The 42,253-nt window shown below is 58.1% G+C and carries 32 protein-coding genes and 3 pseudogenes (1 of these 35 running past the window's edge); 16 read left to right on the top strand and 19 right to left on the bottom strand.

Annotation, left to right across the window (positions count from 1 at the left end; genetic code table 11):
• Positions 1 to 578: 578 nt before the first annotated feature.
• A pseudogene (locus CMG77_RS01870) lies at positions 579 to 1,820 on the bottom strand (methyl-accepting chemotaxis protein); the annotation flags it as partial.
• Between the two features lie 190 nt (positions 1,821 to 2,010).
• Here CMG77_RS01870 and CMG77_RS01865 point away from each other — a divergent pair.
• The 5 genes from CMG77_RS01865 to CMG77_RS01845 all read left to right on the top strand — a co-directional run bounded on the left by CMG77_RS01865 (position 2,011) and on the right by CMG77_RS01845 (position 5,817).
• The gene (locus CMG77_RS01865) at positions 2,011 to 2,343 is read left to right on the top strand and encodes a type II toxin-antitoxin system RelE/ParE family toxin (RefSeq protein WP_286806215.1); all 333 of its coding nucleotides are present in this window, start codon (positions 2,011 to 2,013) and stop codon (positions 2,341 to 2,343) included.
• 1 nt (position 2,344) lies between these two features.
• Positions 2,345 to 2,632: a NadS family protein gene (nadS, locus tag CMG77_RS01860; RefSeq protein ID WP_286806216.1), complete on the top strand. Its 288-nt coding sequence runs from the start codon at positions 2,345 to 2,347 to the stop codon at positions 2,630 to 2,632.
• Between the two features lie 30 nt (positions 2,633 to 2,662).
• Positions 2,663 to 3,391, top strand: a complete 729-nt coding sequence (locus CMG77_RS01855; protein WP_286806217.1) for an NYN domain-containing protein — start codon at positions 2,663 to 2,665, stop codon at positions 3,389 to 3,391.
• A gap of 209 nt (positions 3,392 to 3,600) precedes the next feature.
• Positions 3,601 to 5,214, top strand: a complete 1,614-nt coding sequence (locus CMG77_RS01850; RefSeq protein ID WP_286806218.1) for an ABC-F family ATP-binding cassette domain-containing protein — start codon at positions 3,601 to 3,603, stop codon at positions 5,212 to 5,214.
• A gap of 144 nt (positions 5,215 to 5,358) precedes the next feature.
• Positions 5,359 to 5,817, top strand: a complete 459-nt coding sequence (locus CMG77_RS01845) for an SRPBCC family protein (RefSeq protein ID WP_286806221.1) — start codon at positions 5,359 to 5,361, stop codon at positions 5,815 to 5,817.
• Between the two features lie 145 nt (positions 5,818 to 5,962).
• On the opposite strand, the gene CMG77_RS01840 is transcribed toward CMG77_RS01845, so the two are convergent.
• Entirely contained in the window at positions 5,963 to 6,970 is a 1,008-nt protein-coding gene (locus tag CMG77_RS01840) for a hypothetical protein (protein ID WP_286876432.1), read from the bottom strand.
• A 144-nt stretch (positions 6,971 to 7,114) separates the two neighbouring features.
• Here CMG77_RS01840 and CMG77_RS01835 point away from each other — a divergent pair, with 144 nt between their 5' ends.
• On the top strand, positions 7,115 to 7,357 hold the full coding sequence (locus CMG77_RS01835; protein WP_286806226.1) for a hypothetical protein: 243 nt from the start codon (positions 7,115 to 7,117) through the stop codon (positions 7,355 to 7,357).
• Between the two features lie 149 nt (positions 7,358 to 7,506).
• Complete coding sequence (locus CMG77_RS01830) at positions 7,507 to 8,481, top strand: glycoside hydrolase family 5 protein (protein ID WP_123638116.1); 975 nt, start codon at positions 7,507 to 7,509, stop codon at positions 8,479 to 8,481.
• A gap of 60 nt (positions 8,482 to 8,541) precedes the next feature.
• Here CMG77_RS01830 and CMG77_RS01825 read toward each other — a convergent pair whose 3' ends face one another.
• From CMG77_RS01825 to CMG77_RS15695, 3 genes and pseudogenes are all read right to left on the bottom strand, one after another.
• Positions 8,542 to 9,093 carry a hypothetical protein gene (locus CMG77_RS01825; protein ID WP_286806228.1) on the bottom strand — a complete coding sequence of 184 codons (552 nt, stop codon included), beginning with the start codon at positions 9,091 to 9,093 and terminating at the stop codon, positions 8,542 to 8,544.
• Between the two features lie 278 nt (positions 9,094 to 9,371).
• Positions 9,372 to 10,697 (bottom strand): annotated as a pseudogene (locus CMG77_RS01820) (endo-1,4-beta-xylanase); the annotation flags it as partial.
• 21 nt (positions 10,698 to 10,718) lie between these two features.
• Positions 10,719 to 11,042: pseudogene (locus CMG77_RS15695) on the bottom strand (cellulose binding domain-containing protein); the annotation flags it as partial.
• A gap of 502 nt (positions 11,043 to 11,544) precedes the next feature.
• Here CMG77_RS15695 and CMG77_RS01815 point away from each other — a divergent pair.
• The 3 genes from CMG77_RS01815 (at position 11,545) to CMG77_RS01805 (ending at position 17,153) form a co-directional block, all read left to right on the top strand.
• Positions 11,545 to 14,445 (top strand): TonB-dependent receptor, encoded by a 2,901-nt coding sequence (locus tag CMG77_RS01815; protein WP_286806231.1) that lies wholly within the window; start codon positions 11,545 to 11,547, stop codon positions 14,443 to 14,445.
• A gap of 164 nt (positions 14,446 to 14,609) precedes the next feature.
• Positions 14,610 to 15,443, top strand: a complete 834-nt coding sequence (locus CMG77_RS01810) for a 3-keto-disaccharide hydrolase (RefSeq protein ID WP_286806232.1) — start codon at positions 14,610 to 14,612, stop codon at positions 15,441 to 15,443.
• A gap of 150 nt (positions 15,444 to 15,593) precedes the next feature.
• Positions 15,594 to 17,153 carry a cation:proton antiporter domain-containing protein gene (locus tag CMG77_RS01805; RefSeq protein ID WP_123638121.1) on the top strand — a complete coding sequence of 520 codons (1,560 nt, stop codon included), beginning with the start codon at positions 15,594 to 15,596 and terminating at the stop codon, positions 17,151 to 17,153.
• Here CMG77_RS01805 and CMG77_RS01800 read toward each other — a convergent pair whose 3' ends face one another.
• Positions 17,154 to 17,861, bottom strand: coding sequence for a glutamine amidotransferase-related protein (locus CMG77_RS01800; RefSeq protein ID WP_170162880.1), 708 nt, complete (start codon positions 17,859 to 17,861; stop codon positions 17,154 to 17,156).
• A gap of 22 nt (positions 17,862 to 17,883) precedes the next feature.
• Positions 17,884 to 18,843 carry an HPP family protein gene (locus CMG77_RS01795; RefSeq protein ID WP_286804851.1) on the bottom strand — a complete coding sequence of 320 codons (960 nt, stop codon included), beginning with the start codon at positions 18,841 to 18,843 and terminating at the stop codon, positions 17,884 to 17,886.
• A 106-nt stretch (positions 18,844 to 18,949) separates the two neighbouring features.
• On the opposite strand from CMG77_RS01795, the gene trhA reads away from it, so the two are divergent.
• Positions 18,950 to 19,609 (top strand): PAQR family membrane homeostasis protein TrhA, encoded by a 660-nt coding sequence (gene trhA, locus CMG77_RS01790; protein WP_286804850.1) that lies wholly within the window; start codon positions 18,950 to 18,952, stop codon positions 19,607 to 19,609.
• 28 nt (positions 19,610 to 19,637) lie between these two features.
• On the opposite strand, the gene CMG77_RS01785 is transcribed toward trhA, so the two are convergent.
• From CMG77_RS01785 to CMG77_RS01755, 7 genes are all read right to left on the bottom strand, one after another.
• Positions 19,638 to 19,952, bottom strand: coding sequence for a hypothetical protein (locus CMG77_RS01785; protein ID WP_286804849.1), 315 nt, complete (start codon positions 19,950 to 19,952; stop codon positions 19,638 to 19,640).
• A complete protein-coding gene (locus CMG77_RS01780; protein ID WP_286804847.1) occupies positions 19,952 to 20,341 on the bottom strand; it encodes a PH domain-containing protein in 390 nt (129 codons plus the stop codon). The genes CMG77_RS01785 and CMG77_RS01780 overlap by 1 nt, the downstream gene beginning before the upstream one ends.
• Before the next feature lie 2,513 nt (positions 20,342 to 22,854).
• A complete protein-coding gene (locus CMG77_RS01775; RefSeq protein ID WP_502691727.1) occupies positions 22,855 to 23,541 on the bottom strand; it encodes an energy transducer TonB in 687 nt (228 codons plus the stop codon).
• A gap of 68 nt (positions 23,542 to 23,609) precedes the next feature.
• Positions 23,610 to 24,026, bottom strand: coding sequence for an ExbD/TolR family protein (locus tag CMG77_RS01770; protein WP_024461072.1), 417 nt, complete (start codon positions 24,024 to 24,026; stop codon positions 23,610 to 23,612).
• A 30-nt stretch (positions 24,027 to 24,056) separates the two neighbouring features.
• A complete protein-coding gene (locus CMG77_RS01765; RefSeq protein ID WP_123638128.1) occupies positions 24,057 to 24,452 on the bottom strand; it encodes an ExbD/TolR family protein in 396 nt (131 codons plus the stop codon).
• Entirely contained in the window at positions 24,442 to 24,942 is a 501-nt protein-coding gene (locus tag CMG77_RS01760) for a MotA/TolQ/ExbB proton channel family protein (protein ID WP_502691726.1), read from the bottom strand. The genes CMG77_RS01765 and CMG77_RS01760 overlap by 11 nt, the downstream gene beginning before the upstream one ends.
• Before the next feature lie 335 nt (positions 24,943 to 25,277).
• Positions 25,278 to 26,609 (bottom strand): alkaline phosphatase PhoX, encoded by a 1,332-nt coding sequence (locus tag CMG77_RS01755; RefSeq protein ID WP_286903510.1) that lies wholly within the window; start codon positions 26,607 to 26,609, stop codon positions 25,278 to 25,280.
• A 343-nt stretch (positions 26,610 to 26,952) separates the two neighbouring features.
• On the opposite strand from CMG77_RS01755, the gene CMG77_RS01750 reads away from it, so the two are divergent.
• The 3 genes from CMG77_RS01750 (at position 26,953) to CMG77_RS01740 (ending at position 32,636) form a co-directional block, all read left to right on the top strand.
• A complete protein-coding gene (locus tag CMG77_RS01750) occupies positions 26,953 to 29,790 on the top strand; it encodes a TonB-dependent receptor (RefSeq protein WP_286903509.1) in 2,838 nt (945 codons plus the stop codon).
• 101 nt (positions 29,791 to 29,891) lie between these two features.
• Complete coding sequence (locus CMG77_RS01745; protein ID WP_502691719.1) at positions 29,892 to 31,040, top strand: SO_0444 family Cu/Zn efflux transporter; 1,149 nt, start codon at positions 29,892 to 29,894, stop codon at positions 31,038 to 31,040.
• 519 nt (positions 31,041 to 31,559) lie between these two features.
• A complete protein-coding gene (locus CMG77_RS01740) occupies positions 31,560 to 32,636 on the top strand; it encodes a glycoside hydrolase family 11 protein (protein WP_502691718.1) in 1,077 nt (358 codons plus the stop codon).
• Between the two features lie 362 nt (positions 32,637 to 32,998).
• Here the strand turns inward: CMG77_RS01740 and CMG77_RS01735 are convergent, their stop codons facing one another.
• From CMG77_RS01735 to CMG77_RS01715, 4 genes are all read right to left on the bottom strand, one after another.
• Positions 32,999 to 33,649 carry a GntR family transcriptional regulator gene (locus CMG77_RS01735; protein WP_502691725.1) on the bottom strand — a complete coding sequence of 217 codons (651 nt, stop codon included), beginning with the start codon at positions 33,647 to 33,649 and terminating at the stop codon, positions 32,999 to 33,001.
• A 164-nt stretch (positions 33,650 to 33,813) separates the two neighbouring features.
• Positions 33,814 to 35,931: an alpha-glucuronidase family glycosyl hydrolase gene (locus tag CMG77_RS01725; protein ID WP_502691724.1), complete on the bottom strand. Its 2,118-nt coding sequence runs from the start codon at positions 35,929 to 35,931 to the stop codon at positions 33,814 to 33,816.
• Positions 35,932 to 36,151: 220 nt separating this feature from the next.
• Complete coding sequence (locus CMG77_RS01720; protein WP_286804834.1) at positions 36,152 to 36,502, bottom strand: PilZ domain-containing protein; 351 nt, start codon at positions 36,500 to 36,502, stop codon at positions 36,152 to 36,154.
• A complete protein-coding gene (locus tag CMG77_RS01715) occupies positions 36,495 to 38,837 on the bottom strand; it encodes a DUF1631 family protein (protein WP_123638136.1) in 2,343 nt (780 codons plus the stop codon). Before CMG77_RS01715 ends, CMG77_RS01720 begins: the two co-directional genes overlap by 8 nt.
• Before the next feature lie 635 nt (positions 38,838 to 39,472).
• Here CMG77_RS01715 and CMG77_RS01710 point away from each other — a divergent pair.
• The gene (locus CMG77_RS01710; RefSeq protein WP_024461084.1) at positions 39,473 to 40,054 is read left to right on the top strand and encodes a sigma-70 family RNA polymerase sigma factor; all 582 of its coding nucleotides are present in this window, start codon (positions 39,473 to 39,475) and stop codon (positions 40,052 to 40,054) included.
• Positions 40,051 to 40,761 (top strand): ChrR family anti-sigma-E factor, encoded by a 711-nt coding sequence (locus CMG77_RS01705; RefSeq protein WP_286804833.1) that lies wholly within the window; start codon positions 40,051 to 40,053, stop codon positions 40,759 to 40,761. Before CMG77_RS01710 ends, CMG77_RS01705 begins: the two co-directional genes overlap by 4 nt.
• Before the next feature lie 128 nt (positions 40,762 to 40,889).
• Here CMG77_RS01705 and pnp read toward each other — a convergent pair whose 3' ends face one another.
• Positions 40,890 to 42,253 carry the 3' portion of a polyribonucleotide nucleotidyltransferase gene (pnp, locus tag CMG77_RS01700; RefSeq protein WP_286903506.1) on the bottom strand. Its footprint extends 769 nt past the window's final position, so only the last 1,364 of its 2,133 coding nucleotides appear in the window; its start codon lies off the right edge, out of view — the gene reads right to left on this strand; the stop codon is at positions 40,890 to 40,892.

Genomic DNA, 42,253 nt, shown 5'->3' with positions numbered 1-42,253 from the left:
AAACAACAGATCGGGCCTTATACCGCCCGAAAATAGCCGGAAATTCCGATTTTTCGAGTACACATCAAATTGCGCTGCGATTAATCAGAGTTTCCTTAGGTTTAGAATTGTAATGAGGGGCGGATCATACATATCAACGTATGGCTTGGGGATGTATGGCGCATTAATTTCGCCCCAGCTCAATGCCTTCGAATGCCGATGTTCACTTGTGCATTCATAACATTCAATAACCACACTCTCCGCTGTCGTATTAAGGGAAAACGCCAAAGAGAGAAATATGAACACGCTTCTTATTAATTTCATCAATCCACTCATGTTCGCTAGTAACCATTCCCTATCACTCTGATCCCAGTGATATAATGAGCCTTCGATGGCCTGTGGTGTTCAGGCTTTAGAAAAATACATCTTGGCCGGGCATCTGTACACCATAGGAGACCCTCTTTTACATTTGTTACAATAGGTACTCTATTTTTCATCCATTTTCGAATGCGCTGAGCTTTCCGCTATTGCAAACGGTTGGCAAAGCGCTCTACCGCGTCTACCACCTGTTTGGCGCCTTCCTGAATTTCCACAATCACGGCGCCCGCCTGGTTCGCCAGATCCAGGCCCTGTTCGGCCTCCTCCCGGGAACTGAACATCTGGCGCTTGACCTCATCTGAGAGCGTCTGGTTTTTCTCGACGACGCTCACAATTTCTTCTGTGGCGTTGCTGGTGCGAGCCGCCAACTGCCGTACCTCGTCGGCCACCACGGCAAACCCACGCCCCTGCTCTCCGGCCCTGGCGGCCTCAATAGCGGCGTTCAACGCCAACAGGTTGGTCTGCTCCGCAATGCCGCCGATGGTTTGCACGATGGCGTTGATTTGCAGGGACTGTTCACCCAGCGCCTCAATGCTTTGAGTCGCCGCCTGCATTTGTGCGGCTATCTTCTGCATGGTTTCAACGGTCTTCTTGACGACGGTAGTGCCTCTTTGGGCGCTCACATCGGTCTCCTGTGAAACGTCATAGGCAACGCTTGCGCCCTCTCGGACCTGGGCTTCCCGCGCCACCTCGTCAGTGACCACATTGGCAAATTTCACGACTTTTGAAAGGTTGCCCTCGGCGTCGTAAACCGGATTGTAGGTGGCTTCAAGCCACACCTCAGAGCCACGACTATCGATCCGCTTAAAGCGATCCGCGACGTACTGTCCGCTATTAAGCTTTTCCCAGAATGCAACGTATTCGGGCGAGCCGGCCTCCTCCGGGGTACAGAATATCCGGTGGTGCTGACCAACGATTTGCTCAAGCCGGTAGCCCATGGCCTGCAGAAATTGCTGGTTTGCGGTGATAATGATGCCATCCAGATTGAACTGAATGACAGCGGTCGAGCGAATCAGCGCATCAATGAAAGCCTCGCTTTCTTTTGTGCCCTCCACGGACTTGGTGACATCGCGGGCATAGCCCTGCACATAGGCGAGCGTGCCGTCCTCCCCTCGTACCGGAAACCATTGAACGTTCAGCCAGACCAAAGGGCCACCATCGCCCCGCAAGTAACGGTAGTCATCACTGACGGGCTCGAACCTGGCAACGGCCTGATTAAAGTTACGGAAACAGGCCAGCTTTGGCACATAGGGTGGCACAATCTCCGACATCGGCCGCCCCAGCAGCTGATCTTTCCGGTAGCCGAGCGCATCGGCAAAGCCCTGGTTTACGGCCGAGATGCAGAAGTCCGCATCCAGCGTGATGGACAGCATGCCCCGGTCCATCTGCTCGGTCAGTTGCCGCAGCATTGCCAACTCTGCGCGCTGCGCTTCGAATTCCTGTTTCAGGCGGCGATTGAACATCAGGGAGCTCCATTTGACGGTAGTCCCACGCTATCGGCACGCCAGCGCAGCTCTTGAGTCCATAAGCAAGGGTTATGGTTTGGACTCGCCGCTTCCCGGATGCAGACAATACGGCCAGACAATCGCCATAGGCTGAACACAATAGGCTTATTTCTTGACCACCCATAATCCAATGGATTACACTAAAGCCATGCAGACCATCGTAGAACTCCCTGAATTTATCAAGCGAGCATCTAACCTCCTCAAGGATGAGGAAAAGGCAAGTATTATCAATTACTTAGCTTTTCATCCGCAGGGCGGGGATATTATGCAAGGCACTGGAGGAATCAGGAAGCTTCGCTGGTCTGCGCAAGGTAAAGGTAAAAGTGGTGGAGTAAGGGTTATCTATTACTACCATAATGGAAGTGTGCCGCTATTCCTTTTGACAGTTTTTGGCAAGGGTGAGAAAGCGAATATCTCAAAGTCTGAACGTAATGAATTGAGCAAGCTGACTGACCTGTTGCTTAAGCGATATGGTGGTTAATATGAGTAGCGCATTTGCAAGCATAAAGCAGGGTCTGGATGAGGCCCTTGAATATTCCAAGGGGAAGATCGAAAAAGCTGTAGTGCATGAATTTGGGCCTGTAGAAGTCAAACAGGTTCGAGCCAAGCTTGGAATGTCCCAGAATGAATTCGCTTCCGCTTTCGGTATCAGCGTCAGCACGCTGCGTCACTGGGAACGTGGCGACCGCGCGCCACACGGCCCCGCGCTTGTCCTGCTGAATGTGGTATCGAAAGAGCCGAAAGCTGTACTGAAGGCACTTAGTGCTTGATTTCTCAATACTGTAAATTCAGAGGGATTTATGCCAGAACGGAAAAGAATAGCGCTTCTTATTGACTGCGATAATGTCAGCCATAATTCAATAGACGGAGTACTGGAAGAGCTCGCAAAACATGGGATTGTTAACGTCCGTCATGCACATGGCGATTGGAAAAGTCCCTCTTTGTCTGGCTGGATAGATAAGCTTCACCCTCATGCCATTCGACCCATGCAGCAGTTCGCTTATACAAAAGGTAAAAATGCCACCGACGCAGCAATGATCATTGACTCGATGGATCTACTTTACAGTAATACCGTCGATGCATTTGCTTTGATGACTAGCGATAGCGATTTTACGCCCCTTGTACTTAGGCTTTTGGAAAGTGGACTGACCGTTTACGGGTTTGGTGAAAGCAAAACCCCCAAGCCATTCGTCGATGCGTGCTCGACGTTCATCTACACAGAAAACCTCGTTGTTGAAGCGGAGGAAGAGTCAGAAGTACCTCAACGTTCAGCAAAGAGGAGTAGAAATGAACTCAGGCAGGACACCGCCTTGGTAAGGCTGCTAAGGACCGCGGTGGAGCAAACATCTGAGGATGATGGCTGGGCACACATGAGCAAAGTCGCCCACTACATATCAAACAACAGCTCATTCTCTTCAATTAACTATGGCTACAAGAAGTTGGGAGATTTAATTAGAGCAACTGAGCTATTTCATGTGGAAATGAGAAAGGCTGGAACAGCCATGTTTATTAAAGACGCTCGCCAGTAATTTTTAAAGCTAAAAGGGAGCTTTACCGCTCCGCGTTTTGGGATCTCTACGTTGTCCATTCCGGCGCGCCCTTGTACAATACTTGTACGAACTCCGCTCTATTAGAAAGGTACTAGTCCAATGCGTCATTGATGCCGCCGTCCTCAAGACGGCCAGTCTCCACCAGCCCCCAGTCGCCGGGGGAGTTCTTGGCATCCATGGAATATCGCATGACTACAACCTATCTCACACTGAAAGGTGTCTCCCAGGTTCTGCCGGATGGCAGAGCGCTATTCGCCGATCTTAATGAAACCTTCGATATGCAGCCGACGGGGCTGGTAGGCCGCAATGGCGTCGGCAAAACGGTCCTGGCGCGCATTCTGGCGGGGCAACTGCAGCCAAGCGCCGGAGACTGCCTGCGCTCCGGCCTGGTGCATTACCTGGCCCAACAAGTAACCTGCCCGGAGGGCGCCACCGTCGGTGACCTGGCGGGCGTTCAGCCTGCGCTGGATGCGCTGGCGCGCATTGAGTTGGGCAGTACGGCACCGGAGGATTTCGATGCCGTGGGCGAGCGTTGGGACATTCGCCAGCGACTGCGCCATGAACTTGAGCGCGGTGGCCTTGGCCACCTTGAGGCAACCGCCCCTGCCCGTCTACTCAGCGGTGGGGAGACCATGCGCGTCGCCCTGATTGGCGCCCTGCTCTCGGACGCCGACTTTCTGATTCTCGATGAACCCAGCAACCACCTCGACCGACCAAACCGACAGGCCTTGATCGAACATCTCAAGCGCTGGCCGGGTGGCTTGATCGTGGTCAGCCACGACCGGCAACTGCTGGACGCCATGGAGCACATCGTCGAACTGACCCCGCAGGGACTGCACCGCTACGGAGGCAACTACACCTTCTATGCCGAACGCAGGGCCGAGGAGCGACAGAACGCCCTGGATCAGCTTAATCAGCGCAAGCTCGAACGCCAGCGCGAGGAGCGGGCAATGCGCCAGCAGCGGGAACGTCAGGAACGTCGACGGGCCCGCGGCAATCAACAGGGCAAGGAGTCCAATCAGGCCAAAATTCTTCTGGACCGCCAGAAGGAGCGCAGCGAACACTGGACAGGCGCCTTACACCAGAAGCACGCCACTGCTCGAGCCGAGCTGAACCAACAGGTGCGCGAAGCAGCGCAACAGATCAATCATGAAGCCGAGATCACCCTGCATGCCATACCCATTTGGCAGGCACCAAAACGTCGGGTGGCGGAACTGGAGGCCGTGGAGCTGCCCTTTGTTGAGGGCCCTACGCGCACTATCAGCCTGACCCTGAGTGGGCAGCAGCGCATCGGCGTGGTCGGCCCGAACGGCTGTGGGAAGTCGACTCTGCTCCGCGTGCTCGCAGCCCAGCTCGCGCCCTTGTCGGGCACCTGCAAGGTGACGCCGCACTGCGCCTATCTTGATCAGCGGCTGGGCAACCTTGACCCTGAGAAAACGGTGCTCGAGCAGTTACAACTGGCGAACCGCACCACCCCCGAAGGGGACTTACGGATGCGGCTGGCACAACTGGGACTGGACGCACCCAAAGTCGAGATGCCGAGTAGAAGGCTCAGCGGAGGCGAGCGCCTGAAAGGATCACTGGCGTGTATCCTCTATGCCGACCCGCCCCCGGAGCTGCTGCTATTGGATGAACCGAACAACCATCTCGACCTGCCTTCCACAGAGGCGCTGGAGACTATGTTGCGCCACTACCCGGGGGCGTTGCTCGTGGTATCGCATGACGACCGATTTCTGAATAACCTCGGATTGACGGGTCGGCTGGTAGCTACCAAAAAAGGTTGGAATTTGGAGCCATTCTGACAATTGGGCTGTCGATTCTGTCGTGGTTCAACCGACCAGTTGAACAGAAGCAGCGAGGTTCGGGCTCCAACCCCCCGGATTTTCTGCTTTACTTCAGCAACGGCCCCTGTGATGGGCTCACTGTTCAACTTTTGGAGGATTAATATGCCAGCCAACACCGGCACCGTACGACTGCACCGCGTCCTGCGCGCTCCCACCGAGCGGGTGTATAAGGCCTTTACCAGTAAAGACGGCCTGGAATATTGGATCGCGCCCTACGGTTTTACCGGCAAAGTCCATGAAATAGACGCCAAGGTGGGTGGCGGCTACCGCATGTCATTTACCAACTTTGGCACTGGTAGCAGCCACTCGTTTACCGTCGAATATGTGGAGCTGGTGCCCAATGAGCGCATCCGGCATACCGACCGCTTTGATGATGAGAACCTGCCCGGGGAGATGATGGTGACCGTCGACCTGAAAGCGGTCTCTTGCGGCACCGAGATTCACATTGTTCAGGAGGGCATCCCCTCGGTGATTCCGGAGGAGATGTGCTATCTGGGGTGGCAGGAATCGCTGGAACAGCTGGCCAAGCTGGTGGAACCGGAGATTCCCGATAACGGTTGATGGAGTGACCGGCGCACGCTGCCAGACCGCTGAGGGCCTGCGCCGGCACATCCAAAAACAGGTATGGGACAATCCCAGCAGCGGTGCCGTAGCGGCCAACGCAGCTCTTGAATCCATAAGCGCAAACTCCTTCCTCTCTCAAGGACTATTGCCGCTCAATACGTATACGCTGTGCGTCATCGACCCTGACCTCTATCGGTTGCTCGTTTTTGATCTGGTCCTTCAGTCGGTCAAAGAGACCGGGATGCTCATCGGTATGAAACCGGGTAGTCACGTAAGCGGGCATCGGGAATCCGTCGGTAAACTTTAACGTAACAAAACGATATCGGGTTCTCACACTATCGAACTCGCCATCCATCCGTTGACGATGCTCAAAATCGGACGCTCTATACACCGGCACACCGGTTAACGTATTACCTGGACGAACCGTCGATGGCAGCGGGTAGGCTCGAGCCCCGAACTCCGTCCGGGACAGAGCGCCTCCAACACATCCCATCACCACTGCACCAAAACCAATCGCCAACAGCGTTCCTCTATTTAAATGCCAGTAGCGCAGTTGTTCGTCGAAGCTTTCCATGGTGGCCTGCTCAACCTGTGTACCACCACTGGCCACTGCCACACTGGCAGGGTGAGCGAGCAGGTGCAGCGCACTCATGAACACCAACCAGAGCACCAGTATAAACGCCACGGTACCCATAAAATGAATCATACGGAACTCTTTGACAGGTGTACCTGCCGTGTCGGTCCCACGGTCTTTGATAAAGAGTTCAGTTCGGTAGATATCATCAAAACTCATGTTGTAGCCGACATCTGACAGATAAGTATACGGCTCGGACCGAGGCTCATCTCGCGGCAGGTAGCGGCCGGCTCCCGGGCCGTCATTGCCAAGGTATACCAGCCTATGTTGCTCCCCCACCGCCGAGAGATAGACACGATTGGCCATGGGCGACATGATCAAAATGATAAAAAGCAGAGGAAGAATGGTGAACGTCAAGGTAATGCCCGGGTGCTCCAGGCCGCCCCAGTTCTTAGCCCACCAGCGAATGGTCTGCCAGGCGCCAATGCCATAGGCGTGCTTGAGGTACAGATGCACCAGATAAATCGGCAGGGCGTAGCAGATCAGGTTTTTAATCAGGGCGATCAGTTGCAGCATTGTCTCGGATTCCTTGACAGTCAATCGGGCGGCACACACTACAACGAACCTCCGTGCAGGTCGAGGACCGGGGTCACGAAACGCGATGCTTCTCCGGCGCCAGCAGCGCGCTCAAGCAGAAGCGCAGCCGGGAATCGCCTATTCTTGGATTACCGGCATGCACTCACCCGCTTTTACGAGGCCGTGGGTAAAGCGATCGCTCGCGCCGACGACCTGTACCTGATCGGGTCGGGGGAAGCCCGTAAAGAGCTGCTGCACTATCTGAAAGAACACGACCGGTTTACCGGCCGGGTCAGGGAGTCCAAGCCCGCTCAGGAAATGACCGAAGCGGAGATGGTTGCGGAAACCCGGCGCTTCTATCACTTGCCGATGCAAGAAGCGAGCTGAGAGTCGGCGTTTGGCTTTTTATGAAAGGTGCGGTAACCTCGAAGCGGTTTTTATATAAAACTTTATATTCACTGATGGTAAAAGAGCATGATCTCCATCATGCTCTCCCTATTGCCTTCTAATAATAATCGCTCCGAAGGAGATTCCCGATGCTGAACCTCAAGCCCGTACTGGCAGCCTTGCTGCTTTCCCTATTTTCGCTGAGCGCTTTAGCGGATGTCGCCCCTCTCACCACAAAAGGCAATCAGGTGCTGATCGGCGGCTCCACCGGCAGCATCGCCGGGCCCAGCCTGTTCTGGAGTAACGACGGCTGGGGCGGGGACAAGTTCTATACCGCGGGCGCGGTTAAGACGGTGGCTGAAGACTGGAACGCCGAGCTGGTTCGCGCCGCCATGGGCATAGAAACCCCCGGTGGTTATCTGGAGTCACCTGAGAGTAACCTGACCAAGATTCGCACAGTGGTGGACGCGGCCATTGCCAATGACCTCTACGTCGTCATCGACTGGCACAGCCACCACGCCGAAGATCACCCGGACAGCGCGGTGGCTTTCTTCACGCAAATGGCCGAGGAATACGGCGAGCATCCGAACGTCATTTACGAAATCTACAACGAGCCGCTGGATGTCTCCTGGACCGATACCCTCAAGCCCTATGCGGTGCAAGTCATTGAAGCCATCCGCGCTATCGACCCGGACAACCTGATTGTGGTGGGCACGCCCAACTGGTCACAGGATGTGGACGTCGCGGCCGAAAGCCCCATTACCGGTTTTCAGAACCTCGCCTATGCCCTGCACTTCTACGCGGGTACCCACACCGATTCTCTGCGGGACAAAGCCCGCGACGCCCTTGATAAAGGGTTGCCCCTGTTCGCGACAGAGTGGGGCACCGTAAATGCCAACGGCGATGGTGATGTTGCGACAGCGCAAACCGAAATCTGGATGGACTTCTTCAAGGAACACAATATCAGTCACGCCAACTGGGCACTGAACGACAAAGAGGAAGGTGCATCCGCGCTGGTCGTCGGCGCCAGCCCCGAGGGCAACTGGTCCGAGAAGGACTACACCGCCTCTGGCCGGTATGCTCGGGACATTATTCGCCAATGGGAGGCACGCGAACCTCAATAAACAACAAAGTTACGGTCTTTTTCCGGTCACTTCGGAAGTCAGCCAGAGGCTACAGCTCGGTCACAGCAACGGCACCAACCACTCAACAATGTCCTTGCTCAGGTCCTTCAGGCATCTTTGGGTGGCCGAACAGACGGTGTAGGCGGTCCCCATGTCCAGCACGTTGCTGCTGGGTGTGAAATCCCTGAGCGAGGCAAAGCCGCAGCTGTGGCTGGCCGTAACCACGCTGTTGGGCGCGGTGGCGTGAATCAGCGCCGTAGTGACCTTTACCGCGGGCAGCTTGGAGTTGGATTTCATGCCAAAGGTGAATTCCTCGCTGCCCAACGTCAGGCCCTCGATGTCGATTGCCAACACGGGGATATCGCCAGCCTTAATTTTATCGGCGGTGCTGACGGCCTGCATGACCAGGCCCTGCTTCTCGGCCCGTTCAAGAATGCTGCTTACCAGACTTTGTTCGATCTCACAGGGCAGCTCATCCTGGGCGTAGTTATAGCCTTCAATGTTAAACCCCAGGTTTTCGTTCAGGTAAATCTGGGCCGGACGCTCATCGGCCGACACGGCCGCCGAGATGGCACCCAAACACACCAGTGCCAAGAGACTTAAAGGTTTCATGGTCAATCTCCTCAAATTGGGATCATCAGCGCCGGCCTGTGTCCTGCCCGCCACATCTTCACTATAGCGCTTTAGGGCAAATTTTCCGCAGTATCAATCTAGTGACTCAAAAACCACGGTTTTAGATTCTCCGGGCTGATCTATTGTCAAAGGCCTAGCGGTGTAGCGCAAGAGGTTTAGGCGCATGAGTACTGGCGCGCGCGAGATACAATAATGGGGGGACGGGAAATCGAATATAACGGGGAGAAAACTGGAAGTCCTTTTCCAGTTTATTGCGTTTAGCGGTTCAGGTACTCCATCAACCACTGCATGGCCGGCCGCTGTTGACCACTGCTGGTCATCAGGCCGGTGCCTTCACGCCAGGTGGCACCCACGATATAACCCCACAGGGTAATACCCACCACATTGGGATGGTTGTAGAAGATCGGGAAGTGCGTCTGCATGTACTCGAGCTGCAACTGGTCGTTGGACTCCTGAATGTCGTACTCGGAGATATACAGCGGCAGACCCAACTCAGAAATCTGATCCAGCTTGGCTTCAATCTCCGGACCGGTCCAGACGCGCGGGTTGTACAGACCGTGGGCTTGCAGACCCAGCGCATCCACATAACCGGAGTTCACGGCTGGGCGGATCATATCGATGATCGCGTCGGTGTCCCAGGTCATGAAGTTGAAGTCGTTATAGATCAGAACCGCGTTCGGGCAGTGCTCACGGGCAAGGCGGAACGATTCAGTGATCCAGTCACTGCCAAAGGCGCTCTCGGCGTAGTTGGCCGGTGCGTGCGAGGGCAGCGCTTCGTTCACCACGTCGATCATTTCGGTATCGGGGTAGCGGTCACAGTAGTCGCTGATCCACTCTTCGATTTCCGCGCGTTGTTCCGCCGGGCTTAGGCTATCGATCCAGCCGGGACGCTGACTGCCCCACACCAGTACGTGAGCTTTGACCGGAATGCCATTGGCGCGAGCAAAGTCATAGATGGCATCGAGCGGACCCCAGTTGTACTGATCACGCGTACCTTCGACCGAGCCCCACTTGCCTTCGTTTTCCGGGGTGATCTGATCCCAGTACTGCATAAAGTCGGAGCGGACCTGGCCGTTGGTGGTGATGTTGCCCACGTGGAAGGGCGGGAAGTCCGGGTTGCCCGGATTCGGGTTGCTGCTGGAGCTGGAGGAGCTGCTGGAGCTGGAAGACGAACTGCTGCCATCAAACGGGTTGCCGAAGCCGATGGAACCGCTGCAGTGGAGCATTTCCGAATAGGAACCCGCACCGCACTCTCCGTCCCAGGCGCCGGTGTTGTCCTGTTGATCTTCCGCCTGGTAGGTGACGCCGTTGACGATCACATAGTCCACCTGCACGTCACGATCACCTTCATCATTGGTAAAGGCCACGCGAAGCTCTCCGGTGGCGTTGGTGCTCACGGTGTAATCCAGCATGCCGACACTCAACGTCCAGGTTTCGATCGTCTGGCCACCAATTTCGAGGCTGACGCTTTCGTCGCCGGTCACGCCACTCATGCGCACGGTCACGCTGTTGTCACCGCCGGCATCGGAGCTGCTGGAACTGCTTGAACTACTGGAGCTGTCGGAGCTGGAGCTGCTGCTCGATCCATCGCCCCCTGCCACATCAAGGGAGGCCAACTCCGCAATGCTGCCACCGTTGGCGCAGAAGCCGAAGCCGGTGCTGTTACCCGCTTGAATGGTGGCGTTATGAGCAGCGGGAGTCACTGAGGTTCCGCTCAGGTTGCCGTTCCAGAGGTTGTTGATGCTACTGCCATTAAGATCCAGGCCGACGGTCCAGTCCGTGATGGCACTACCGCCATTATTGTCGATGGTGACGCTGGCACAGTAGCCAGAGCCCCACTGGTTATCGACATTCAAGGTGGCCTCAGCGGAGCCGGAAGTTATGGCCTGCGCCGCCTGGGCGGATACAAATAACGCCGCCCCCAACATCAGTTTTCTGTGTAGTAAGTGGGTCATTTTCGAACTCCTGTTTCAAGTCATTATTGGCATGTGGAGTGTTGCAAATGAATGCAAGAAAACGCCTGCTCACCGACGGAGGTTCGACTCAATAACAACTTAAGTGAATAGCGCTGATTGTTGATTATTAGAACGGGTTATTAAGCGCTATTGGGTACCGCCGATCCGTAGGCGTCTTCTGGAGTTAACTACCGCACCTACATATTGTCAAATTGAACTTAAGGGGTTGGCGCCTGATCCTTTTATTGTTTCTCCGGTTTGTGCCACGCATCACGAAATCTGCCAATTTCCCCGTTCGCACTGCCCAATAAGTCACAGTCAAGGCTATTGACATACTTGTATACATGTCTTACTTTAAGACTTAGAGATCGGATGACTATAAGTTGACCGGTCTTACTTCGCCCTCCCACTTCTCGGGCGAAATGAATAATGCGCCAATTTTCATAACGATAAGCCAGCTTGGAGATTGTTCATCATGAAAACCCCAACCTTCCGCCTCAGCAAACTGGGTTTGCTGGGCCTTGCCATCGGTGCCACCAGTTTTGCTCAGGCTCAGGAGGCCAATGAAGAGGCCGCCCCGGCCACCACCGGCCTTGAAGAGGTGGTCGTCACGGGCTACCGCGGATCACTGCTCAACTCGACCAACGCCAAACGGGACTCCAACGGATTCTCGGATGTGATTTTCGCCGATGATATCGGCAACATGCCCAGCCAGAACCTGGCCGAGTCCCTGGCCCGAATTCCCGGCGTTAAGATCAACCGTGAAGTGACCGGTGAAGGCCAGCAGATTTCTGTGCGGGGTCTGGGACCGAGCTTTACCAAAATTGCCCTCAACGGCAATGCCATGGCGGTGGCCTCTACCGGCAGCCTGACCTCCGGTAACCGCAACCGCGAAGTGGACCTGGACCTGTTCCCCACCGAGCTGTTCAGCAGCCTGGCGGTATCCAAAACCGCAACGGCCGGCCAGCTCGAAGGCGGGGTATCCGGTTATGTGAACATGCGCACGGCGCGCCCTTCCGACTTTGATGGCCAGCATTTCAGTTACTCCCTGGAAGGGGCCTATAGCGAGCTGAGCGAGGATGTCAGCCCCAAGTATTCGTTCATGTATAGCAACTCCAACGAACAGTTTGGCGTGCTGTTTGGTCTGGCCGGTGAGCAGAAAAGCTCCCGGGTGGACGGCTATGAAGCGGTTGCGCTCTACACCGACGGCTGTGTGGCCGAGTGGAGTAACCCCGAGCGCACCAACTCGGCCTGTGTCGAAGGCAGCGAAGGCTTCAACCACTTTTTCTGGAGCCCTGAAGCCACACCGGACTATGCGGCGGCCAAAGACGGCGTGGCAGTGGGTGACCCGGTCGATCCGGTAGCCACCTCTGGTCTGGACGCCGAGACACTGGACACCGCCCTGCTGCCCTATCTCGGCCGTCCGATGACCGCCGTGGGCGACCGCGACCGGATGACCGGCTTGCTCTCGCTGGAGTTCCGTCCCAATGACGATATGGAGTTCGTCCTGGACACCATGTATGCCCAGGCCGATCGTGACTTCACCCGTACCGAAGCCATGCTGTGGGGACGGCGCAACTACCTGCATCAAGGGGCGGCCATCATCCCCGAAGATGTCACGGTTGAGAACGGTTATGTCACCGACGCAACCTTTTACAACGCCCACATCTGGGTAGGCTCGCATCAGTACACCGAAGACCTGAACTTTGTCAGTTTCATGCCCAGCATGGCCTGGCAGATCAGCGATGACTTCAAGGCCGACATCTCGGCGAGCTATACCAAGTCAGAATTCGATCGCGACGAGCCTTATGTGCTGTATATGTCCCCCGGTGCGACCATGCAGTACACCGTGTCCGGCACTCTGCCCTCGTTCAACTTCAGTCTCGACCCGGCCAGCCCCGATATTGGCTGGACTTGGCAACAGGAGTTTGACCAGAACGAAGACGGCGTCATTCAGGACAATGAGAAGTTCGGCGACCGGTTCCGTATCCAGCGCAACCGCCGGGTAACCGAAACCAACGGTTTCCATGCGGACTTCGCCTGGGGCGAAGATGCCGACGTCAGCGGCATCAAGTTCGGCCTGGCCTGGGATGAGAATTCCAGCAACATGGACGCCTGGGGCGGCACGCAGGAGTTTCAGGAAAATTTTGTGGACGGCTCCGATGCCGACCTGAATTTCTCTGACTACCTCGGCCCATCACTGGTTGACGACCTGGGCAGCAACATCAGTGGCTATAACGGGTACTCCGGTATCGCCCAGGTGGACTGGGCGCGCATCAAGGAGGCCACCAACTATGACGACTTCGAGCCGATCAAAACCAGTGGCGACCAGTTTGGCCAGACCGTCGGTAACATCAGTGAAGAAATGCTGGGCCTGTATGTGGAAGGCAACGTTGAGCAGCAGGTGAATGATCGGCCGCTGCGCATCAACGCCGGTATTCGCTGGGTGGATACCGAACAGACGGTGAGCACCGACCAGAGCGAAACCAAGGCGGATTACAGCAAAGTGTTGCCCTCGTTCAGTATGGTGTACGACCTGCGGGACGATATCAAAGTGCGCATGAGCGGTTCGCGCAGCCTGACCCGCGCTAACCCGGCGGACATGTTCCCCAACTCAGCCTGGGGCAGCTCCGGTATCGAATCGGTGCGTGCCGGCAACCCCTTCCTGACACCGTTCGAAGCCACCAACTTCGACATTGGCGGTGAATGGTATTTTGAAAATACCGGCTATGTCGGTTTCACTCACTTCATCAAGGAAGTGACCGGGTTCACCCGCTCCGACACCCTGACCGTGGACTGGCTGGACCTGCCCAACTACGGCATGGACATCAACAACATCGGCGAGGACCGGGAGCAGGCACTGGCCGAGTGTGGCGGCCCGACCGTGTGTACGACTCAGGTGAGTACCCGCAGTAATGTGGATGGCTATACCACGCTATCTGGCTATGAAGCCATCTGGGTAATGCCGCTCGACTTTATTGTGGAAGGCCTGGGCTTTGACACCAGTGCCACCCACATTAACCAGAGCGCCAGTGACGAGGATGCCATTGTGACCGGCATTTCCGACTGGACCTACAACTTCACCGCCTTCTACGAAACCGACCGTCTGCAGGCTCGTATGACCTACTACCATCAGGATGGATCGGTGTCCGGGTACACCAATGGGTTCGAGCTCAAGTCCATGGACCGCTCCCAGGTGGACTTCTCCGGCAGCTATCGCCTGCCGGTGCTTGAAGAGCAGAACCTGACCATCACCTTCGATGCCTACAACATCACCGACGAACCGGTCGGCACCTGGCATCAGTACGAAGGCATTACCTTTGACGCCTTCTACCCCGGCGCCACCTATACCTTTGGTATTCGCGGCTCCTTTTAACGCGGTGCGATGCTGAGACCTCCTGCCCAGGGATGGGGACGTAACACCTTGGTCGGTGAATTCGTTCACCGGCCTTTTTTATATAGCAACTTTGTTTTTACATAATAAATTTGGCATCATTCCCACCCAGTACGATAAATCATAAACACACGAGGCACTCCCCAATGCGCTGGACCCAACCTTTGCTCTGTATCGGATTGGCCACTGCGGTCATGACCGGCTGTAACAGCCAACCCAACACCCCCAATCAAGCCGACCGGGAAGAATGGGTCGACCTGTTCAACGGCAAGGATCTGGATGACTGGATCATCAAGATTGCCGGCTCTCCTCCGGGCGAAAACACCCTGAACACCTTCCGCCTGGAGGACGGCAAGATCGTGGTCAGTTATGACCAATACGATGAACTGAACGGTCGCTGGGGCCACATTTTTTACAAGGAGCCCTTCTCCCACTACCGCATCGAGGTGGAATACCGCTTTGTGGGCGAACAGGTCGCCGGTGCGCCAGAGTGGGCCATTCGCAACAACGGCATCATGTATCACGCCCAATCCCCGTATGAAATGGCAATCGACCAGGGCTACCCCGCCTGCATGGAGGTGCAACTGCTCGGTGGCAACGGCACCGATGAGCGCCACACCTCCAATCTGGTAACGCCGGGTACTCATGCGGTTTATGAGGGCGAGCTGCGCGAGGATCACATCATCGAGTCGACCAGCAAGACCTATCACGGCGATCAGTGGGTCACCGCTGAAGTGGAAGTGCACGGCAATGACCTGGCGATTCACCGGGTGGAAGGTGAAGAGGTCATCCGGTACAGCGGCATGCAACTGGATGACGGTACGCTACTGCACGAGGGCTATATCGCACTGCAGGCGGAAAGCGCCCCTATCGAATTCCGCTCGGTGCGCCTGCTCAACCTGAAGGGCTGCATGGACGACAGTGCCAGCAACTACAAGTCCTATTTTGTGGCAAACGACCCGGACGCCTGCACTTACTGATGATGCACCGGGGTGAGTGACCGGCCATCCCTCATTGACCATCTCGCTTGAGCCGCCGTCCGAGTCCGGGCGACGGCTTTTTTATTGGCGTTGGTCAGATATACTAGCCACCCGTATACTGGACCCCTTGTTTCACCATCGGAGCTTTTCATGCTGGAAGCCGTCTGGATCGCATTTGCCTTCACCCTGGGATTTCTGGTTCACCGGATGGGCCTGCCCAACCTGATCGGCTACCTGGCCGCCGGCTTTGCCATCAGTGCGGTCGCCCCGGCACTGAACCTCCCCGAAGAGAATGGCGAAATACTGGATCATATCGCCCACCTGGGTGTGCTGTTGCTGCTGTTTACAGTGGGCTTGAAGTTGCGCTTGCGCAACCTGGTGCGCCCGGAGGTGATCGGCGGCGGGCTGCTGCATTTTACCGTGTCCTGTCTGGTGCTCGCCCCGGCGTTTTATCTGTTTATGGATATCTCGCCCTACACCGCCGGCATGCTGGCGGTGGCGCTGGCATTCTCCAGCACCGTGCTGGCGGCCAAGGTGCTCGACAGCAAGCGAGAGTTGCGCGCCTTTCACGGACGGGTGGCCATCGGCATTCTGATTGTGCAGGACCTGATCGCCCTGGTGGTCATGGCCTTTGCCAACGGCGAGACGCCCTCCTGGTGGGCGCTGCTGATTTTCGCTCTGCCGCTGTTGCGTCCGGTGTTCTATCGCCTGCTCGACATGAGTGGCCACGACGAGTTGCTGATGTTGCTGGGCTTGCTGTTGGCACTGGCCGTAGGTGGCCAGGGGTTCGAGTCTGTGGGACTCAGCTCCGAACTGGGAGCGCTGGCCTTTGGCGCCCTGCTGGCCAATCACCCGCGCGCGACCGAGCTGTCCAACTCGCTCTGGAGCGTAAAAGAACTGTTTCTGGTAGGTTTCTTTCTGCAGATCGGCATGGAGGGGTTGCCCGACGCCGACATGCTGATTTTTGCCGCCATCATGACGCTGGTGCTGCCCCTCAAGGGGCTGCTGTTCTTCGTATTGCTGCTGGCTTTCAAGCTGCGCGCCCGCAGCGCCTTTCTGACTGGCCTGAGCCTGAGTAACTACAGCGAGTTTGGCCTGATCGTCGCCAGTGTTGCGCTGCCGGAGTGGCTGGTGCCGATTGCCATTACCCTGGCGTTTTCCTTCGTGCTCTCCGCACCGCTCAACCACATCGCCCATCCGCTCTACGAGAAGCTGGCCAACCGCCTGCAGAAGCTGGAACGGGATAGCTGGCATCCGGACGAGCAGCCGATCTCCCTGGGTGATGCCGAGGTGGTGGTGATGGGTATGGGCCGCACCGGTGCCGCCGCCTACGAACGCCTGCAGAAGCAGGGCTATAAATTGATTGCCCTGGATTCGGACCCCGGCAAGGTGGACAAACACCGTAAGGCGGGACGCAATATTCTGTTCGCAGACGCCGAGGATCAGGCCTTCTGGCAGGGGTTGGACATGACCCAGATCAAGGCGGTGGTCCTGAGCATGAGCGACTCGGAAGCGAAGATCATTTCCGCCAAAAAACTGCGCAGCAATGGCTTTGAGGGCTATATCGTTTCCCATAGCCTGTACGAGGATGAAGCCAACCGCATCGACGCCGCTGGCGCCAACCGGACTTACCTGACGATGAACGAGGCGGGCACCAGCCTGGCCGAGCACATCTGTCAGTACATGCAGACCGGCCGGGCCGAGCACTGATCAGGCGACGGCCTGCTCAAGGAACCGGCGCATCCACTGGCCAACACGCTCACCCTGGTGAGGAACCGAGTAGCTTTCAAGCACCCTGGCCAGGTGGTCTGGCGTAAGTTCCTGTTTGCGGTACTGCAACAGGGCCTGAGCGTAGTCCACGCTGAATTCCGGATGGCCCTGAATGGCCAGAACCCGACCGGGGATATGGAAGGCCGCGTTCGGACAGAAGTCGTTACTGAGCAGACGTTCGGCGTCGGGCGGTAAGCGGGTCACCTGGTCGCGGTGGCTGATGATCAACGATACCGATTCGGCATCATCCACAAACGGTGGCTTGGTCAGCAACGGATAGGTCATCACCCCCAGGCCCCAACCGGTGTCCGCGCGCCCGGCCTCTCCACCCAGCGCGTGCGCCAGCAGTTGATGGCCAAAACAGACACCCACCATCGGTTTACCCGCCTCGAACAGCGCCCGGACATACTCACGCAGTCGGCGAATCCAGGGCTCATCGGAAAAGGCATCGTACTGGCTGCCGGTGATCAGGTAGGCATCATACTGATCCATGTCCGAGGGATAGTCGCCCTCAATGACCCTGAAAATGTCCATCTCCCAATCGAGCTGTTGACGCTCGAACAGCGCCTCAAACATTCGGCCGTAGCTGTGGTACTTAGGCTGCAACGCCTCTCTCAGAATATCCGCATCCAGAATGGCCAATCGCATGCACTGACTCCCGTCTTGTTGATCAACTGCCGCCCAGCTTAACCCACCTTCCGCCGGATTCCACCACTTCGAAGCGCGCCCACTGCCTGAATTCTTCCCGCTGACAAATGCCGGTCTCATAGGCGTTGGCGCCGGCGACGTTTTTATAGATCACCTGATCCCGGCGCTGTTCCGCGGCATCCGCCGCATCAACGACTTGCCTCACACACCAGCGATTCCCCAACTCTCCGTTACTGTAGAAACGACCGGCATCAATTCGCTGCGGGTGCTCGACCTGCTGCTCGGCGTGTTCGCGTGCCAGCTGCGTCAGCTCCACCAGCTCTTCCGTTGTAATGTCGACGTAGGAATTCAGCTGCTCCATGGCGGCCGCCAGATCTTCCTGACTGAGGGTGATGGAGCCGACTTTGGGCGGCGCGTGTCTGGTATGGTCCAGGCGGCGACTCCAGTGGGCCGGATAGCGGCGCCACGCGAAAAAGCTGTTGAACACCACCGCCGTGGCCACCAGGGTGAGCGCATTCAGGGCCACCGGGGTGATCACATAGTGGTAACCCATGGAATGTACACTGGCCCCACCGATGACCGCCACCAGAGCGGTGGCACCGCCCGGCGGATGAATGCAGCGCAGGTAATGCATGGCGGCCACCGCCAGCCCAACGGCCAGGGCCGGCGTCCAGAGCGTACCGGGGAACAACTTTTGGCAACTGACCCCGACTATTGCGGAGACCAGATGGCCGCCAATCACCGCCCAGGGTTGGGACAATGCCCCGTGCGGTACGGCAAACAGCAGTACCGCCGAAGCGCCCATGGAGGCGAGCATCAACAGGGCACCGACGTCGGCCAGATACCAGTGGGAGAAACCATAGACCGCCAGAATGCCCACGAAGGCACCCAGTGCCGATAGCAGCTTTTCGCTGTGACGGGTCCGGTTGCGCTCAATGCCAAGATAGGCAAGAATTTCTCGCCAGAGAGAGGAGATAGACACCAAACTGTCCTTATGCACCAAAAAAGTGCGCATAGTATCATTAGCCGGACCACCATGCGTCGGTTATGCTGGCGCTCAGCATAGGAATTCACGTCGGGAGCACTTGATGAACACAGCCACTCAGGCTCTGAAGGGCCGCTTGCAGACGGTGGGCGAAGAAGCCGCCAATACCATCAGCCACGGGATCGGCCTGATTGCCGCCATTATTGCCACACCGTTCATGGTGGCCCGGGCCATTCGCCTGGAGGACCCGGCCTTTGTGGTGGGCGTCAGCATCTTCTGCGCGACCATGATCGTGCTGTACCTGGCCTCCTCCGTGTACCACATGCTGCCGCAGGGACGGGCCAAACGGATTTGCAAGGACATCGATCACTCGGCCATTTACCTGCTGATTGCCGGCACTTACACCCCCTTTACACTGGGCGCCTTGAGCGGCCCCTGGGGTTGGACGCTGTTTGGCATCATCTGGGTGCTGGCGGCTTTTGGGGTGTTGATGAAGAGCCTGAGGAAGCTGCACCACCCGGTACTCTCGGTGGGGCTGTACCTGGTCATGGGCTGGATGGTGCTGGTGGCCATGCACCCGCTAACCCGCGAGGTACCGGCCGCCGGTATCGCTTGGTTAGTGGCGGGTGGCGCATCTTATACGCTGGGTGTGGTGTTCTATGTGCTGGACTCGAAGGTCAAGTTCGCCCACTTTGTCTGGCACCTGTTTGTGTTGGGCGGCACCCTATGCCACTTTGTCGCGGTGTTTGGTTATGCCCACTGAGGTGGGTCAAGCGACTTGAAACAGACGATCAAAAAATCCAGGCGATCATCAACCAGAAAATCACAAAAAACAGGAAGAAGCCCAGCAGCATAAACTGCAACTCCCCCAACAGGCCGTCGCCGGAAGCCACGGCGAAGACCAGAAACAGCACGACGGTGACAAAGAAGGAGACAATGGCGGCGGTTTTCAGCCCCATGCCGGGTTCCAGATAGGACGCGGAGAATTCGGCCAGGGAGGGCAAAAGCAACATCGCCGCCACGCCCACCAACACCACCAGCGAAACCAGGACAATGGCAATCTTGCGGGATTCGTTCCTGTCCTTGCGATCTTCTTCCCCCACCATTACCGGGCGCCTCCGTTCTGGCGGGCCTTGATCAATTCGCGCACCCGGTTGGGTTCGGGCATCCCCTTGGCTTCGATTTCAGGTTGGTCACCAGCGGTGTAGATCTGGATCGTACCCACGCCAAAAATGCGATTGAAAAAACTCTGGTTGACCCGCACGGTGCGAATGCCCGAAATACTGAACTCGGCCCGGTTTTTACTGAGCAGGCCCTGTTCGTACAGAATGTCGTGCTCTTTCACCGTCAGCAGTGAGCCTTTACACTGCAAATACCACCAGAGCAGAATCAGCAGCCCCAGCCCGAAAACCGGAATCAGCAACAGGCTGACGATAAAACCGATGGGGTTGTTCTTGAACATGGCGGGGTGTTCGGAGTACAGGGGTTCGCTCATGGCAGGCTCCTTGTTCTTGGGTCAATGAGCTTGATAATAGCACTCCCGTGCGCCCCCTGCAGCCGGGGTGGTTCACACCCCGGACGATTCACTGAACTTCAGCGTGCCTTGAGTGGCAGCTCCCGGTAGCGGTTCTTGCCGGAGCCACCATCGGCGCCGCCGTCATAGACGTAGCCATAAGCCGCAGAAGCTTCATTCCGTTTGACCAGCGCACCGCGCACCCACTGCACCGATTCATCGTCGACCAACAACCGGGCTTCACTCCAGTCGCCCTCACCACCGTGTTCGGTGTGGTAGAGGTGGCCGGTATCCTCCTCAATAAACAGCACCTGGACACTGTTGCCATAGGCGATGGCGTCCGCCCCGGTCTGATCGGCGTCAACGGCGTTCTGGACCACGGTGCGGTCGCTCACCTGAACCGGGTCACTCCAGTTGCCCTTGGCGTCGAGCCGCCGCTCACAGAGATAGCCGTCCGCCCGCCGATAAATCATCACGACCGTTTCGGACTCCGGCTGATACACCAGGGGCAGAATGGAGCCGATATCTTCACTATCGGTGCCGAGTCCCTCCGCGATGGTTTGCCGCTCGGTCAGTTCATCATTGGGTAGTAATTGACGGTAGAACGCCCTGCCGTCATCGCCGGTGTAAGCCAGGTGCACCACACCATGCTTGCCGAGCACCAGCGCCGGGCCTGACAGAGCCGGACCGATGTCGGCATCAATCACGGTTTCCTCGCTCCAGTCACCCTCGGGTGAGCGGGTGCGGGAGTGAATTTTATCGGGGCCACCGTATACCGCCACCACGCTACCATCGGAGCGCACAGCGATATCGGCCACCTGGGTAGGTGGCTCTTCGGGGGAGGCCAGTCGTTCGTCGCGAATGGCCCAGGTATCCGGTTGCTCGGGGTGATCTGAGGTGCGGAACACGTGATAGAACACATGATCGGAGGTCTGGTGCAGCATATGGATCCTGTCGTCCACCCGAACCGAGGCGAAGCCTTCCAGGTCGCCGGTTTTGGGGCGGTGTGCGCCATCCACTTCGTACCAGCTCTCTCCACCATTGGTGGACTTGACAGTCATCAGGGCATTCCAGGTTTCCGCCGGTTCCATCAGAAAGTAAAGATCGCCATTGCTCGCCTCCCAGGGGCCGATGCGCATGGGCGTTTCCACAAAGGTACCTCCCAGGTGACCATCGGCGACTTCAAGGGTTACCGAGGCCAGCACCTCCGACGCCAGTGGCTCTCCCGTCTGATCCACCAGCCGATACTCGAAACGGTCACCGGACTCGTTGAGGGCGGCTTCGTCGGAAAAGCGGCGAATCACGATGGGAAATTCCCATTCACTGTGCCCGCCCTCAGGTGACCAGACCGGTGTACGATCCGCGAANCTGANNCCGGCACCACCNGTGAACGGTNGCAGGGAGACGNTNAACAGATCCCGGGTTGGGGCACCGTGCNCGAANGATGCNCTGGCCATAATNCTNGTGCGNGGCGANNGNGGTTGGCCTTCCACCACCAAGGCCCGCACGTCCGCCCGACTTCCTTGCGGCACATACAGTCCGGCGACGGAAGNGGGAATGTCCCGTTTGAGGTTTTCCGTAAAGACCAGTGCCTCATCATGGTATTCCACGATCAGGTCCTGGCCCGCCAGNATCAGTTTCAGCTCAAACCACTGTCCGGGTTTGATGTCGAACGGGTGAGTGGCGAGTGTGGACTCCNTACCTTCACTGACGCGGACCACCTGCACGGCGTCACCGGCTTTTACGTCCACGCGCAAATAGTTTTCAGCATCCTCATAACCNAACACGACGCCTGCCTGGGCGTCCACCTCTGGCAGGCGCAGGTCAACCGCGAACTCCAGTGGCTCCCAATGGGTTTCATAGCGCCCCAGGGCCAACAGTGCCAAGTCGTCAGACTGAAGCGTCAGGTGTCCTTCATCGCCATTCGCTATCCAGGACAGCGCCGAGGCGTCGCCGCTGATGAGGTGCCAGAGCTCGTCCATCGCGTCACTGGGCTGGCGATCAAAATCGAGTTCGTACACTTTGGCGGGCTGCGGGAAATTTTCGGCCCCCAGGGGCTCCCACTCGCCATTATTGCGGCGTACGTCAAGCGGGTAACGACGCGCGGTGTTATCCGCTTCGGTGGCTTCGACTTCAAAGCGAATCCGGAAGGGCTCATCGGCGAACACGGTGGCCGGCTCGTTGGTGTCGCTGGCCCAACCACCATCGTCATTCAGCGGCAAACCGAACTCCGAGCGCACTCGAAACGCGGTTTGCCGATCGATTTCCGTTTGGGCTACGGGTTGATTTTGTTTAGGTCCGGTATTGTTGCAACCCAGTAAAAGCAACGCGCTCAGCGCACCGGCCAACAGCGGGACTATGACGCGAGGCTGGCGCGCCACAGAGCCCATAGTCGGCGCAACATTCATGATGTGGTTCATGGTTTTCCTNAGGACGTACNTTTGTNTATTTCGACATGGATTCAGGCTGACAGTGTCCGGTGAAGATACCGNCGGTCAATTCAGNCGGAAGTACACCGGCAGCGTCCAGGTCATGCGGCTCTGGGCGATGTCATCGGGCATCTTGGGCAAGGGGTTGGCCTTTTCGAGCATTTCTTCAACCGCTTCGTCCAGGCTGTTGTGCCCGGTCGGACGCATCAGTTCGTAATCGAGGATGTTGCCGTCCCGGTCNAAGGTGAATGACACCATGGCCATGCCCTGCTCGGCNTTGCGACGGGCCCTCATGGGATACTCTTTGTGGCGTTCCAACCANGCGCTGACCTGGGTGCGGTAATCCGGCGGCGCATCCTGAATGCCGCCCGTCGCACCGGCCTGCTGCCGATCCGCGGTGCGTTTGGCCTCCTGATCGCTGTGCTCATCAGCGGACTCGGTCGACTCGTCCGTCTCTACGATCTGTTCCGGCTCGGGTTGAACCTCGGGTTCAGGCTCCGGTTCGGGTTTTGGCTCCGGCTCAGGTTCTGGTTCCGGCTCCGGTTGTGGTTCTGGCTCCTCCTCGGGTTCCGGCGTTTTGACCGGAGATTCCAGAGGCTCGGGCTCAGGTTCCGGCTGCGGCTGAGGTTCGGGCTCGGGGGCCGGCGTCGGCTGAGCTGGCTTGGGTGGCGGTGCCAGCGCGATGGTGATCGACTGGGCCCCGGGATCTTCCGCGCGGTGCACGGTTTCCCGGTCTGAATCCAGACGCACCATGGCCAGGGTGTGCACAGCAAACGCCAGGGATAGGGCCAACAGCCAGTGGACGGGTCGCGGTTGTTGAATCATTCGCTTTCAGTCAGTAGTTGAATCTGGGCAACACCGCCGGCACGCAACTCGGCCAACAGTTCGGTCAGGACGCGGGCTTCCAGTCGGCGATCAGCGCGCACCTGCAAGGGAGCCTCAGGCTGCTCGCGCTGGGCAAGACGTTCCGCTAATCCGGCCGGCTCTATGGCCTCGCCCATCCAGGCCAAGCGCCCATCGGCACCAATGGCCAGGTATTCCGGCTGGCTGTCCAGTGCCTCAGCGTGACGAGTGGTGGCAGGGGTCACGGCAAACGGTGGTTCCTGGATCAGGGTGCCGCTGACCATAAAAAAGATCAGCAACAGAAAAACCACATTGATCAGCGGCAGGACATTGTCCTCCGCATTGGTGGTTCGCCGGGGAATGGGCGGCAGGGAGAAATCGGTCTGTTTCAACATAGCGAGGTTTCGGTTACAGCGGTGGACAGATCAATCAGCGGTTTCGCCCAGCGCCAACGCCTGAATACCGGCATGGCCCAACTGGTCAAAGCTGTCGATCAATTCATGGAGCCTGACGCCATCCTCAGCGCGCAGTATCACCGAAGAAATACGCTCAGCCTCCAGGTCCCGAGTCAGTTGCTCTGCCAGTGCCTGGAGCGGATACGTTTGCTCGTCATAACGAAATTCTCCGTCGCCCAACAAATAGATATCGGCTGCGGGAATATCGTCATTGCTGGCCGTTTCACTACCGGTCGCCAACTCCAGGCCACTCCATTGGGCGAGGCTGGAGGCAAGCATAAAAAACAGCAGCAGGTTGAACACCACATCAATCAGTGGTGTCAGGCTGACGCTACGCTTACGACGGGGAGCGACTTCAATTTGCACCGGCCAGGGCCCCTTCCAACGAAGCGGACTTGGTGCGTTGTCCGGCTTTCGACGAGTTGCGCTCGCTCACCGANGGTTCGGTGCTATCAGCGGTGACGCGGTTGAAAACCCGACTGGTAAACACGCGACCCAGCGCATCCTGCATATCTTCGTGNAGGCGCTCGACACTGCGCTCCAGAAAGTTCAGAGCCGCCACCGTCGGAATCGCCACCACCAGACCCACGGCGGTGGTCAGCAGCGCTTCCCAGATACCGCCGGAGAGGACCGACGGATCCACCTGACTGCCGGCCGCTTCCAACTGGTTGAACGCGGCAATCATGCCAATCACCGTGCCCAGCAAGCCCAGCAACGGGGCGATATTGCCGATCACTTCCAACGGACGAAAATGCCGACGCAGGACATTGATGTCCCGGGCTGCGGTGCGGGCCACTTCTTCCCGCAGGCTGTCTTCGGGAATGCCCGCTTCACTGCCCTTGACCACCAGGTTCATGGCCTGGGCAATGGGGTTGGGCTGGCCTTTCAGACATTCGCCGGCTTTGTGAGTGTCACCCTTGCNCCAGGCGTCTATGGCCGGATCGATAAAACGGCGCTCGCCGAGACGGATGGTGCGGAATTGCCATAACTTCAGTACGACGATCGCCANGGCGTAAATTGACATCAGCATCAGAACCATCACCACTGGACCACCCAGCTCCAATAANTCCGCTAACGTTGCCAAACTGAAACCGTTCATAATGACCTCTACTTCACTTTCGGTGTTGGTGGATGGCGGCCTTTGGCCTTATCCACCCGACATGGACTTGGTGATCATCGGCGTCGACGTGATTAACCGGCGTCTACAAAAAATGGGCCGCGCAGCTCGTAAATTCGGCCGTCGGTGTGATCGCCCGTGTAACCTTTCTGAGAGCTGAAGTACAGACGCTCGCCATCGGGACTGAATGCCGGACCACAGATTTCCGAGTCACGCTGACCGACCACATTCACCAGTTCAAACGGCGTGATATCGGCACCGACCACCACCAGACGCATTTCGCTACCATCTTCAGCCACCAGCACGTCACCACCGGCGGACACCACCAGATTGTCCACATCGTCAATGCCGGGATTGAAGGCCTGGTCGGACTGTTTGTCGTAAATCAGATCCAGCGTATTGGCGTTGGTATCCAGCGCCCACACTCGGTTATCACCTTTGGTGGTGAAGTACACCATGCCTTCGTGATACCAGCAGCCTTCCCCACCATCAAACTGTTCGGCATCGGCTACCTGTTTCCGGGTGGGCCGTTCGCGGCGTTCGGGATCTTCACCGCCCAGACGGGGAACCGGATTGGGCACTGTGTGCCACTGCACGGGACGGGTCTGCAGCGGATCGTCACCGGTCACGACTGCCACTTCCAGCCGCCCTTTGCTCAGATCGGCACGCCCACCCTCAGGGTAGTACTCGGGCACAAAGCGATAGAAGTTGCCGTCCTCGGTATCTTCAGTAAGGTAGATATGACGATGAACCGGGTCCACGGCCGCGGCCTCGTGTTTGAACACACCCAAGAGCGGTGCAGGCACGGCGAGCTGACGACCGGTGGGGTCGCACTCGTAAACCAGGCCTTCATCAATTTCTTCGCAGGTCAGCCAGGTTCCCCAGGGCGTGGGGCCACCGGCGCAATTGTTGGTGGTGCCGGTACAGATGGCGTAACTGTCGACCACCTCGCCTTGCGCGTTAAAGCGCAGTGCACCCACGCCGCCCTGGCGCCAGGCTCCCACTTCGGAGTTGGATACATACACCCAGCCGCCATCGTCCATCGGGAAGGTGGCGCCACCGTCGGGCAGTGCATGCCAAACATAATCAGAACCGGCATAGGCCCGCTGTCCCGTGCGCGCCACTTCGCGAACGGAGAAACCACGAGGCACCATCATTCGGGTGTTCGGATCATTCTCAACCACGACTTCGTGCAAGGTGCCGGCGAGGTTGGGAATGTTGCTGACTTTCTTTTTCAGCGCCAAGGGCTTGGCGGATCGGGGAGAACCCTGGGTGGTGCAACCCCACAGGCCCGGACCGACCGCGAGCACCCCCGAAGCGATCAGACTTCTCTGCAACAGGCGGCGGCGCTGTTCATTGACGAGGCCTTCGCGGTTCCCGGTCGCTTTGCATTCTACGTTTTTCATAACAGGCTCAGAAATCAAATGGTTTTTACAGATCACAATAAAGCGCCCTGACGCACTCTACCCTGAATGCATCGTTGCGCGCTCTGCATCGATTTTGATGAGCTTGAGTGTGCTCCCGGTATGTGACCCTGGCGTGACTGAACGGTGAACTTAAGGTGACAGTTGAGTGACAGCTCCGACCACACGCCTGTCATGAAAGCTTAACCTGCTGTTCAAATGACTGTCGCCCGACTGTCATATGAACCCGCTAGCGTGACGTCCTCTACCACAAAATCCGAGCCACTCCGGAAGAACAGGATGTTCTTCCGGAGATGGTTATTTCTTATGTTCAGGGGATAGCTCAATGTACACGATGAAAGTAAAACACCTCTTGCGAGGTCTGTTCGGTCTCTGGCTGGTTGCGCTCTGCGCAGCCGTCCAGGCCCAATCCACAGGGGCCATCAGCGGCCACGTGACCGACGCCACCGGCGAGTTCACCTTTCCCGATGCGGAAGTCCGTATTGAAGGCCAACGCCGCCGGGAAGTGACCGGTCGCGATGGCAGCTTCCGTTTTAACAATGTGCCGGAAGGCCAGTACGAACTGGTGTCAGAGTACGGCGGTGCCATGCCAGAGCGAGTGGCCGTGACGGTCATCGCCGGCGAAACCGCCGAGGTCAGCATCCGCATCGGTGGTGGCAGCGAGCAGGACAATGCCAATCAGTTGAAAGGTCTGCTGATCGACAGCCAGGCGGCGGGTCAGGCCGCGGCGATCAACCGTCGTCGTCGGGCGCCCTCGGTAATCGACGTGCTGTCGTCAGACTCGGTGGGCAACTTCCCGGACCAGAACGTCGCCGAAGCTCTGCAACGCGCCCCCGGCCTGTCCGTTCAGCGCGACCAGGGTGAAGGCCGTTTTGTGGTCATTCGCGGCATTGATCCGAGCTTCAACTCCACCACCATTAACGGCATGCGTATTCCGGGGCCGGAAGCCGACTCGCGCGCGGTAAACCTCGATGCGATTTCCTCGGATCTGGTGGAATCGGTCGAGATTACCAAGGCCATTACGCCGGATATGGACGGCGACGCCGTCGGCGGTAACATCGAAGTGAAAACCCTGACCGCCTTTGATCTGGGTGGCCGCAGCGGCAGCGTCACGGTGGGTGGCAGCTACAACACCACCAATGAAGAAACCAGCCCGGACATCTCGGCGTCTTACACCGACCTGTTCAGCATTGGCGATGGTGAAGATAACCTGGGGATTGCATTTGCCGTCAGCCAGTTTGATCGCGATACCGTTTCCGACGGCATCGAAGGGGCTCCCTGGGAAATGACCGAAACGCCGGAAGGCAATGAGGTCAACGCTCTGCTGGAAGGTGAACAGCGGGACTACGTTCTGACCCGCAAGCGCACCAGCGTCGCATTGAACTTTGACTATCGCCCGACCGATACCGACGAGTACTATCTGCGCACCATGTACAGCGAGTTCGATGACGCTGAAACCAAAGAAGAGAACATCTTCAAATTTGAGGAAGGCGACATTGAAGGTCTGGATGCGGACAGCGGCGAATTCGTTGGGGCTGAATACGAAAAAGCGCATTCCGACAGCAATAAAATTGTCGATATCACCAGCTACAGCCTGGGCGGTAAGAACGAGCGCAACAACTGGACCTTTGATTACAACCTGGGTTATGCCACGGCCGGTGAAGCGGGCGACCTGGAAATTACCGGTGAGACTCTGGCGGAAGATGTCGCCATGGGTTACGACAAGTCCGGTGATGCCCAGCAGCCGCTGCTGTACGTTATTGGCGATCAGGGCAGCAACGCCAGCGACTTCATTCTCGAGTCCGCCGAAGGTGAAAGCGTGTTCAACGAAGAGCGCGAACTGGCGGTTGCCTTCAACGCCCAGCGCGATGTGATGTTCGGTGAAGTGCCGGGCTTCATCAAGTTCGGTGCCAAGACCCGTCAGCGCGAAAAAGAAAACAATATCGACATCAGCATTTACGAAGATTTTGGTGATACCTACAGTATTGCCGACTTTGCCCAGGACTCGCCCGTGGACTATCCGCCCCGGGGCGATTTTGGCCCGGCGGTGGATCGTGACAAGTATCGCGACTTCTTCTACGGTAACCGCGATAACTTCGAACTGAATGCCGAAGACAGCCTGATCGATAGTGCGGCCGAGGACTACGATATCGAAGAAGACATCAACGCCGCCTATGTCATGGCCCAAGCCGAGTTCAAGCGCCTGACCGTGATTGGTGGTGTGCGTGTGGAAGAAACCGACTACGCGGCCCGGGGCACCCAGGTGACGATCGACGAAAACGTCAATGACGGCGAACCCCAGTTGAACGCTTTCTCAGACAGCAAAAGCTACTCGCATGTACTGCCCAGCCTGCACCTGAACTACGCGCTGCAGGACAACATGGCCGTGCGGGCCGCGCTGACCAGCACCATCGCCCGTCCGGGATTTGAAGCCGCCGGTCCCTGGCAGATCATCGAAATCGAAGGCTCCGGTGATGACATCGAGCGGGTCGCTGAAACGGGTAACCCGGACCTGGAGCCACTGGAGTCCACCAACTTTGACCTGCGCTGGGAATACTATCCCACTGGGGTAAGCCTGATGTCCGCCGGTTTCTTCTACAAGGACATCAGCAACTACTTCCTGACCGCCAATGTCGCCGGTGAAGCCCCGTTTGAAGCCTTTGATGAGGTGACTCAGACCATCAATGGCGGGGATGCCGAGCTCTACGGTATCGAGTTGGCCTATATCCGTCAGTTCGATTTCCTGCCGGGACCCTGGGACGGTCTGCTGCTGGATGCCAGCTACACCTTCACTGACAGTGAATCCGACCTGCCCGAGCGCGACAGCGGTATCCCCCTGCCCGGCCAGTCTGACCACATTGCCAGCTTTGCTCTGGGCTATGAGAAGCACGGCTTCAACATTCGCGTCGCCGCGGCCTACCGCAGCGAGTTTTTCGAAGAAACCGATGACGCTTCCGATCCGATGTTTGACCGCTACCAGGACAACCACCTGCAAGTGGACATCACCAGTAAGTACCGGATCAACGACATGGCCCAGGTGTATNTGAACCTGGTCAACATCAATGACGAGCCGCTGTACGCTTACTGGGGCAGCTCTGAATTCAACTCCCAGTACGAAGAATACGGCCCCACCATTGAAGCCGGCGTGCGTCTGGACTTCTAAGCGCCGAATTTCAGGGGCCCATAGGCCCTTGACGTCAGCCCCCCGGTGCGCCGGGGGGCTTTNTTTTGTCTCCCCACTCTCCCGACCGCATCCCATGTCCCATGGGTGTACACTGGTCCCATAATCTCCCTTGGCCTGTCACCAGACCGGTTCTGGAGTCTCTTGCTATGGTGGTACTCGAACAGATTCTGAACGTTGCCCTGACCGCTGCGCCCTGGCTGCTGGCCGGCCTNTTGGCCGCAGCATTGATCAAAGCCCTGATTCCTGAGGCTGCCCTNTTGCGCTGGGTGGGNGGTCAGGGACTGGCCAGCGTCAGCCGCGCTGCGGTAATGGGTGCGCCACTGCCTCTTTGCTCCTGCGGCGCGATTCCCACCGCCTTTGCCCTACACCGGGGCGGCGCGGGGCGGGGGCCCACCACCGCTTTTCTGATCGGCACACCGGGGATTGGTGTGGACTCTATTGCCATCACCTATGCCCTGTTGGGTCCCTTCATGCTGGTCGCCCGAGCCACTGGCGCCGTCGTTACCGCCATTGCCACCGGCCTGTTGGTGACCCTGGCGGACCACGCCCCCCGGACGAGGTCCGCCACGTCAGGACACCATGAGCCCAAAAGGCACGTCGGCGACGAGGCAGGCTGCTGCCAGAGCAACACCTGTGGCACCCGCCCGGTTGCAGCGGGGTCGAATGCCGAGACCACACAGACCTCCNTGTCCCGTCGACTGCGGGACGGGTTGCGCTATGCGTTTGCCGACCTGCTGGATGATATCAGCCGCTGGTTGGCGGCCGGTCTGGTGATCGCTGGCATTCTGATGGCGCTGGTGCCGCCTCAGGCCCTGGCCGAGCACGGCAGCGGCCTTCCCGCCATGTTTCTGATGGCGATTGTCGGTATACCGTTGTATNTGTGTGCCACCGCTGCCACCCCCATNGCCGCAGGCATGCTGGTGGCAGGCGTCTCGCCCGGAACCGCCCTGGTNTTTCTCCTCGCGGCCCCCATTACCAGCATGGCCACCCTGGCCGTCATGCGCAAAGAAATGGGCGCCGCCGTCATGGCGCTGTATCTGCTGGGNATTCTGGTATCGACGGTTCTTGTCGGACTGGTGGCGGATCAGACCGTGCAGTGGTTGGNTATCGCCCCTGAGGCCCAGGTNGGTGCCACCGGAGAACTTCTGCCAACCTGGTTCGAGGCGGTCGCGCTGGCGGTGCTTGCCGCGCTGGCAATAACGCCATTGCGAAGACGAGTGCTGTTCTGAATACGGTTACATGTTGTCGGTCAGCTTATATCAATTCGCAATATCGGGCGTTTATTTTGGCGACAAACCACGGATTTNGACATCCGCTTTTCAGATAACCTGACGATCGGCCGGATACCGCCTCCAAGTCGTTCCACAACTGCTTTTGGCAAAANTTCCAGCGCCGCTCCNTGTCAGNCTTCCGACCACAGCTTGTTATAGTCTTTCTGAATATATANACATGAAACAACCTTTTTNCATTTATGGTTAATTTGACTTTAAGTNGTCTCGAGTCAACACTTCCCGACACTGATTCAACCTCAGATCACACTGAGGATTAAAAAGGACCTACTCGGGCCTGACGGGTGCATGCTAACCAACAATAATCATAACGCGACCCCAGCCCATGAGTCAGTGATGTACTGTCAAACCTGACAAGGCCTCTAACGTGGCGGGCGTTCACAGTGACGAAAGCCTGTTTCGTCGATTACGGCGGATAGCCCGTGACGAAAAAAATAACTCAATCACGAGGATCAAAGTATGCCTTTATTTGAAACCAACGCCGGGGCGAGANGCTGGATAAAATCNCTCTCTACCGCCCTGCTCACCTGNTCGGCCGTGCTGGGTATCTCGGCNGCCAATGCNCAGACCATNTGTGACAATCAGACCGGCACCAACGGTGGNTACTACTANACTCACTGGACCGATGGCGGCGGCTCCGCCTGCATGACGCTGGGCTCNGAAGGCAACTACGGCTACGAGTGGTCCAACACCGGCAACTTTGTTGGCGGCAAGGGCTGGAGCACCGGGGCGTCCAACCGGATCATNGGNTACAACGCCGGNAACTACTCGCCTTCNGGNAACTCGTATCTCACNCTNTATGGCTGGAGTACCAACCCTCTGGTGGAATACTACGTGGTGGATAGCTGGGGCAGCTGGCGGCCACCGGGTGGNACNTCGGTAGGCACTGTGTCCACCGACGGTGGCACNTANGACCTGTATCGCACCCAGCGGGTCAATCAGCCTTCCATCGAAGGCAACACAACNTTCTATCAGTACTGGAGCGTCCGGACCTCCAAGCGTCCACAGGGCAACAACAACACCATCACNTTCCAGAATCACGTTGACGCCTGGGCCAACCAGGGCTGGTANCTGGGAACCCACAATTATCAGGTCATGGCGACAGAAGGTTACCAGAGCAGCGGCAGCGCCAATGTGTCGGTCTGGGAATCCGGCACCGGTGGTGGTGGCGGTGGCGGCGGTAACGCCGGCGGCGGCAACACCGGGGGCAACGAGATCGTGGTGCGCGCNCGCGGCACAAATGGCGATGANCANATCAGCCTGCGCNTNGATAACAACACCGTGGCCACCTGGACCCTGTCCACCAACATGAGCAACTATACCTGGAACGGAAGCGCGACCGGCGGCATCACTGTGGAGTATGGCAACGACGCCAGCGGTCGGGATGTGCAGGTGGATTACATTCAGGTCAACGGCGCCACCCGTCAGTCTGAGAATCAGAGCTACAACACCGGNGTNTGGCAAAACAACCAGTGCGGTGGCTCNAATAGTGAATGGCTGCACTGCAACGGTGCCATNGGCTACGGCAACCTGTAACTCACTTACTGACCACCAGGTCGTTCTACCGGGGAGTGTNTCTTGCACTCCCCTTTTTTGATGAGTCACCGNNTATGAATCGACTACNCNTNTCAATTNTCGCNCTNACGCTGAGNAGCGCCAGNTCATNGGTTGTTGCNCANGTGGATATNTACCANAGCGATGCGTATTCCGTCGAAGANATGTGNGCNNGGGANGCCCAGCANANCGNNGANNNGGANTANAGTCAGGCNTACGAACAGTGCATCNACAAAAATCAGGANAACGAGCNGTATCANTCACNAGACGNCANCCCCNNNGCNGAGCANGAGNCNACATCCGAACATCNTCAGGNAANCTGAAGCGCTACATTNACCCAGGNCTCACTCGTCCTGAAAATANTCCGGATGCTCGCGCGGGATNAGNGTCAGCACCTTGTACACATCCTGCATATGCACGGACATGGCCTTGCGGGCCGCCTCGGGGTCGTGATTTTTCACCGCATTGAGAATATCGCGATGNTGATCGAGCACCCGGTGGTACTGACCACTCATGTGCAGACTGAGGTTGCGCACTCGGTCCATATGGGCTTTTTCGGATTCGATCAATTGCGTAACACGATGATACCCGGTNCGCCCCGACAGCGTCTGNTGGAAGTTATCGTCCAGCTTCTGGAACGCCAGGGCGTTATCGTTTTCCGCCGCAATGCGCTGCTCCTCCAGAATGGCTTCACACTCTNCTACCAACTCATCGTCCGCATGCTCGGCCACGTGGGNAATGACGGCCAGNTCCAGCGCCTCGCGAATAAANCGGGCCTCCAGAATGTTCTCCATGCTGAACTTCGAGACGTAGGTGCCCCGNTGNGGGAGTACATCAACAAANCCGATATTGGCCAGNTTGATCAGCGCNTCGCGCACCGGNGTGCGGCTGACACCAAACTGTTCGGCNAGNGCNGTTTCGGGAATCATCTGCCCGGGCTGAAACTCCATNCTGACGATGGCATCCCGGATGAANTCAAAAATCTGAGCGGACACCGACCGGTTGCCAGCGATTCGGCGTTTTTTGGAGGAAGGAATGCTCGCTGCTGACTTTGCCACTNTCGCCTCGTCTGGTCAGTTCTTGTCNTNGTTTTNCNAGTATACCCCAGAAGAAGNCGGGCCCGACACTCCGTATCGGGCCCNACGGGTTCACCNCTCAATCAATAGTCGACCCGCCGGTCGTTGCCCTTCGGGTGCCAGGGNTCGGGCACGTAGAAGGTGTGCTCCAGCTTNTTNTANTGCTCCAGNTCGTGCTCCGGCTCCGGCGACCCTTCCGGCAGGGGCAGNCCACTGANGCTCTGGAAGTAACTCACGCAGGAGTCGCGCCAGCGNATGGCNTCGCGNAGCTGNACNTCCAGTAGCGCTTTGACATGCTCGTAGCGCTCCCGGTCGATCAGCCCCTGCACTTTCNCCCATTCGGCCTGCATNTCCCGCACCTGNTGCACGCCCTCGTCGTATTTNAGNACCAGNTCNTCCCAGAGNGTACGGCCGGAGTTCATTTTGTAGNCCCAGCCCACATGGTGNAACCACAGCAGGTAATCTTCGTCGATCTGATCCAGATTGCCGAAATGCTCCCGCACCGGTCCATGGTACTGCTCGATGGCGTTGGAGCCGGATTCGGTACGATCGAAACCGATGCCGTCTTCGTCCGCCCGATGGTAGTACCAGGCGGTCCAGTCCATCCGCTCGGCTTCGTCATACCAGGGCGCCGGACCATAGTGGTGGCCCTGGGCAAAGAGGTGAGTCAGACCCAGCGGATTGCGGTAGTTGACCCCCGCCTCGCGGGAGTACGCCATCACTTCACCAATGGGGTCGAGAAAGCGGCGGTCGTTGGTGAAGGTCATGCGCATCCACTCTTCGGCGATCGCCTCGGAGCTGAGCTCATAGTCCCAGGCCATGCGACCAAAGGCATACCAACTGGACTGAACGAAGGGGTGACCGGTCCAGTTGCGATCGGTCCCGGGGTTGATCACCGCCGCCATACCGGTCTGTTCGTATTCAAAGACCTCACCTCCGAGAATTTTGCCGACGGTGCTGCCCTCGCCTTTCGCGTGGGTGTCGGCATCCAGCACTTCTTCAAACAGCGGGCCCTGGTAGGCCAAGTGATTGGAGAATCCAAAGTACTCCTGGGTGACCTGCAGTTCCATCATGATATTGGTGTCTTCCAGCGCGCCAAACAGGGGTGAGAAAGGTTCGCGCGGCTGGAAGTCGATGGGCCCGTTTTTGATCTGAACGATTACATTGTCCCGAAACTTTCCATCAAGCGGTTTGAACTCGTCATAGGCCTCACGGAAGCGGTCGCCCTGCTCCGGCGAGTAAACGAAAGCGCGCCAGAAAATCACCCCGCCGTAGGGTGCGACGGCATCGGCCAGGATGTTGGCCCCGTCGGCATGGTTGCGTCCATACCCCTGGGGGCCGGGCTGCCCCTCGGAGTCAGCTTTTACCAGAAAGCCCCCCAGATCCGGAATGTGCTTGTAGATCTGCTTGGCCTTGTCCTTCCACCACTGCTGTACTCGCGGGTCGAGCGGATCGGCGGTATCCAGATCACCGAAGGCCCGGGGCGAGTCATAATTGATGGACAGGTAGGTTTTGATCCCGTACTGGCGAAACACCTCGTTGAGCGCGGCCACTTTCTCCAGGAACTGATCCGTGAGAATACGCGGGTCGGCGTTGACGTTATTGATGGCGGTGCCGTTGATCCCCAGCGAGGCGTTGATCCGCGCATAATCCCGGTAGCGCGGGTTTTCATTGTACTCGGGCAGGGTGCCCCACTCCCAGAGTGACAGGCCGGCATAGCCGCGCTCCACCAGTCGGTTGAGATTGTCCCAGTGGTTTACCACGCGGTGCTGGACCTTGGGCGCCTCGGCGATGGCAAGCTCCTCAATGGCCTGTTGGGTCTGCAGCAAGCGAAGCAGATGAAAAGCCCCGTAGAGCACACCGCGGTCACCCTCAGAGGCGATCACGGTCACATCGCGACGTCCAATCCGGGTGGTTTCCAGCAGGAACCCCTCCGGCCCCTGTTGCGCCAAGCGGTCTTCCCAGCCCAGGCTGGCAATCAGCTCGGAGGTTTCGGGGGTACCTATGACCAGCGAGCCGCGCCGGGCCAGCGAGTCGCTGCGCTCCAGCGGCCTGTCCAGCAGGCCCGAAATGCCCCGTTGCAGCTCCTGCGCGGCCGACTCGATGACGGCCGGGCCGTCGGGAGCCACCAGGGTTCCCAGTTGTTTGCGGTAGTCCTTGACCAGGGAACTATCGCTCAGGGGCTGGTAACGCAGCCACATGTCGTAACCGTCTTCAGCGTGGGTAGCCAGGGCACTCAGGGTGCAGGCCAGGGCCAGACCGATCGCCAGGAGCTTTTTCATAGATAAGACCTACTCTCTTTGCGGGTTTCTTGGGTTATTGGGTACCAGACCGCATGATATAGTCATTTTTACTTTTATGGAAGTCTACTAGTATACAAGAAGCCGATGCAGCCCACGCCGCTCGGCGCAACCGGAACGGTTACGCCAACGGCTGACCCAGGTGCTGGATCAGAGTCTCGATGTCTTCAAGCGCCTGCGGGGAGGCGTCGATAATATTGAAGCCCGACCAGTGTTTGCCGTTATGATCGGCGTTGCGGGTCCAGAGGCAGTCCACTCCCAGGTGGATGCTGTTGCGACCATTGAGGGTTTCCGGCAGGTGCAGATCCAGTTTGTACAGCTTGTCCTCATCCAGAGGCTGATCCCCCATGATCATCAGACCGTGGGCGTTGATGTTGACCAGGCGCCCGAGATACAGGTCCCGCAGGTTGTCATAGACATCCACCGCTTCATCAATTGCATAGCGCGCCCATTGCCGCTGATGATCAATCATTCTGTGCTTCCTCCTGGGAGTGACCACCGACTTTGGCATTAAGCTGCTGGTAGATGTTTTCCAGGGCACGCTCAAAGAAGGGCTTGGTGCTTCCGGCAATAATCCGGGCCCGACCGGCGATCATATCGCGGGCCAACTGCAACCCGGAGTTCATCGCCACTTTGCGCCCCTGCTGATCCACCAGCATGTAGTGCAGGGTGCGCTTATTGTACCAGGCGACTTTCAGGCGTCGGCCACCCTCATACTCGAACCAGGTACCAAATTCGATCATTTTAAGATTGTCGACAATCTTCTGCTCTTCTTCGGTCACCGGTTCGTTCGCCACCCGACTATGTCCGGCCTTTTCGGCGGCGATACTCTCCAGCTTGGAGCGCATGGGTGCCGGGGCGGGCTCGGGACGACGACTCTGCAGCGCCATTTTCTGCAGCGAGGCGACCGCTTCGAGCAGTTTCTTGCCCTTGCCCTGATCGTAGCCGATGGTGTCAAAGCCGGACTGCAGCGCCCGGATAACCTGATCCTGAATATCCAGTTGGCGGGTTTTATCCGCCTCCAGGGTCTTGGGCTCCAGGGTCCAGAGCAGCTCGTCCATCACCTTCAGGCACTGCCGCCAGCTATCGGCATTTTCGCCGTAGCGAAGAATCACAAACGACAGGTAATCGGACCAGGGCTGCAGCAGCAACAGCAGCACCGCCGAGGGCAGTTCACGATTGTCGGTGCGCTTGCGCACTTCGTCGTTGACCCGCTGTTTGGCTTCGCGCAGCTTTTCCTCGCCCTGGACTTTCTCCAGCGCGCGGCGCTCCATCAGTTCCTGACGGCGCGCCAGGTTATGGGTATAGGCATTGAATTCGAGCAGCACCTCAGCAAACAGACGAACGTCGTTCTTGAACTCAGCCAACAACCGGAACACCGTGGTTTTGATCTTGTTGTACATGTCGTACTGGCTGGTGCCATCGTTGCTGACCCAGCGGGCCCCCGCCTCGGCGAGGCTGTTGAGCAGTACCCGCGCCGGATGATCGGTCTGCTCAAAAAAGTCCTTATCGATAAAGGCCATTTTGAGAAACGGGGTGTGCAGGTAGCTGAGCAGCGCCTTAACCGAATCCGGCAGGTTGTCATCCGAGAGCATGTACTCGAACAGCAGGCCCACCAGGTCGATGGTGTCCAGATCGCTGGGGTCGACGGTTCCGGGCTCATCGCTCTCGGCCGCCACCTGGGCCAGCATCTGCTGGCTGACCGTCTGAATCGATTGCGGCGTGGTGACCAGCCCGGCCTCGTTCTGGGACGCGGCCGCCTGGGTCTGGCTGAGTGCTTCGGCCTGCAGACTCTGCAGAACCCCCACCAGTTGTTGGCTGCTGTAGGGCTTGCCCCCTCCGCTCGGGTAGGGGGTGGCGCCCACGGCGGGCTCGCCGGCGGGACCTGACCCGCCGGGTGCTCCTCCGGTCGGGGCCACCTGGTGGGCGATATGGTTCTGCAACAGCCGGATGGCGTTGTAGAGCCCCGCCTGGTACTGGGTGTCGGCGGGAGTGGCGGTACCACTGAGAAGACGGTCCGAGGCGCGCCGCTGGGGCACGCCGTCCTTCATGGGCACCTCTTCCCCGGCGTCGGGCTGTTCACTGGGCTCGGCGCCCTGGGGCGAGTCATCCACCAGAGCGGTATAGCGCAGGTTGGGAAGCAGGTTTTCCTCGATAAAGTACTTATTGAGCTCCTCATAGAGCTCATCCAGGGCGCCAATGACCTCTTTATCAAAGGTTTTGTAGCCAATGATTTTGGTTTTGTTATCGAGCGTGATATTGAGCAGGGCTTTGCGCAGCGCCTCGCAGAACTGCACCGGGCTGACCGGGTTGCTGCGCTCGTCGATTTTTTCCCCGCCATTCAACAAGGCCAGACGCTGCTGCAGCGCCCAGAGCTGACCGGCAAAAAAGCTGTCGGCCCGATGGGTAATGGAGGTGATCGCGATGGTCTCCTCGAGATCCGAATGCTCCACCAGAGCGAGCATGTCGCCGCTGAAGCGCTCCTCACCGGTGAGGGTATTGAGCATCCGGTTTTTGAATTTGACGAACCCATTGCTGAGGCGTTGGCCAATATCCTCTTCCAGCTCGTGCTGGGAGGCCTCGATCATCCGCTTGTATTCGTACAGGGCCATCTGCTCCTTGTTGGAGCGCGCCCGTTCGGCATAGTCCTCCAGCCGAGCGCACCACTCGCGCCAGAATACGGGCAGCACCCGCTGGGCATAATCCATCATCAGGCTGCGGGCGTGCTTGAGGTGCTGCACCACCTGGGGGTCGTTCAGGCTATCCGGCGCCGATGCTCCGGCTCCGCTGTGTCGGGGGTCAGTCATGTTTTCTCCAGTGGTCGTTTCCGTGATCGTCACTGTTATTGTCCTCATCGGCAGATCATCCGAGATCCCGTGTCGTACCTACCCTGGATCGCCCTGGCATCAGGACGCTACCGCTTGCGGCGCAAGTCGGTTCTGGGACTTGCCCAAGCCCCACGAAAGAGGCTTCCCATAAGCATAGGTAGGGACTTGCCAATGTGCCACAGCGTGCGACATTTGTCACATTTTTCAGGCCGTTGGCCGCAAGGTGGCGCGCGCGGGATGAGCCGGAGGGCGAAGGGAGGAAAAAAAGCCCGGTCAAGACCGGGCGAAAGGGCTAGCTCGCAGATTAACGGGGGTAACCCGTCAGACTCTGGAGGCGGGACGCTCAGAGTGCCGGGATTACCCGGAGAAGCGAGACAGGGTGCATTCCGATCTCCTATACTCTGTGATAGCGCTTGTGTCTTCAAATACGGGCGATTTCGCCCCCCGGATCACCGGTTCGGGGATTTTGTGTTCCAGGCAATGATCCGGACTCCGCGCACCTCCGTATATGGGTTTATTCCGTTGTTCTGCCCCCCACTGGCGGAGCCCCGGCCGAATCCGAAAAGAATAGAGGACGAGCGAGGCGCTGTATGTTGCGGACTAAGGCACAATCAATGAGTAAAACAGGCCCCGGTAACGGGGAGGGCCCCGATTGGGGGGAACTGCTGGGTCGGGTCGCCCACCATGGCGACACCGCCGCGTTTCGCAAGGTGTATGACCACTTCGCGCCCAGAATCAAGGCCTATGCCATCAATCAGGGGATGAACCAGCAGGCCGAGGAGCTCGTTCAGGAAGTCATGACCAGCGTGTGGCGAAATGCCGACAAGTACCGCGACTCTCTGGCATCCGCCTCGACCTGGATTTTCACCATTACCCGGAATCAGCGCATTGATCTGCTCCGTAAGAAGGGCCGTACCAAGGCTGAAATGACGGTGGATACGGAAGAGTTGTGGCAGATCCCCACGGAGGACACCACTATCCGGTCCATCGAGGCGGGCTCGACAGAGAAGAAGATGAAGGAATCCATCCTTGAGCTGCCGGAAGATCAGATGATTGCGGTGCGCAAAGTCTATTATGAAGGTAAGACCCACCAAGAGGTGGCGGAAGAGTTGAACGTCCCCCTGGGAACACTGAAAGGCCGTCTGCGGCTTTCCATGAAGAAGTTAAGAGTGATGTTAGAGGCGACAGAACTATGAGTGCACATCATCCCGACGACCTGACCCTGCTGGAGTACTCCGCCGGCAGCCTGGGGCTAGCACAGGCACTCGCGGTGTCCGTACACCTTGGGTATTGTCTGCAATGCCAGAGCCAACTGCGCAAGCTGAACGCGCTCGGCGGCGTATTGTTGTCGGAAACCCGCCCAGCCAGTGTGGGGGCCAATGATGACCAGATTCCGGAGCGCAGCGATGTGCAGAACGAGTCTCTGGACAAGGGCTTCGAGCAGTTGATGGCACGCATCGGTTCTGAAGAGCCGCGCGCGGAAGCGCCAACCGGCGCGTCAGTCTCCAAGCGCTACCATAACCCCCTGGAACGCTACCTGCCGTCCTCGTTGGATGAGCTTGACTGGCAGCAGCAGACCCGCGAGATCGCCAAGTACGATCTGACCAATGTGGTGGATATGGGCAGCGCCCGGATCACCCTGCAGCGCATCAAAGCCGGCGCCAAGGTGCCCGTGCACACGCACCGGGGCAACGAGTTGACTGTGGTCCTGAAAGGCGGGTTTTCCGATGAGCTCGGCGTGTATCACGCCGGGGACTACATCGCCCGGGACCCGAGCCACCACCACAGCCCGACGGCACTGCAGAATGAGGATTGCATCTGTTTGACGGTGTTGGATGCGCCGATGCGGTTTACCGGGCCGTTGATGCGGTGGTTGAATCCTTTGTTGGCTTGGAAGGCGTAGGTGTATTGGTGACGGCGGATGCGGCGTTTTACCGCTGCGCTCGGCCCCTACACGACCTTTTAAGCATCGCCGTCCATAAAAAAACCCGCCGATTGGCGGGTTTTTTTATGGGTAACTCACCGGGAGGGTTACTCCTCGGTGGTTTCCTCGCTGGAGGCCGGAGCGTCCGCTTGCGCGTCGGCGTTGGCTTCCTTGATGGACAGCTTGATGCGGCCGCGCTGGTCGACGTCCAGACACTTGACCTTCACCATCTGNCCTTCTTTCAGGTAATCGCTGACCGCATTCACGCGCTCATCGGCGATCTGGGAGATGTGTACCAGACCGTCTTTACCCGGCAGGAAGTTGACGAACGCACCGAAGTCGACAATACGGACCACTTTGCCTTCGTAGATCGCGCCAATTTCCGCCTCGGCGGTAATTTCTTCGATCTTGGCCACNGCCGCCTTCAGCGCGTCGCCATCGTCGGCGTACACTTTGACGGTACCGTCATCGTCGATGTCGATGGACGCACCGGTCTCTTCGGTGATGGANCGAATGGTCGCCCCGCCTTTACCGATGATGTCGCGGATCTTGTCCGGATGCACTTTCAGGGTTTCAAAGCGCGGCGCATTGTCGCTCACGGTTTCGCGGGACTTGCCCAGCACCTTGTTCATTTCACCCAGAATGTGCAGACGGGCGCTCAGGGCCTGCTCCAGAGCGATCTCCATGATCTGCTCGGTAATGCCCTGGATTTTGATATCCATCTGCAGCGCGGTGATACCACTGGTGGTACCGGCCACTTTAAAGTCCATGTCACCCAGGTGGTCTTCATCACCCAGGATATCGGTCAGAACGGCGAAACCGTCGTCGTCTNTCACCAGACCCATGGCGATACCGGCCACCGGCGCCTTCAGCGGTACACCGGCGTCCATCAGCGCCAGGCTGGCGCCACAGACGGAGGCCATGGAGCTGGAACCGTTGGACTCGGTGATTTCACTGACCACACGCAGGGTGTAGGGAAATTCGTCTTCTTTGGGCAGAACCGCGCCCACACCGCGACGGGCCAGACGGCCGTGACCGATCTCACGACGACCGGTACCGCCCATACGACCACACTCGCCTACNGAGTAGGGNGGGAAGTTGTAGTGCAGCATGAAGGGGTCTTTGCGCTCNCCTTCCAGAGCATCGATGATCTGGGAGTCGCGGGCGTTACCNAGGGTGGCCACNACNANNGCCTGGGTCTCACCACGGGTNAACANNGCNGAGCCGTGGGCCTTGGGCAGGACACCCACTTCCACTTCNATCGGGCGAACNGTGGCGCTGTCGCGNCCGTCGATNCGGGGCTCACCGGCNATGATGCGCGAGCGCACCAGCTGCTTTTCCACGCTGGCGAACAGNCCTTCGATTTCGCTGGCGCTGACACCNGACTCCTCGGTGGCCAGTTGTTCTACCGCCTGNGAGCGCAGCTCGGACAGCTTGGCATAGCGCTCGGCCTTGTCGGTAATGCGGTAGG

The organism is Marinimicrobium sp. (genome assembly GCF_002695945.1).
Classification (GTDB): Bacteria; Pseudomonadota; Gammaproteobacteria; order Pseudomonadales; family Cellvibrionaceae; genus Marinimicrobium; species Marinimicrobium koreense.
Note: the sequence above shows the minus strand (reverse complement) of the source record. Positions and strands in the feature narration are given on the sequence as shown.

Bases quoted from the DNA above. Each gene is read 5' to 3' on its own strand.
- CMG77_RS01865 (WP_286806215.1), top strand. From the start codon at position 2,011: ATGCAGACCATCGTAGAACTCCCTGAATTTATCAAGCGAGCATCTAAC.
- nadS (WP_286806216.1), top strand. From the start codon at position 2,345: ATGAGTAGCGCATTTGCAAGCATAAAGCAGGGTCTGGATGAGGCCCTT.
- CMG77_RS01855 (WP_286806217.1), top strand. From the start codon at position 2,663: ATGCCAGAACGGAAAAGAATAGCGCTTCTTATTGACTGCGATAATGTC.
- CMG77_RS01850 (WP_286806218.1), top strand. From the start codon at position 3,601: ATGACTACAACCTATCTCACACTGAAAGGTGTCTCCCAGGTTCTGCCG.
- CMG77_RS01845 (WP_286806221.1), top strand. From the start codon at position 5,359: ATGCCAGCCAACACCGGCACCGTACGACTGCACCGCGTCCTGCGCGCT.
- CMG77_RS01840 (WP_286876432.1), bottom strand. From the start codon at position 6,970: ATGCTGCAACTGATCGCCCTGATTAAAAACCTGATCTGCTACGCCCTG.
- CMG77_RS01830 (WP_123638116.1), top strand. From the start codon at position 7,507: ATGCTGAACCTCAAGCCCGTACTGGCAGCCTTGCTGCTTTCCCTATTT.
- CMG77_RS01825 (WP_286806228.1), bottom strand. From the start codon at position 9,093: ATGAAACCTTTAAGTCTCTTGGCACTGGTGTGTTTGGGTGCCATCTCG.
- CMG77_RS01815 (WP_286806231.1), top strand. From the start codon at position 11,545: ATGAAAACCCCAACCTTCCGCCTCAGCAAACTGGGTTTGCTGGGCCTT.
- CMG77_RS01810 (WP_286806232.1), top strand. From the start codon at position 14,610: ATGCGCTGGACCCAACCTTTGCTCTGTATCGGATTGGCCACTGCGGTC.
- CMG77_RS01805 (WP_123638121.1), top strand. From the start codon at position 15,594: ATGCTGGAAGCCGTCTGGATCGCATTTGCCTTCACCCTGGGATTTCTG.
- CMG77_RS01800 (WP_170162880.1), bottom strand. From the start codon at position 17,861: ATGCGATTGGCCATTCTGGATGCGGATATTCTGAGAGAGGCGTTGCAG.
- trhA (WP_286804850.1), top strand. From the start codon at position 18,950: ATGAACACAGCCACTCAGGCTCTGAAGGGCCGCTTGCAGACGGTGGGC.
- CMG77_RS01785 (WP_286804849.1), bottom strand. From the start codon at position 19,952: ATGGTGGGGGAAGAAGATCGCAAGGACAGGAACGAATCCCGCAAGATT.
- CMG77_RS01780 (WP_286804847.1), bottom strand. From the start codon at position 20,341: ATGAGCGAACCCCTGTACTCCGAACACCCCGCCATGTTCAAGAACAAC.
- CMG77_RS01770 (WP_024461072.1), bottom strand. From the start codon at position 24,026: ATGTTGAAACAGACCGATTTCTCCCTGCCGCCCATTCCCCGGCGAACC.
- CMG77_RS01755 (WP_286903510.1), bottom strand. From the start codon at position 26,609: ATGAAAAACGTAGAATGCAAAGCGACCGGGAACCGCGAAGGCCTCGTC.
- CMG77_RS01720 (WP_286804834.1), bottom strand. From the start codon at position 36,502: ATGATTGATCATCAGCGGCAATGGGCGCGCTATGCAATTGATGAAGCG.
- CMG77_RS01715 (WP_123638136.1), bottom strand. From the start codon at position 38,837: ATGACTGACCCCCGACACAGCGGAGCCGGAGCATCGGCGCCGGATAGC.
- CMG77_RS01710 (WP_024461084.1), top strand. From the start codon at position 39,473: ATGAGTAAAACAGGCCCCGGTAACGGGGAGGGCCCCGATTGGGGGGAA.
- CMG77_RS01705 (WP_286804833.1), top strand. From the start codon at position 40,051: ATGAGTGCACATCATCCCGACGACCTGACCCTGCTGGAGTACTCCGCC.